The sequence below is a fragment of the Rhizobium oryzihabitans genome, from assembly GCF_010669145.1.
GTDB lineage: Bacteria > Pseudomonadota > Alphaproteobacteria > Rhizobiales > Rhizobiaceae > Agrobacterium > Agrobacterium oryzihabitans.
Genome location: NZ_CP048635.1, coordinates 1,775,290 through 1,832,960, shown reverse-complemented (window position 1 = coordinate 1,832,960; position 57,671 = coordinate 1,775,290). Strand labels below are relative to the sequence as shown.

45 protein-coding genes and 3 pseudogenes (2 of these 48 only partly in view) are annotated in these 57,671 nt (G+C 56.9%); 24 read left to right on the top strand and 24 right to left on the bottom strand.

Translation table 11 applies throughout. From position 1 onward, the window contains the following. Positions 1-128, top strand: partial view of an efflux RND transporter permease subunit gene (locus tag G3A56_RS25000; RefSeq protein WP_082184778.1) — the end only. 3,025 nt of this gene lie to the left of the window's left edge; 128 of the gene's 3,153 nt are visible here — the last part of the coding sequence; its start codon lies beyond the left edge, outside the window; its stop codon occupies positions 126-128. 15 nt (positions 129-143) lie between these two features. On the opposite strand, the gene G3A56_RS24995 is transcribed toward G3A56_RS25000, so the two are convergent. Next, a complete protein-coding gene (locus G3A56_RS24995; RefSeq protein ID WP_082184779.1) occupies positions 144-686 on the bottom strand; it encodes an NUDIX hydrolase in 543 nt (180 codons plus the stop codon). Between the two features lie 113 nt (positions 687-799). On the opposite strand from G3A56_RS24995, the gene G3A56_RS24990 reads away from it, so the two are divergent. The 3 genes from G3A56_RS24990 to ku (G3A56_RS24980) all read left to right on the top strand — a co-directional run bounded on the left by G3A56_RS24990 (position 800) and on the right by ku (G3A56_RS24980) (position 3,338). Then, entirely contained in the window at positions 800-1,444 is a 645-nt protein-coding gene (locus tag G3A56_RS24990; RefSeq protein WP_082184780.1) for a DUF47 domain-containing protein, read from the top strand. Further along, the gene (locus G3A56_RS24985) at positions 1,444-2,448 is read left to right on the top strand and encodes an inorganic phosphate transporter (protein ID WP_082184781.1); all 1,005 of its coding nucleotides are present in this window, start codon (positions 1,444-1,446) and stop codon (positions 2,446-2,448) included. The genes G3A56_RS24990 and G3A56_RS24985 overlap by 1 nt, the downstream gene beginning before the upstream one ends. A gap of 98 nt (positions 2,449-2,546) precedes the next feature. Continuing rightward, positions 2,547-3,338 carry a non-homologous end joining protein Ku gene (ku, locus tag G3A56_RS24980; protein WP_082184782.1) on the top strand — a complete coding sequence of 264 codons (792 nt, stop codon included), beginning with the start codon at positions 2,547-2,549 and terminating at the stop codon, positions 3,336-3,338. A 4-nt stretch (positions 3,339-3,342) separates the two neighbouring features. On the opposite strand, the gene ligD is transcribed toward ku (G3A56_RS24980), so the two are convergent. The 8 genes and pseudogenes from ligD to G3A56_RS24940 all read right to left on the bottom strand — a co-directional run bounded on the left by ligD (position 3,343) and on the right by G3A56_RS24940 (position 14,445). Beyond that, the gene (gene ligD / locus G3A56_RS24975) at positions 3,343-5,835 is read right to left on the bottom strand and encodes a DNA ligase D (RefSeq protein ID WP_082184783.1); all 2,493 of its coding nucleotides are present in this window, start codon (positions 5,833-5,835) and stop codon (positions 3,343-3,345) included. Between the two features lie 11 nt (positions 5,836-5,846). Beyond that, positions 5,847-6,665 (bottom strand): annotated as a pseudogene (gene ku, locus G3A56_RS24970) (non-homologous end joining protein Ku); the annotation flags it as partial. Next, entirely contained in the window at positions 6,662-6,946 is a 285-nt protein-coding gene (locus G3A56_RS24965) for a hypothetical protein (RefSeq protein WP_082184785.1), read from the bottom strand. The pseudogene ku (G3A56_RS24970) and the gene G3A56_RS24965, both read right to left, overlap by 4 nt. Positions 6,947-7,150: 204 nt before the next feature. Further along, positions 7,151-9,493, bottom strand: a complete 2,343-nt coding sequence (locus tag G3A56_RS24960) for a bifunctional diguanylate cyclase/phosphodiesterase (protein ID WP_082184786.1) — start codon at positions 9,491-9,493, stop codon at positions 7,151-7,153. A 186-nt stretch (positions 9,494-9,679) separates the two neighbouring features. Next, positions 9,680-10,783, bottom strand: a complete 1,104-nt coding sequence (locus tag G3A56_RS24955; protein ID WP_137067629.1) for a hypothetical protein — start codon at positions 10,781-10,783, stop codon at positions 9,680-9,682. A 240-nt stretch (positions 10,784-11,023) separates the two neighbouring features. After that, a complete protein-coding gene (locus G3A56_RS24950) occupies positions 11,024-12,562 on the bottom strand; it encodes an ABC transporter substrate-binding protein (protein ID WP_425503387.1) in 1,539 nt (512 codons plus the stop codon). 123 nt (positions 12,563-12,685) lie between these two features. Next, positions 12,686-13,665: pseudogene (locus G3A56_RS24945) on the bottom strand (mannonate dehydratase). 66 nt (positions 13,666-13,731) lie between these two features. Further along, positions 13,732-14,445 carry a FadR/GntR family transcriptional regulator gene (locus G3A56_RS24940; protein ID WP_082184789.1) on the bottom strand — a complete coding sequence of 238 codons (714 nt, stop codon included), beginning with the start codon at positions 14,443-14,445 and terminating at the stop codon, positions 13,732-13,734. Positions 14,446-14,649: 204 nt separating this feature from the next. Here G3A56_RS24940 and G3A56_RS24935 point away from each other — a divergent pair, with 204 nt between their 5' ends. The 6 genes from G3A56_RS24935 (at position 14,650) to dinB (ending at position 21,540) form a co-directional block, all read left to right on the top strand. Continuing rightward, complete coding sequence (locus G3A56_RS24935) at positions 14,650-15,678, top strand: ABC transporter permease (protein WP_082184790.1); 1,029 nt, start codon at positions 14,650-14,652, stop codon at positions 15,676-15,678. Positions 15,679-15,782: 104 nt separating this feature from the next. After that, positions 15,783-16,574: an ABC transporter permease gene (locus G3A56_RS24930; protein WP_374705102.1), complete on the top strand. Its 792-nt coding sequence runs from the start codon at positions 15,783-15,785 to the stop codon at positions 16,572-16,574. Then, positions 16,561-17,406, top strand: coding sequence for an ABC transporter ATP-binding protein (locus G3A56_RS24925; RefSeq protein WP_003499386.1), 846 nt, complete (start codon positions 16,561-16,563; stop codon positions 17,404-17,406). Before G3A56_RS24930 ends, G3A56_RS24925 begins: the two co-directional genes overlap by 14 nt. Continuing rightward, positions 17,403-18,140: an ABC transporter ATP-binding protein gene (locus G3A56_RS24920; RefSeq protein WP_082184792.1), complete on the top strand. Its 738-nt coding sequence runs from the start codon at positions 17,403-17,405 to the stop codon at positions 18,138-18,140. Before G3A56_RS24925 ends, G3A56_RS24920 begins: the two co-directional genes overlap by 4 nt. Positions 18,141-18,370: 230 nt before the next feature. Further along, complete coding sequence (locus G3A56_RS24915) at positions 18,371-20,437, top strand: ATP-dependent helicase (protein WP_082184793.1); 2,067 nt, start codon at positions 18,371-18,373, stop codon at positions 20,435-20,437. A gap of 23 nt (positions 20,438-20,460) precedes the next feature. Further along, positions 20,461-21,540, top strand: a complete 1,080-nt coding sequence (dinB, locus tag G3A56_RS24910) for a DNA polymerase IV (RefSeq protein ID WP_082184794.1) — start codon at positions 20,461-20,463, stop codon at positions 21,538-21,540. 302 nt (positions 21,541-21,842) lie between these two features. Here the strand turns inward: dinB and G3A56_RS24905 are convergent, their stop codons facing one another. Then, on the bottom strand, positions 21,843-24,014 hold the full coding sequence (locus tag G3A56_RS24905; RefSeq protein WP_082185967.1) for a TonB-dependent siderophore receptor: 2,172 nt from the start codon (positions 24,012-24,014) through the stop codon (positions 21,843-21,845). Between the two features lie 285 nt (positions 24,015-24,299). On the opposite strand from G3A56_RS24905, the gene G3A56_RS24900 reads away from it, so the two are divergent. From G3A56_RS24900 to G3A56_RS24880, 5 genes are all read left to right on the top strand, one after another. Beyond that, on the top strand, positions 24,300-25,112 hold the full coding sequence (locus tag G3A56_RS24900; RefSeq protein WP_175414400.1) for an ABC transporter ATP-binding protein: 813 nt from the start codon (positions 24,300-24,302) through the stop codon (positions 25,110-25,112). After that, a complete protein-coding gene (locus tag G3A56_RS24895) occupies positions 25,109-26,155 on the top strand; it encodes a FecCD family ABC transporter permease (RefSeq protein WP_082184796.1) in 1,047 nt (348 codons plus the stop codon). The genes G3A56_RS24900 and G3A56_RS24895 overlap by 4 nt, the downstream gene beginning before the upstream one ends. Next, positions 26,152-27,192 carry a FecCD family ABC transporter permease gene (locus G3A56_RS24890; RefSeq protein WP_164056863.1) on the top strand — a complete coding sequence of 347 codons (1,041 nt, stop codon included), beginning with the start codon at positions 26,152-26,154 and terminating at the stop codon, positions 27,190-27,192. Before G3A56_RS24895 ends, G3A56_RS24890 begins: the two co-directional genes overlap by 4 nt. Before the next feature lie 7 nt (positions 27,193-27,199). Then, positions 27,200-28,162: an ABC transporter substrate-binding protein gene (locus G3A56_RS24885; protein ID WP_082184798.1), complete on the top strand. Its 963-nt coding sequence runs from the start codon at positions 27,200-27,202 to the stop codon at positions 28,160-28,162. Positions 28,163-28,259: 97 nt separating this feature from the next. Next, positions 28,260-29,156 carry a MurR/RpiR family transcriptional regulator gene (locus G3A56_RS24880; RefSeq protein WP_082184799.1) on the top strand — a complete coding sequence of 299 codons (897 nt, stop codon included), beginning with the start codon at positions 28,260-28,262 and terminating at the stop codon, positions 29,154-29,156. Between the two features lie 54 nt (positions 29,157-29,210). On the opposite strand, the gene G3A56_RS24875 is transcribed toward G3A56_RS24880, so the two are convergent. Then, a complete protein-coding gene (locus G3A56_RS24875) occupies positions 29,211-30,482 on the bottom strand; it encodes a glycosyltransferase (protein ID WP_003499369.1) in 1,272 nt (423 codons plus the stop codon). Between the two features lie 474 nt (positions 30,483-30,956). Between G3A56_RS24875 and G3A56_RS24870 the strand changes: the two genes are divergently transcribed. Further along, positions 30,957-32,720 carry an ABC transporter ATP-binding protein gene (locus tag G3A56_RS24870; RefSeq protein ID WP_003499367.1) on the top strand — a complete coding sequence of 588 codons (1,764 nt, stop codon included), beginning with the start codon at positions 30,957-30,959 and terminating at the stop codon, positions 32,718-32,720. Positions 32,721-32,760: 40 nt separating this feature from the next. Then, complete coding sequence (locus G3A56_RS24865; protein WP_082184800.1) at positions 32,761-34,191, top strand: mannose-1-phosphate guanylyltransferase/mannose-6-phosphate isomerase; 1,431 nt, start codon at positions 32,761-32,763, stop codon at positions 34,189-34,191. Positions 34,192-34,283: 92 nt separating this feature from the next. Here the strand turns inward: G3A56_RS24865 and G3A56_RS24860 are convergent, their stop codons facing one another. Genes G3A56_RS24860 through G3A56_RS24830 form a run of 7 tightly spaced genes read right to left on the bottom strand, consistent with a single transcriptional unit; the run spans position 34,284 to position 44,592 of the window. Continuing rightward, on the bottom strand, positions 34,284-36,377 hold the full coding sequence (locus tag G3A56_RS24860; protein WP_003499365.1) for an NAD(+) synthase: 2,094 nt from the start codon (positions 36,375-36,377) through the stop codon (positions 34,284-34,286). Continuing rightward, a complete protein-coding gene (locus G3A56_RS24855) occupies positions 36,352-38,442 on the bottom strand; it encodes a class I SAM-dependent methyltransferase (RefSeq protein ID WP_082184801.1) in 2,091 nt (696 codons plus the stop codon). The genes G3A56_RS24860 and G3A56_RS24855 overlap by 26 nt, the downstream gene beginning before the upstream one ends. Further along, a complete protein-coding gene (locus G3A56_RS24850) occupies positions 38,360-38,929 on the bottom strand; it encodes an NUDIX hydrolase (protein ID WP_082184802.1) in 570 nt (189 codons plus the stop codon). Before G3A56_RS24850 ends, G3A56_RS24855 begins: the two co-directional genes overlap by 83 nt. A gap of 3 nt (positions 38,930-38,932) precedes the next feature. Further along, positions 38,933-40,384: an FkbM family methyltransferase gene (locus G3A56_RS24845; protein WP_082184803.1), complete on the bottom strand. Its 1,452-nt coding sequence runs from the start codon at positions 40,382-40,384 to the stop codon at positions 38,933-38,935. Then, positions 40,381-42,228 carry a hypothetical protein gene (locus G3A56_RS24840; protein WP_082184804.1) on the bottom strand — a complete coding sequence of 616 codons (1,848 nt, stop codon included), beginning with the start codon at positions 42,226-42,228 and terminating at the stop codon, positions 40,381-40,383. Before G3A56_RS24840 ends, G3A56_RS24845 begins: the two co-directional genes overlap by 4 nt. After that, a complete protein-coding gene (locus G3A56_RS24835) occupies positions 42,225-43,583 on the bottom strand; it encodes a UDP-glucose dehydrogenase family protein (protein WP_082184805.1) in 1,359 nt (452 codons plus the stop codon). The genes G3A56_RS24840 and G3A56_RS24835 overlap by 4 nt, the downstream gene beginning before the upstream one ends. A 28-nt stretch (positions 43,584-43,611) precedes the next feature. Beyond that, positions 43,612-44,592 (bottom strand): NAD-dependent epimerase/dehydratase family protein, encoded by a 981-nt coding sequence (locus G3A56_RS24830; protein ID WP_082184806.1) that lies wholly within the window; start codon positions 44,590-44,592, stop codon positions 43,612-43,614. 278 nt (positions 44,593-44,870) lie between these two features. Here G3A56_RS24830 and G3A56_RS24825 point away from each other — a divergent pair, with 278 nt between their 5' ends. From G3A56_RS24825 to G3A56_RS24805, 5 genes are read left to right on the top strand one after another with little or no spacing between them, the layout of a single operon-like run. Next, positions 44,871-46,301, top strand: coding sequence for a UbiA family prenyltransferase (locus G3A56_RS24825; protein ID WP_003499351.1), 1,431 nt, complete (start codon positions 44,871-44,873; stop codon positions 46,299-46,301). After that, positions 46,298-46,720, top strand: coding sequence for a GtrA family protein (locus G3A56_RS24820; protein WP_003499349.1), 423 nt, complete (start codon positions 46,298-46,300; stop codon positions 46,718-46,720). The genes G3A56_RS24825 and G3A56_RS24820 overlap by 4 nt, the downstream gene beginning before the upstream one ends. Beyond that, complete coding sequence (locus G3A56_RS24815) at positions 46,717-48,042, top strand: FAD-binding oxidoreductase (protein WP_003499347.1); 1,326 nt, start codon at positions 46,717-46,719, stop codon at positions 48,040-48,042. The genes G3A56_RS24820 and G3A56_RS24815 overlap by 4 nt, the downstream gene beginning before the upstream one ends. Beyond that, a complete protein-coding gene (locus G3A56_RS24810) occupies positions 48,039-48,776 on the top strand; it encodes an SDR family oxidoreductase (protein ID WP_082184807.1) in 738 nt (245 codons plus the stop codon). Before G3A56_RS24815 ends, G3A56_RS24810 begins: the two co-directional genes overlap by 4 nt. Before the next feature lie 2 nt (positions 48,777-48,778). Further along, positions 48,779-49,840: a hypothetical protein gene (locus G3A56_RS24805; protein WP_082184808.1), complete on the top strand. Its 1,062-nt coding sequence runs from the start codon at positions 48,779-48,781 to the stop codon at positions 49,838-49,840. 236 nt (positions 49,841-50,076) lie between these two features. Here the strand turns inward: G3A56_RS24805 and G3A56_RS24800 are convergent, their stop codons facing one another. The 3 genes and pseudogenes from G3A56_RS24800 to G3A56_RS24790 form a co-directional block, all read right to left on the bottom strand. Continuing rightward, entirely contained in the window at positions 50,077-50,901 is an 825-nt protein-coding gene (locus G3A56_RS24800) for a glycosyltransferase family 4 protein (protein ID WP_281357802.1), read from the bottom strand. 53 nt (positions 50,902-50,954) lie between these two features. Then, positions 50,955-51,353: a hypothetical protein gene (locus G3A56_RS24795; RefSeq protein ID WP_164056861.1), complete on the bottom strand. Its 399-nt coding sequence runs from the start codon at positions 51,351-51,353 to the stop codon at positions 50,955-50,957. A gap of 186 nt (positions 51,354-51,539) precedes the next feature. Then, positions 51,540-52,709 (bottom strand): annotated as a pseudogene (locus G3A56_RS24790) (AGE family epimerase/isomerase); the annotation flags it as partial. A 301-nt stretch (positions 52,710-53,010) separates the two neighbouring features. On the opposite strand from G3A56_RS24790, the gene G3A56_RS24785 reads away from it, so the two are divergent. Further along, complete coding sequence (locus G3A56_RS24785; protein WP_003499337.1) at positions 53,011-53,796, top strand: hypothetical protein; 786 nt, start codon at positions 53,011-53,013, stop codon at positions 53,794-53,796. A 76-nt stretch (positions 53,797-53,872) separates the two neighbouring features. On the opposite strand, the gene G3A56_RS24780 is transcribed toward G3A56_RS24785, so the two are convergent. Then, positions 53,873-54,778 carry a LysR family transcriptional regulator gene (locus tag G3A56_RS24780; protein WP_082184810.1) on the bottom strand — a complete coding sequence of 302 codons (906 nt, stop codon included), beginning with the start codon at positions 54,776-54,778 and terminating at the stop codon, positions 53,873-53,875. A 183-nt stretch (positions 54,779-54,961) separates the two neighbouring features. Between G3A56_RS24780 and G3A56_RS24775 the strand changes: the two genes are divergently transcribed. Next, positions 54,962-56,017 carry an aldo/keto reductase gene (locus G3A56_RS24775; protein WP_082184811.1) on the top strand — a complete coding sequence of 352 codons (1,056 nt, stop codon included), beginning with the start codon at positions 54,962-54,964 and terminating at the stop codon, positions 56,015-56,017. Positions 56,018-56,066: 49 nt separating this feature from the next. Here G3A56_RS24775 and G3A56_RS24770 read toward each other — a convergent pair whose 3' ends face one another. Then, the gene (locus tag G3A56_RS24770) at positions 56,067-57,017 is read right to left on the bottom strand and encodes a bile acid:sodium symporter family protein (RefSeq protein ID WP_035226274.1); all 951 of its coding nucleotides are present in this window, start codon (positions 57,015-57,017) and stop codon (positions 56,067-56,069) included. Positions 57,018-57,095: 78 nt separating this feature from the next. Further along, positions 57,096-57,671, bottom strand: partial view of a hypothetical protein gene (locus G3A56_RS24765; RefSeq protein WP_082184812.1) — the 3' portion only. The gene runs 228 nt beyond the window's last position; 576 of the gene's 804 nt are visible here — the last part of the coding sequence; its start codon lies off the right edge, out of view; it ends in the stop codon at positions 57,096-57,098.

The following is a 57,671-nucleotide window of genomic DNA, read 5'->3' as shown; positions in this document are numbered from 1 at the left end:
TCGTGCCGGTGATCCTGTCCTATATCGACAGCATCACCCGGCGTTTCGCCCGCCTGCTGCCGAAAGCGCCGGATGAGACGGGCGAAACCGGATTGGCAGACCATCCGGCATCACCGTCGCAGACTTGACCACGGGATTTGCGGTCAGGGCCTGTCCTCTGCCTGGCGCTTCTTTTTGCCCTTCGGGCGAAAATCGACCAGGAGCGACTTCAGCTCGATTTCCCGGACGCGTCTTGCCGCCTCGTCCGGGCGAACCCATTCGACGAGGCGTTCGCCGCGCTCCTTGAAACTCGCTTCCTCCCCGGTCACCTCGATCTGGAAGACATCGACGACGCAGGGAACGACATCACCATTGTCGAGCATCTTGAGATAGGTGTAGCGGCCGACCGCCTCTTTTTTGACCCGGCCGCGCACGCCCGCCTCCTCCCATGCCTCGATTGCGGCGGCCTGGTGCGGCTTCTTGCGTTTCATCGGCCAGCCGCGCGGAATGATCCAGCGCGCCGTGACGCGGGAGGTGACAACGAGGATTTCGATCTCTTCGCCGCTGCCGGCATAACGGAAGCACAGGGCGGCATATTGCTGCCGGAAAGCGCCGGTGAAGAGCTTTTCGGGAACCGCAGCGAGCTGCTGGAGCAATGTCAGGGGACGCGCCGGACGGGCTTTCCGGCTTTTCTTCGTGGATTTCATATCCGTTGATAGTGCTGATTTTCCGGGTTGCATCAATGCCCTGCGTGCATTTATGACAGTTTTATGACAATCACCCCCCACAACTAATAAAGCGCCATTGAGGGCCAATTCGCATGATGAGCATTTTTCGCAAGCTGATGCCGCGCGAGGACCGTTTCTTCGACCTGTTTAGCAAACATTCGGAAACCGTCGTCAAAGCGGCAGCAGCTCTGGACCACCTTTTGAGCGGCGTCGACGTCGAGAAAAACTGCGACCTCATCGTCGCCCTCGAAGACCAGGCGGATGATATTACCCGCGATGTGCTGCTTGCGGTGCGCCGCAGCTTCATAACGCCCTTTGATCGTGGCGATATCAAGGACCTGATCCAGTCGATGGATGACGCCATCGACATGATGCACAAGACCGTCAAGACCATCCGCCTTTTCGAACAAACGCAGTTCGACCCGCTGATGCGCGAGATGGGCCATGAAATCGTGCGCGCGGCAAACCTGATTGCCGAAGCCCTTCCGCTTCTGGAAAAGGTCGGCACCAATGCCCAGCGCCTGTCGGCGATTGCCGAAGAGGTGACCCGTGTCGAAGGCCGCTCCGACGAACTTCACGATCAGGGTCTCAAAGACCTCTTCCGGCGCCATGGCGCGGCCGGCGATGCCATGGCCTATATGATCGGCAGCGAGATCTACGGCGAACTCGAAAAGGTCGTTGACCGCTTCGAGGATGTGGCCAACGAGATCAGCGGCATCGTTATCGAGAACGTCTGATGGAAGTCGCGCTTGCACTGCCGCTGCTTGTCGGCCTCATCGCCATCGCGCTGTTCTTCGATTTTCTGAACGGTCTCCACGACGCCGCAAATTCCATCGCCACCATCGTCTCCACCCGCGTGCTGCGCCCGCAATATGCGGTGGCATGGGCGGCCTTCTTCAATTTCATCGCCTTCCTGTTCTTCGGCCTGCATGTGGCCGAAACGCTCGGCACCGGCATCATCGATCCCGGCATCGTTTCGCCGCAGGTCATCTTCGCGGCGCTGATGGGCGCCATCGTCTGGAACATCGTCACCTGGATTTTCGGAATTCCCTCCAGCTCGTCGCATGCGCTGATCGGCGGTCTCGTCGGCGCGGGATTTGCCAAGGTCGGTTTCAATTCCATCGTCTGGTCGGGTCTGCTGAAAACCGTGGGCGCGATCTTCATGTCGCCCGCCATCGGCTTCTTCCTGGCCCTCTTGCTGGTTCTCGCCGTGTCCTGGCTGTTCGTACGCCAGACGCCCTTTGCGGTGGATCGCACGTTCCGCGTCATGCAGTTCATCTCCGCCTCGCTCTACTCTCTCGGCCACGGCGGCAACGATGCGCAGAAGACCATGGGCATCATCGCCGTGCTGCTGTTCAGCCAGGGGCATCTGGGCGACAGCTTCTATGTGCCGTTCTGGGTGGTCATCTCCTGCCAGTCGGCCATGGCGCTCGGCACGCTGTTCGGCGGCTGGCGCATCGTGCACACCATGGGGTCGAAAATCACCCGGCTGAACCCGATGCAGGGATTCTGCGCCGAAACCGGTGGTGCGCTGACTTTGTTCGGTGCGACGTGGCTCGGCATTCCGGTGTCGACCACCCATACGATCACGGGTGCCATCATCGGCGTCGGCGCCGCCCGCCGCGTCTCGGCGGTGCGTTGGGGCCTTGCCGGCAACATCGTCATTGCCTGGGTCGTGACCATGCCGGCCGCCGCCCTCATATCCGCAGCCGTCTATGGGCTGACATCGCTGTTCGGCTGACACCTGAGCCGCTTGCGATTTGCCAAGGCTCCCGGAACAAAAGCCACCCTGTGGCTGTTTGATCCGGGAGACGAGGGCGACAAAGCGGATCGCGGATCATGGCACGGCAGGTTTTCTGGAAGGGTTATCTGAAGCTGTCGCTGGTGACGGCCTCCGTTTCGCTGACGCCCGCCACCACCGACAGCAACAAATACCGCTTCCATATTCTCAATCGCAAGACCGGCAATCGCGTCGAAAGCCGCTATGTCGACAGCGTCACCCACAAGCCGGTAGCTGCAAAAAACCAGGTGAAGGGTTTCCCCCGCGCCGAGGACGACTATGTGCTGCTGGAGGATGACGAGATCGACGCGGTTGCGCTCGAAAGCACCCGCACCATCGACATTAAGACCTTCGTTCCCACGGGTTCCATCGACTGGATCTGGTACGACCGTCCCCACTTCCTGCGCCCGGAGGACAAGATCGGCGCGGAAGCCTTCAGCGTGATCCGGGAAGCCATGTCGGCGAATGGTGTTGTCGGCATCGCCCGGCTCGTTCTCTATCGCCATGAAAGGGCGGTGCTGCTGGAGCCCTCCGGCAAGGGCATCATCCTCTGGACGCTGCATTATGGCGAGGAAGTGCGCGAAAGCATCGACGCGCTGGACCCGAAGATGAAGATCGAAAAGCCGCTGCTGGACGCGATGGAAAAACGCATCGACAAGCAGATGACCGGGTGGAAACCGACACTGGTGCAGGATCCGATCCAGAAAAAGATCAGCGCCCTGCTGAAAACCAAGAGCAAGGCTGCTCCCTCCCCGGAAAAGAAGACCGGCGCGAAAGCGCGTACCGGCGGCAACGTCATCAACATCATGGATGCGTTGAAGAAAAGCCTCGCCGCGGACAAAAGACACTGAGGCTTCAGCGCGCCTTTTTTGGGAGCGGCCGGGCGGCGGCGAAAAAGCCGTCCCACGGGTCCTTCTTCAGAGCGGAAAGTCTTGCCCCGATATTGTTGACGGTGAAGTAAGCCGGACCGATCTCGCCGGAGAGTTCCGCCCATTCGATCGGCGCTGAAATGGCGGCTCCCGGCCGGGCGCGCGTCGAATAGGGCGCGACAGCCGTATTGCCCCTGCCATTGCGCAGATAATCGAGGAAGATGCGGCCCTGGCGTTTCGCCTTGGTTGCCACCGAGAGGTATTTTTCGGGCTCTGCCATGGCCATGTCATCCGCCATGGCCTTCGCAAAGGCCTTCAGGGCTGGCCATCCCGCTTCCGGTTTCAACGGTGCGACGACATGCAGTCCCTTGCCGCCGGAGGTTTTCACGAAGGCGGCAAGGCCGGCCTCTTCGAAACGCCGTTTCAGTTCCAGTGCGGAATCGATCACCTCCTGCCACGACACATCCTCGCCGGGGTCGATATCCATGGTGATCATGTCGGGCTTTTCCCAGTTCGCGGTGGTCGCGCCCCATGGATGAATTTCAAGCGCAGCGGATTGCACCAGCGCCATCATGCCGTCGAAATCGGTAATCCGGATCAGCGGTTCGCCAGCCTTGTCCTTCGGATCCCTGATCTGTTCGATCGCCTTGTTGACACCGCGCCAGGCATGTTTCTGGAAAAAACGCTGCCCGTCTATCCCTTCGGGACAACGCAGTAATGCCAGAGGGCGGTTGCCGACGAAGGGAGCCATATACCGCCAGACCTGCGTATAATAATCGGCAAGCCCTTCCTTGGTCACGCCGTCATCCGGCCAATAAAGCCGGTCCGGATGGGTGAACTTGATCTTTGACTGCGGCGTCCCTTGTTCCGACACTGCTTTTTCCTCCCGTTCGATTTCCCCCGCCGGTTTATCCTCCCGCAGGCCCCGGAAAGATGCATGGCGCAGATTGCCATCCGCGGACCATGCCCGAAACTCCACTTCGGCCACCAGTTCCGGCCGGACGAAATGGAGGTCGCGGCGGGCAAGTGCCGTCAGCTTTTCGGAAAAAGGGCTTTCCTTACTCTCCAACGGCGTCAGGCGGCCAAGCAGCATTTCGGCGACTTCAGCGGTGTAGCCGGTGCCGACGCGCCCGACATGCCGCAGCTTGCCGTCCTCATAGACCCCTAGCGCCAGCGAGCCGATGGCATGGTCCGAACTGGAAGACAGGGTATAGCCGCCGATCACGAATTCCTGCCGCTTCGAGCACTTGGATTTCACCCAGTTGCCCTTGCGGCCCGAGACATATTTGCTGTCCCTGACCTTGGAGATGACACCCTCAAGGCTGAGGCGGCAGGCATGGTCGAGCACAAGCCCACCGTTTTCCTCGAAATGTTCGCTGTAGCGAAGATGACGGTTGCCGGCGGGCAGCAGCTTTTCGAGCAGCGCCTTGCGATCCATCAGCGCCGCCCCGCGCAGATCGGTGCCATCCAGATAGATCAGGTCGAAGGCATAAAAAACGAAGCGGTCGCTGCGCCCTTCGCTCAAATCCTGCTGCAAGGCCGAAAAATCGGAAGCGCCGCTCTCCCGCTCAACCACGATTTCGCCGTCGATCAGCAGCGTTTCCGCCGGCAGCGCCTTGAGCGCGCCTGCCACGGTGTCACCGAACTTCTCGGTCCAATCCAATCCGGTGCGGGTCAAAAGCTGCAGTTTGCCGTGGTCGATACGGGCCTGAAGGCGATAACCATCGAACTTGATTTCATGCAGCCAGCGCGAACCTTCGGGTGGCCGGGGTTTCAGCGTCGCCAGCGCCGGCGGCACGAAGGACGGCAGCGCCTGTTTGCGCGCGCCTTTGGGCAGGGCGTGAGCCTGCTTTTGCCCCGAGGAAGAGCTTGCGGCTTTTTTCGATACGGGTTTGGAATTCCAGGTGTCCTTCGGACTGGCCGCAACCTCCTCGACGCTGCGCCCGGTCTTTACCGATTCCGGCCGCTCCTCCAGTATATCCACACCGGCATCATGCCTTGCCTCCTCGTCGTCGCCTTTGATCAGCAGCCAGTTCTCGCGGCTTTCGCCGGGCTTTCCATGCATGCGCACCAGATGCCAGCGGCCTTTGAGCTTTTCGCCTTCCAGTTCGAATTCGAGATGGCCTTTGCGGTAGCCCTTCTTCGCGTCGCCGATCGGGTGCCATATCCCGCGATCCCAGACAATGACGGTGCCGCCGCCATATTGTCCTTTCGGGATGACACCCTCGAAATCGCCATAACTTAAGGGATGGTCCTCGACATGCACGGCAAGGCGCTTGTCTTCCGGGTCGAGGCTCGGCCCCCGCGTTACCGCCCAGCTTTTAAGGACGCCGTCCATTTCCAGTCGGAAATCGTAATGCAGGCGGCGGGCATCATGCTTCTGTATGACGAAACTCGATCCTTGAGCCTCGGCCTTCGCGCCTTTCGGCTCCGGCGTCTTGTCGAAACTGCGTTTGGCATTGTAGGTCTGCAACCCCATGGATCAGCTCGCTTTCCGGGGGATTTGCGTGCCGCGCCCGCAGCCTTCTTGTCGCCGGCTGCCCCGGCGCTGCGACGCAGTGCTTCCTTGAGATCGATGATGTTGTCCTGCCTGCGCGGCGCCTGTTTGGCGATTTCCCGGCCCTCGATCTTGGCTTTTACCAGTTCCGCCAAGGCGTCATTGTAGCGGTCGCTATAGTCAGCCGGATTGAAGGTGCCTGCGCGCGTCTTGATGATATGGCCCGCAAGCTCCAGCATCTCGTCATCGAACTGTATATCCGGAATGGACTTGAAGACGGTGGTTTGCGAGCGCACCTCATAGCTGAAATTCAGTGTCGTCGCGACGAGCGCCTTGCCGCTTGGCCGGATCAGCACAATGCGGTTGCGGCGGAAAAGCACCGCCTCGCCGAGTGCCGCGACATTCTCGTCGTCCATCGCCTTCGCCAGCAGCGTCAGGGCCTCCTCCCCGTCCTCCTGCGTCGGTGCAAGATAATAGGACTTGTCGAAATAGAGCTTGTCGATCTCGCTGCGCCCGAGGAAATGCCGGATGCGGATGACCTTGTCGTTTTCCGGCATCAACTTCGCAATCTCGTCTCCCTCGATGACGATGTGATCGCCATTGTCGAGCTCGTATCCCTTGACCTGATCCTCACGCTCGACTGCATCGCCGGTATCGCTGTCGACATATTGCCGTTCGACGCGATGGCCGGTCTTGCGGTTGACGATGTTGAAGGAAATCTTCTCCGATGCGGTGAGCGCGGCATAAAGGCCGATTTCACAGCTGAAATCGGCAAATTTCAGATGACCCTTCCAGCTCGCTCTCCGGTTCATGATCGCCGCCCATGATCATCGTGGGAGGATCGCTCTCTACCCCGGTCCGCAGCAAGAATACGTTCGATGGCGGGCAAGTCCGCCTCCGCCAGCACCGGCACGGGGTCGGATGCCATCGCCTCCAGCACCTCGGGCGAAAGGCCGCCATTGCGGATGACCCACTCCATTGCCTCGCGGGTTTGCCGTTCGGCCTTCAGCTGCGCATAAAGCGCCAGTATCAGCCGGTCGCGGACATCGAAGGGTTTTACATCTCTGTCTGAACGTTCTGCCTGCCGTTTCATGTCAAATCCCCGAGGCGCCTCAAACGATAGGACACTTGGACCCCGCCTCGGCCTGGCGGAAGACGCCATATGCGACTCTAACGATTCGGATCGCCCCTCGTTCCATCCGACACGCGGATGGGCAAGTCCTGTGACGGCCCGACCTTAGGCTGGCATGGCAGGACGGTGGGCCGGCGGCATCACAAGCCGCCGCCTCGCCCTACCTCAAACGGAATATTTCTTTCTATTGGGGGTGCTTGCCGCTCCGGAAGGCGCAACATCGGGTTTGCCGAAGAGATAACCCTGCGCCTGTGCGCAACCCTCATCAACAACCATGCGATATTGCGCATCCGTTTCGATACCCTCCGCCGTCACCGGCAGATCGAGGCTGCGGCCAAGGCCGATCACCGCACGCACGATGGCGCGGGCATTGTCATCCTCGCTCATGGCGGCGATGAAGCTGCGGTCGATCTTGATCTTGTCGAAGGGGAAGCTCTGCAGATTGCTGAGCGAGGAGTAACCGGTGCCGAAATCATCCATGACGATCGCAACGCCCAGCGCCTTCAGCTGGTTGAGGATGATCAGCGTCGCCTTGCGGTCCTTCAGGAGGGCGGCTTCGGTGATTTCCAGTTCCAGCCGGTTTGGGGAAAGCCCGGTCTGCATCAGCACGGTGCAGACGACATGGCCGAGATTTGCGAGTGAAAACTGGAGTGGCGAGACATTGACCGCGATCTTCAGATGTGGCGCCCAGGTGCTCGCCTGACGGCAGGCCTCGCGCAGCACCCATTCGCCGAGCGAGATGATGATCCCGCTTTCCTCGGCAATCGGAATGAAGACATCCGGCGGCACCACGCCCCTTGTCGGATGTTGCCAGCGCACCAGCGCCTCATAACCGACAACCTGCCCGCATTCGACGGAAAGGACCGGCTGGTAATTGAGGAGCAACTCGTTGCGGTTGATGGCAAGCCGCAGATCCGTCTCGAGCTGGCGGCGCTCGCGCGCCTCCTGATCCATCAGCGGATCGTAGAAGGACAATATTCCGCGCCCGCCCATCTTGGCACGATAGAGCGCCAGATCGGCGGCGTGCATGATGCTTTCGTCGCTATCACCGTCCCGCGGGAAGACGGCAATGCCGATGCTGACGCCGACGGCGGTCGGGTCGTTGGCGGCATTCATTTTCAACCCGAACATGGCAAGGATCGTTTCAGCGAGCAGACGGGCCTCCTCCGACTTGGTGTTCCGGGCAGTCAGGATGACGAATTCATCGCCGCCGAGACGCGCGACGACATCGCCTGCCCTTGCGCATTCGTCGAGAATGGAAGCGACCCTTTTCAGCACGCGGTCACCCTCGGCATGGCCGAATATGTCGTTGACAGCCTTGAACCGGTCGAGATCGAGCGCCAGCAGCGCAAACTCGTCCTCTTCGCTGCAATGTTCGATCTGCTGGCGAAGCCGCGTCTGGAACATGGTCCGGTTCGAAAGGCCCGTCAGCACATCGTGCCGCGCGAGATATTCGATTTCCCGCTGCGCTTCCCGCTTTTCCGTCAGGTCGCGAATGGCCAGAACTTCGCAGGGATGGCCGCGATATTCGATGGTGCGCACGGCAAGTTCAAATACCTGCGCCCGCTCCCCACGTTCGCGGATTGCCTCCACCGGCGCGTGGCGCGGCAGATAGGTCGGCTGCCCATCGATAGCCCTGAAGAGGTCATCGGGATTTTTGCCGATCAGGGACACCTCGTCGCTGCCGAGAAGTCCGGCAAAACGGGTGTTCAGCTCGACGATACGACCGTCACGCACAACAGCAAGGCCATCCAGCGTGGCATCGACAAGACCCTTGAGGTCGACAAGATAGCGATCCACCAGCGCGGCGGTGGCTGTCGTCGACAGGATGAGGAAGGTCACGCCGGAAACGGCGCCGATCATGATCAGTCTGGCGAGGTTGTCGGGATCGGGACCGGAAACGGAGGGATCAGGCGACAGGACAGTGGCCGACATGGCGGTAAAATGCAGCGCGCAGATCGCCAGGATGGATGATGCCGCCGGAACGATGATGCGCTGTTTCCACGAACCGGAACGACGGAAAAGGAAGAAGGCCAGAAGAAAGAACACCCAGGCAACGGCAAAACCGCCGAAGATCGGCCCCCAGCGGTAGCTGATCGTTGCGGCCACATCCATTCCCGCCATGCCCACGAAGTGCATGACGGCGACCGACAAGGTTACGAGCGTTCCGACGACGACAGGGCTGTAGCTTGCCCGCGTGCGGACATTGAGCGCCAGCCAGAACCCCAGGACGGCCAGAACCGCCGAGAGCGCCGTGAACTGAAAATCAAAACCGATGGGGACTGCCCCCTCATAGGCAAGCATGGCGACGAAATGCGTGGCCCAGACGCTGAGCCCCGCAGCAAAGGCGGCAACCAGCACCCAATAGGGTTTGCGGCCAGCCGGACTTTCTTCCGCGCGCAATAAAAGGTGAAAAAAGGCAAGCATTCCGAGCAGGCAGATAGATGCCGCAAGAAGGACGATCGCCCGATCGTGTTGTACGGCAACGCATTCCAGAACCGTGAACATGATGCACTCTCCCAGCCTGTGAGAACCGCCCACGATCGCACTATGGAGTTGGTTTATTTATAAATCTCTAATGCAACTTTGGATAATTGATTGATCTCATCGACAACGAGCCGAAATGCGTTGAGCCGACGCGTCAGCCCATCGGGCTTTTGCGATCGGCGCAACGAACGCCAAGAGAAAACGCCTTTATTTCCAGCTTCGATAGTCATCCCCGGCGCAACCGAAAGGTGCCGGGCCATCGGCAAAACGCTCCTGCAGGCGCGCGCAGCCCCAGTCGTTGAGCGCTGCGGGCATCATGTTGTTGAGGTCCATGCCCGGAGAGTTGAATTGCGAGGGGGCGCTGGTCACGTACCACAGCCAGTATCCGAACGTTGCAACGACGATAAAGGCGACGATTGCAAGGAACATTGCCAGTCTTCGCACAAGGCTCGGGGCTTTTGTCACCGCCGCACCGGGGTCGGATATGCCCTCCTGCTCACGGCTCGCAACCACTGGGCCGAGAGAAGCAAGCGCTTCCGCTCTTTCCTTTTCCGTAAGCTCAATCCGCTGCAGCTGATCGTCAAGCAGAACGGGCAGCGGGGTTTCACCGTGCCAGACCGCCAGCGCGACATCGTATTTTCCGGTGTGGCCGACGACGACGGGAATTCGTCCCCTTTCCAGATGCGTAAAGGACTGCCTCTTCGTCTTCCCTTCCCTGACCGTATCGGCATAGGTCACGAAAAGACGGCTGCGTTTTTCGGCAACCGCCGTCAGCGCGACGGGAATGACGGTCAATGGCGCAGGGTGCCGTAACCGCAGCCCGGCCCGCAAACTGCGGATAAGGGTAAACAGCATGGCGATACTGCCGAAACCGAGCAGGGCAACGAACACGCCAAGGGTTATGATCCGGTTCCAGAGCATATCGAGGCCAAGCGAAATCGTTGCAAGTTCCGGGTTCTTCGCGGAAATGACGAGGCCGGTTTCATAGTCGCCGGAATGGAAATCGACGAACATGACCTCGACATCCTTCCTGTAACTCACGCCGGCATGGTCGTAGGAAAGATCCGCCTCGCAGGTCGTGAAAATCGCCTTGCGGGTTTTGCAGCTGCCGTTGATATCGCCGCTTTCAATCTCCAGCGGGTCGCGGCTGATCTGATAGTCGCGCAACACGCCCGGGCCCTCGGCCACGAGCATGACGGCCGTAATCACCAACAGCACCGGGATAGAAAAATAATAGGCCGTCGGCACCGAAATGACGCCGCGCTTCAAGCTGAGCGGCCTTGCGGGAAGTTTTATCTGTGGGAAGCTCATGGTGGCCAACGTATTTGGGGGAACGCGAGCGGAGTCTGGGAATCCCGCTCTCAGGGAAGGACGATCACCGGACGGTCTAACCCGCTGAAGCCATCGCGAAAACCCCAAGATTTCAAGGATGCCGGCCTAATCATTCGCAAGCCGGTCCTGTTCCACTAGCCGACAGGCCGTCGAGGGAAGCACAAAAAAAGGGCGGTTGAATAACCGCCCGTCTCATCTTTTCCGCTTGGTGATGCGCCGTCACTGCTTCGTCACGTTTTCCAGCCGCGTCGTCTGGCTGGGGTGACCGACATAGTCCTTGACACGCGCATTCAATACGATCGGTTCGTATCTCTCGAAGAGAGGCAGAACCGCAGGCTTCTGCGCCACGAACATTTCCTGCATCTCAGTGTAGATTTCCCCGCGCTTCTTGGCATCCGGCTCAAGGGAGGCCTTTGCGGTCAGAGCCGTCAGTTCCGGAATGTCCCAGGCCGAGCGCCAGACGAAATTGCCGGCATTGTTGGCAGCAAGCGAGTTGTCGGGGTTGCTGGAGAACTGCTCCATCGAGCCGAGCACGTTGGGCATATAGGCGCCCGTCTGCGGAATGAGCAGATCGAAATCCCGCGCGCGGTGAGCGGCAATCACGTCCGAACCGTTGCCCTGCTGGATGTTCACCTTGATGCCGACCTGGCTGAGCGATGCCTGGATGGCGGTGGCGAGATCGATACGTGGCGTTTGGGCAATTGTCTTCAGATTGAGCGTGAAGCCGTTCTCGTAACCCGCCTCCTTCAGAAGAGCCTTCGCCTTCGGAACGTCAAGCTTCCAGTCCGGGCTCGGAATGGCATATTCGAAATTCTCCGGCACCGGCACCGTGCGCGCCCGGCCATATGGACCCATGATGGTCTTTTCCATGCCCTTGTAGTCGATGCCATAAGCAATCGCTTCGCGGACCTTGGGGTTGGACAAAGGCTCCTTGCCGGCATTCATCGACAGGACATAGAAACCGCCCGTCGGCACGCGCTGGATCTGGAAACCTTCCTTGTTGTTGAAGGTCGCAAGGTCGGCGGCCGTCAACGCGCTGGCGATGTCGATATCGCCTCGCTCCAGCATCAGGCGCTCCACCTGGCTTTCCGGCACATGCCGCACGATGACGCGACGCATCTTCGGTTCGCCGGCGACATAATCCTTGTTGGCTTCAAGGATGATGATTTCATTGGGCGACCAGCGATTGAGCGTGAAGGGGCCGGAGCCGGCGGAATTTGTCCGCAGCCATGCATTTCCCCAATCACCATCAACTTCATGGGACTTGAGTTCCTTGCTGTCGACGATACTGGCAATGACCATGGCCAGACGATAGAGCAGCAATTCGGACGTCGTTTCGCCTGACAGTTCGATGCGAACCGTCTTTTCGTCCGGGGCGCTCACCAGCTTGTCGACATTTTCAGCGTTGTAACCAACACGCTTGAGGTTGGCGGCAGCCGCCTGGTTCATTTTCAAAAGACGGCTGAACGAATAAACGACATCCGCCGAGGTCACGGGATTGCCCGACGCGAAATTGGCCTCGCGAAGATGAAAGGTGATGCCCTTGTCATCCGTCTCCCAGCGCTCCGCCAGCTGCGGTGAAACTTTTCCCGAACCATCGACCGAGATCAGCCGATCATAAAGATTGGCCATGATTTCATTGGCTTTGGCTTCCGTCGCCTGATGCGGGTCAAGTGACAGCACCTGGGCGAGCGACGTCCCGACGACGAGCTGGTCGTTGGGTGTCTTGGCCGCGATCGGGGACGCCTGCACCAGCATGGCGCCCAGAACGGTGGTGAATGCGAGACGGATCATTGATTTTTTCATACCTGCTCCTCCTACAGATCGGTAATTGCATTGGTGAAGCCGGCAGCGCCACGACGCACCAACCGGCTGAAACAGTCAAAGATGATTGTTATTGAGCGCCTCGATCAGCGCGGCGATATAGCCGTAGCAGAACCCGAAGGCGACACCGACGGGATCGCGGCCCGCAATCGTCGGCACATGATCGGGCATGATCATGTAGCGATAGCCAAGTTCATGGTAGAGCTTCAGCGAACGCACCATGTCCATGTCGCCCTCATCGGGGAATGTCTCCATGAACGACAGCTTGCCGCCGCTGATGTTGCGGAAGTGGACGTTGAAAATCTTGTCGCGGCTGCCGAACCAGCGGATGATCTCGTCGATCTCCTCACGCGGATTGTCGAGCATCTCGCCGATCGATCCCTGGCAGAAATTCAGTCCGTGATAGGGCTTTCCCGCATCTGTACGAATTTCTTCAGGCCCTCGACGGTGCCGAGCACCCGGGTGACACCCTTGTAACCCGGCGGGGTATAGGGATCATGCGGATGGCACGCCAAGCGGACCTTGTTGCTTTCGGCAACCGGAACCACGCGCTCGAGGAAATAATCGATACGCTCCCAGTTCTCGTCTTCGGACAGAACACCGGCAAGGCCCGGAGCGGCGTCATGGTCCGCCCTGTCCCAGCGCCAGGCTTCATTGAGCGAACCGCCGCGGCCGCGCTCCATTTCCGTGCGCGGAATGCCGATGAGGTTGAGATTGTATTTCGCCGCCGGAATGCCGGCCCGGGCGATATCCTCTATCATCCTGCAGACGGCATCGATCTGCCTGTCTCGCTCTGGCCCCGCAAGCAGGATATCGGGAAACGACGCCTGTTCGATGGGCCGGGACGGCAGCGGCAGCTGCACCATGTCAAGGACAAGACCAAAGCTTTCGACCTTGTCACGGTGACGCTCAAAATCCTCAAAGGTCCAGCTCGCGGGCGCTCCAGGCGGATCGGCGTTGATATTCCTGACGCCAAGCTGCGCCCAAACCCTGTAATCCTCGTCGTCGCGTGCTGCCACCTGAGTGCCGACATACATCGATTCTCTCCCTCTCCATGCTAGTCATCATATGACATCGCATGAAATAAGATGAGTGTCGAGATGCTATTGCGCCTCGGAAAGCAACCTGTACCGACGCTGGCTTGCAAGCATGTGATCGCGCATGGCTTTGCGCGCGGCATCCGGATCCTGCTCGACGATGGCGCGCAGGATTGCCTCATGCTCGGCCTGCACCTTGCGAAGATAATCCGCATTGCCCGTTTCCGGCAGCGTCGGAAACTGCCCGCGCGGTATAGACCGTGAGCCGAACTGGCGCAGCGCCTCCAGATAGAAACGATTGTTGGTTGCCACCGCAATCGCCGTGTGGAATTCGTAATCGGCCTCAACCGTGGTTTCGCCCGCATCGATGGCCCGGGCCATTTTCCGATGGGCTGCGGAAATTGCCGCCTCCTGCTGGGCTGTGCGGCGATAAGCGGCGATTGCCGCCGCCTCCCCTTCGGTTGCGAGCCGAAACTCGAGCATTTCCAGAGTTTCCGCAATCGTACCCACTTCGGATTGCGTCAGCTTCACACCCGCCCACTCGCCGGCATTGCTGACGAAAACGCCTTTGCCCTGGATGGGAATGACATAACCGGAAGAACGCAGGTCCGCGATCGCTTCGCGAACCACCGTGCGGCTTACGCCATAGGTGCGCTCAAGCTGCGGTTCCGTGGGAAGCTGATCGCCGCTCTTCAGTTTTCCACTGCGAATTTCTGCACTGAGATTATCGATGATCTGCTGTGCCCGCCGCTCCCGCGGCTTTTCCCTGTCGCCCATCATGCCACTCTTCCCTCTTGCAGAAAACGAATCCCTTCGCTACTCATATGATGACGTGGCGTTACGTCATATGTTTTCATGTTAGCTCAGGAGGAGTTGGGATGAAGTACCATCAAAAGTTTTTGCAAGGTAGAATTGCGCGTCTGCGGCGAGCGGTTCAAAACGTGGCATCGCTGACAGCGTCTTCCGGTGGAAGTGTGACCTGCGATGACTGAAATTTCACTGCGCGGGCTCGGACATCGCTTCCTGCAACTTGTCGTCAGCCTCTTCATCCTGCTCTGCATCACCTTCATCATTGGCCGGGTGATGCCGACCGACCCGGTCGGGGCGATCGTCGGTGAGCTTGCAGATCCCAAGGCCTATGAAGCCATGCGGACCCGGCTTGGACTTGATCTGCCGCTTTACCAGCAGTTCTTCATCTATCTGCGCGGCCTGCTTCACGGCGATTTCGGCATCGCTATCCTGACCGGAAACCCGGTAACGCGGGACCTGGCGCAGGCCTTCCCGGCCACGCTGGAACTGGCGACGCTGGCAATCATCATCTCCACGGTGATCGGCGTGCCGCTCGGTCTCGCCGCCGCCCTTTTCCGCGATACGTTCATCGACAAGTTCGCGCGTGTCTTTGCGCTGGTGGGGCATTCGATACCCGTCTTCTGGTTCGGTATCGTCGGGCTCGTGATTTTTTATGCCAACCTCAACCTTGTCGCCGGGCCCGGTCGCGTGGACGTCTTTTATGAAGGCCTCGTCGAACCGAAGACAGGACTGATGCTGGTCGACAGCCTCCTTGCGGGTGAGACGGAAATCTTCTGGAACGCGCTCGCACATATCATGCTGCCGGCGGTCATCCTTGCCTATATGGCCATGGCCTACATCACCCGCATGACACGCGCCTTCACCCTGGAGCAGCTCAGCCAGGACTATGTGATTGCGGCGCGTGCCAAGGGCGTCAGCCCCGCGCGGACCATAACCCGCCACGTACTGCCGAACATTGCGGTGCAGCTGATCACCGTTCTCGCCATCTCCTATGGCAACCTGCTGGAAGGCGCCGTGGTCACCGAAATCGTCTTTTCCTGGCCTGGTATCGGACAATATATGACGAATGCCCTGCTTATCGGCGACATGAACGCGATCCTCGCAGCCACGATCGTCATCGGCTTCATCTTCATGATGCTGAACTTCCTTGCAGACGTGGCCTATACCACACTCGACCCGCGGACACGGGAGGTCGCTCGATGACCGATATCACACAGAACAATCCCGTGCAGAGCCGCAGTGCCTTGTCACGTCTATCAGCCACAACGGTGCGGACACTGCAAAAGCTTGGTGACGAGCCGCTTGGAATGTTCGGCTTTGCCATTCTCGCCATTCTGGTCATCGTCGCCATTTTCGCGCCGCTCATTGCGCCCTACGATCCGGTAAGTCAGGCGCTCGACAACGCGCTTCAACCTCCCAGCTGGGCGCATCTGGCCGGAACCGACGAATTTGGCCGCGATATTTTCAGCCGCCTCGTCTATGGCACGCGCATCACCATCCAGACTGTTTTGTCGGTCTCGGTCATCGTCGGCCCGATCGGGCTTGCAATCGGCGTCATGGCCGGTTTTTTCGGCGGCCGCACTGATGCCATTCTGATGCGTGCGACCGATATTGTCCTTTCCTTCCCTTCGCTCGTCCTGGCGCTTGCCTTTGCCGCTGCGATGGGGGCGGGTCTTGGCACGGCCATCATCGCAATCTCGCTGACCGCCTGGCCGCCTATCGCGCGTCTGGCGCGTGCCGAAGCGCTGGTGGTGCGAAACACGGATTATGTCGCTGCCGCACGCCTTTACGGGGCATCGCCGCTGCGCATCCTGTTTCTTTATATCGCACCAATGTGCATTCCCTCGGTCATCGTCAGACTGACGTTGAACATGGCCGGCATCATCCTGACGGCCGCCTCACTTGGCTTCCTCGGTCTCGGCGCGCAGCCGCCGCTTCCCGAATGGGGCGCGATGATCTCCAGCGGCCGTAAATTCATGCTCGATTACTGGTGGGTCGCCGTCATGCCCGGCATCGCGATCCTTTTGACGAGCCTTGCCTTCAACATCGCCGGCGATACGCTGCGCGACCTGCTGGATCCGCGTCATGCCCGTTCCTGATAGCTCACCCATTCTCTCGGTCCGCGACCTCAATGTCCGTTTCGGCCGTAACACCATTCCGGCCGTCTCCAATGTCAATTTCGACGTCGGCCGTGAAAGGGTCGGTATTGTCGGCGAGTCCGGCTCCGGAAAGTCCACGACCGGGCGCGCCGCCATGCGGCTTCTGCCCAAAAGCGCCACCGTAACGGCGGAGCGCATGGATTTCCTCGCCGAACCCCTGCTTGAAAAATCCGAGCGCCAGATGGGTGCGATCCGCGGCAGCGAGATGGCGCTCATCATGCAGGACCCGCGTTATTCGCTCAATCCGGTCCTGCCGATTGGAAAGCAGGTGGCGGAGGCGGCCGAGCTGCATCTGGCGCTGACCGGCAAAGCCGCCAGAAATGCCGCGCGCGACATGCTCTTGCGCGTGCGCATCAACGATCCTGACCGCGTGATGGGGCTTTATCCGCACCAGATTTCGGGCGGCATGGGACAGCGCGTGATGATCGCCATGATGCTGCTTGCGAAACCCAAGCTGGTGATTGCCGACGAACCGACCTCGGCCCTCGATGTCAGTGTCCGCAAGGATGTCCTTCTGCTGCTGGACGAGATGGTGCGCGAGAATAATTCCGGCCTCATCCTCATCAGCCACGATATCCGCATGGTCGCCGCCTTCTGCGAACGCGTGCTGGTCATGTATGGCGGACGCGTCGTGGAGACGCTTTCGAAGCTCGAAGATGCGCAACATCCCTATACGCGGGGCCTGATCGCGGCGATGCCCGATCCCCGCAACCCGGTCCGGCGCCTCAAGGTGCTGGATCGCCAGGCAATCGATGCGGAGGTGATGCGATGATCACGGTAGACAAGCTCGATGTCGTCTACGGCACGAAAGAAAACCGCAACCACGTCGTGCGCGACATCAGTTTTCGCGTCAATAAAGGCGAGACACTCGGCATCGTCGGCGAAAGCGGCTGCGGCAAGTCGACATTGCTGCGGTCACTGGCGGGGCTGGAAGCCGGCTGGACCGGATCGATCAGCTTCGACGGCAAGCCGGTCGGCAAGGTTCGCAGCCGCGAGGAGCTGAAGCTGGCGCAGATGGTGTTTCAGGATCCCTACGGTTCCCTGCACCCACGCCACCGCATCGGCCGGGCTCTGGCCGAACCGATCCGCTCGATGGGGCTTGGCGATGGCTGGTCGAAAGTGCCGGCCGCGCTGCAGCAGGTCGGCCTGCCCGCGCATTTTGCCGAGCGCTTCCCGCATGAGCTGTCCGGCGGCCAGCGTCAGCGTGTGGCGATTGCCCGCGCGCTTATCCTCGAGCCGCCGATCCTGCTGCTCGACGAGCCGACATCCGCGCTCGACGTCTCCATTCAGGCGGAAATCCTGAACCTGCTGGCCGATCAGCGTGAAGACCAGAACCTCACCTTCGTTCTCGTCAGCCACGACCTGTCGGTCATTGCCCATATGTGCGACCGTGTTCTGGTCATGCAGAATGGCGTTTTTGTCGATGAGTTGACCAAGGCTGATCTTGAAGCCGGCATCACACACGCAGCCTATTCTGGCGAGCTCTTCGAAAGCAGCTTCCTCTGAAACCGTGATGGAGCGGCGAGCCACGATTGGACCAAGAAGACCGCTCCAGCAACCTTATCCAAGGTGATGTGGAAGACAGGAACGCCCGTTCATTATTTGTTCTGGCCTGCTGTTTGAGTTTTTGCTAATCATTGCGACAAGAGTGCAAAAATGACCGGCCGTCATCAGACGGCTGGCATTTTTGAATAAGGCCGTCGTCGTGCGGATAGGCAAATATCAAGGATGCAGGCATGGCGGTTGCCTATCTGGACAAACTGAACGAGCAGCAGCGCAAGGCCGTGGAACATGGCGTTGGACTTTCAGACGGGCACACGGCCGGACCATTGCTGATCATCGCCGGCGCCGGTTCGGGCAAGACCAACACGCTGGCGCACCGGGTGGCGCATCTGATCGTCAATGGCGCCGATCCCCGCCGAATCCTGCTGATGACCTTTTCACGCCGCGCCGCTTCCGAAATGTCGCGCCGTGTCGAGCGGATATGCAAACAGGTCATCGGCACCAATGCCGGAACCCTGACGGATGCGCTGGCCTGGTCCGGCACGTTTCACGGGATCGGCGCGCGCCTCCTGCGGATTTATGCGGAACAGGTCGGGCTGAACGTGGACTTCACCATCCATGACCGCGAAGACAGCGCCGATCTGATGAACCTTGCCCGTCACGAGCTGGGCTTCTCCAAGACCGAGAGCCGTTTTCCAACCAAGGGAACCTGTCTTGCGATCTATTCGCGCGCCGTCAACTCGCAGACGCCGTTGAAGGAAATCCTGCGCCAGCATTATCCATGGGTCTCCAGCTGGGAAGCCGAGCTCAAGCAATTATTCGCCGCCTATGTGGAGGCCAAGCAGGCCCAGAACGTGCTCGATTATGACGATCTTCTGCTTTACTGGGCCCAGATGGTCAGCGATCCCGACCTGGCCGGCGATATCGGCGATCGTTTCGACCATGTGATGGTCGACGAATATCAGGATACCAACCGGCTGCAGGCCTCGGTGCTGATGGCGTTGAAACCGGGCGGTCGCGGGCTGACCGTGGTGGGTGACGACGCCCAGTCGATCTATTCCTTCCGGGCAGCGACGGTACGCAATATCCTGGATTTCCCGGCATCCTTCAGCCCGGCCGCCGACATTATCACCCTTGATCGCAACTATCGCTCAACGCAGCCGATACTGGCTGCGGCCAACAGCGTCATCGACCTTGCCCGTGAGCGGTTCACCAAAAACCTCTGGACCGAACGACAGTCACTCGAGCGACCGAAGCTCGTGACGGTAAAGGACGAAACCGAGCAGGCGAACTTCATCATCGACCAGGTGCTGGCCAATCGTGAGACCGGCATGACACTGAAGCAGCAGGCGGTGCTGTTTCGCACCTCCAGTCACAGCGGCCCGCTCGAGATCGAGCTGACACGCCGCAACATTCCCTTCGTCAAATTTGGCGGCCTGAAGTTTCTCGACAGCGCCCATGTGAAGGACATGCTGGCGGTATTGCGGTTCGCGCAGAACCCGCGCGACCGGGTTGCCGGTTTCCGGCTTCTCCAGATGCTGCCGGGTATCGGCCCGAAAAAAGCCGGCAGTATTCTCGATACGATCGCAGCAGACCCCGAGCCATTGCTCGCCCTTGCCGAAATTCCGCCACCACCCAAAACCGGCGATGACTGGGTATCCTTCGTTCAATTGCTGGCGAACCTGCGAAAATCGCACGGTGGCTGGCCATCGGATATCGAGCACGCGCGGCTCTGGTACGAGCCTCATCTTGAGCGCATCCATGAGGATGCGGAGACCCGCAAGGCCGATTTGCTGCAACTTGAGCAGATTGCCGGCGGCTACCCCTCCCGTGAACGTTTCCTGACCGAACTGACCCTCGATCCGCCGGATGCCACCAGCGACCAGGCGGGCGTGCCGCTTCTCGATGAGGATTACCTGACCCTTTCAACCATTCATTCGGCCAAAGGCCAGGAATGGCGTTCCGTCTTCATCCTGAATGTGGTCGATGGCTGCATCCCCTCTGATCTCGGCGTCGGCTCCACGCATGAAGTCGAGGAAGAACGCCGGCTGCTTTATGTCGCCATGACACGCGCCAAGGACAGCCTGTCGCTGATAACGCCGCAACGGTTCTTCACCCATGGCCAGAATGCGCAGGGAGACCGGCATGTTTACGCGGCAAGAACCCGCTTCATACCGGCAACTCTGTTGCAATTCTTCGAAACCGCCACCTGGCCGCTGGTTTCGGCCGCTGCCTCCGAGCGCAGCGCGCAGCAGATCCGCATCGATGTCGGCGCGCGGATGCGAGCAATGTGGAAGTAAGGACGATCGTACGGGCTGAAACGATGGATAGCACGGCTGTTCGAAAGATCATCCATATCGACATGGATGCCTTTTATGCATCGGTGGAGCAACGCGACAATCCCGCACTTCGCGGCCTGCCGGTCGCCGTCGGCGGATCGGCAGCGCGGGGCGTGGTGGCTGCGGCGAGTTACGAGGCAAGAACCTTCGGCGTGCGTTCTGCTATGCCGTCAGTCACTGCCAGGCGGAAATGCCCGGATCTGATCTTCGTGCCGCCGCGATTTGACGTATATCGGCAGGTGTCGCAACAGATCCGCGAAATATTCGCCGAATATACCCCGCTGATCGAGCCGCTATCGCTCGACGAAGCCTATCTCGACGTGACCGAAAACCTGAAAGGCATGGAGATCGCCACCGAAATCGCGCTGGAAATTCGCGCAAGGATCAAGGCGGTCACCGGCCTCAATGCCTCCGCCGGCATCTCCTACAACAAATTTCTCGCCAAGATGGCAAGCGACCTGAACAAGCCGAATGGCCAGGCCGTCATCACGCCCAAGAATGGCCCTGGCTTTGTTGAGGCCCTGGCGGTCAAGAAATTTCACGGCGTGGGACCGGCCACGGCCGAGCGGATGAGACGGCACGGCATCGAAACCGGGCTCGATCTCAAATCGAAATCACTCGGTTTTCTGCAGCAGCATTTCGGAAAGTCCGGCCCTTATTTCTACAACATCGCCCGCGGCATCGATGAACGGCAGGTAGTACCCGATCGCATCCGCAAGTCCGTCGGCGCCGAGGATACATTCGTCGAAGACATCGACGATCTCGATCTGGCCAAGGCTGAGCTCGGCCCTTTGGCTCAGAAAGTCTGGCGGTATTGCGAGGCCCACGACATCACCGGAAAGACAGTGACGGTGAAAATCAAATATTCGGATTTCACCCAGGCGACACGCAGCAGGACCGTCTCGGGAGCTGTGCCTGACCTTGCGACGATCCAGGAAATGGCCGAGACCCTGCTTGCCTCCGTCTTTCCATTCAAACGTCCGGTGCGGCTGCTGGGTGTTACTCTTTCATCGCTGAGTGGAGAAGAGAGCGATGAGGAACCACAGCTCGCCCTTGGCCTCTGATGCCCCTGTTCCGAAAACGAAAAAGCCCGCCGCGGGAGAAGGTGCGGCAGGCTTTTCGAAAACTCGAACAACGGCTGGGAGGAGGAGTGCCATTGTTCACGAGATAACCCTTGGGAGGAGGATAGGGTCACCTCAGTTCGAAGCTCTGCGGGAGGAGGTGCATCACTTCGATGAAGACCACGATACCCGATTTCGCCGCATATTAAATAGGCTTTATCGCAGCGCAGCCATGCAAGAAACGCAGGGGCTGATTTGCACGAGCGATATATTTCAAGGCAAATGGCTTGCGCCGCCCGTCTCCGTCAGAATTTCACGCTGGCCGTCAGGCTGACGTTGAAGGGCTCGCCCACGGCATTGGCATAGCTGGTGGAGCCGATGGACGAGGTGTAATAGGTCTTGTCGAAGATATTCTTCAGATTGAGCTGCAGCGTCACCGGCTTTTCGAACTGAAGCGTGTAGGTGGCGAAGGCGTCGAAGACCGCATAGCCCGGCAGATTATAGGAATTGTCGTTGATGCCGGCGCGCTCACCCACCGCCCGGACGCCGCCGCCGATGCGCAGTGTATTGCCGTTCGGACCGACCTCGCCGACATCATAGGCAAGGAAGAGCGAGCCGGTGTGGCGCGCCACATTCGGCAGGCGCTTGCCGGCATAGGTGGGATCCTCGAGCACCAGCGCATCCGTATAGGCATAACTCGCGATGAGATCGAGATCGTTGGTCAGGCTGCCGGCAATATCGACCTCTACGCCGCGCGAACGGACGAGGCCGGCGGCCTTCACCGTCGAGACGCCGCCGACATCTTCCGAATAGGCGACATTGCGCTTGCGTGCATTGAACAGGGCGATATTGGCGTTGAGCCCAGCGAAAAGATCGAACTTCGCACCCACTTCGTAGGAAATGCCCTCTTCCGGATCGAGCCCGCCATAATAGGCGCCGATGGAAGATTGCGGGCGGAAGGTTTTGGCCACATTGGCGTAAAGCGAGGCATTCGGAGTGAGCTTGTAGACGAGGCCGGCATTGGGAATGAGTTCGCCGCCATCCTTCTCGGTATTAACGACGAAGGGACGGCCCTTGCCGGCATAGATGTCGTAATATTGGTAACGCAAGCCGCCGACCGCGATCCATTGATCGTTAAGATGCAGGGCGTCCTGCATATAGATCGAGGCGGTGGAGAGCTCTTCCGTCTGGTCGCTGTCGACCGCCCTCACCGTGGTGCAGACCGGCAGGCGGCCATAAACCGGACTGTTAACGTTGAAGTTCGTGGAATTCGCGCATCGCAGCATGTCGGTGCGCAGGGTATCGCTGTAATCGTAGGACGCACCGAACAGCAGGTCGTTGCGCAGCCCGCCGATTTCGGCCTCGCCCGTCAGATCCGCCCGCACCGCGTGATTGTAGATCGTGGAATATTGCGTCGCATCGGCCCGTCGCGTCACCTGTCCCGTGCGGGAGTTATAACCCATCACGCGCGCCTGATTGTCCGAATATTCGTTGCGGCTATAGGCGTAATTCAGCGACAGCTTCCAGTCATCGGAGAGTTGGCGATCTATCGCGATGCTTGCCAGATCGGATTTGCCGTCGGTGATGTTATAGGCTTCATCGAGGCGCAGGCGGCGGCTGACATTGATCGCCCTGCCGGTCGCCGGATCGAAGATCGTGCCGCGATCGAACGGCACGCTGTAATCCTCATGCATATAGGAAACCGTAATATCGGTGTCCTCGCCGCTCCATTTCAGCGACGGCGCGATCAGCCAGTTCTTCTTCTCACCGAAATTGCGCCAATAATCGCTGTTTTCCCCCTCGCCGATCAGGCGATAGGAGAAATCCGTACCCGCAATCGGGCCGGTCACATCGAAACCGCCTGATGTGCCATACTTGCCCGCCCCATAGGCGGAAAAGCGCGAATAGGCTTCCGCCGTGAACGTGTCTTCCGGCTTCTTCGTCACGACATTCACCATGCCGCCGGGATCGAGAATGCCGTAAAGCGTGGAGGCAGGTCCCTTCAGCACTTCCACCCGCTCGACCGTATCGTTGAAGGAATGCGGCAAGGCCGTCTTCAGCCCGTTGACGAGGATGGAGCCGTCGCGATTATCGCCGAAACCGCGGCGGATGACCGCATCCTGCGTACCGCCTAGCGTATTTGCCTGGGTGACGCCGCTGACATTGGCCAGCGCTTCGTCCAGCGAGCGCGCCTGCTGGTCGCGCAGCACCTCGGCCGTCACCACATTGACCGATTGCGGAATATCGAGGATCGGCGTTTCGGTACGTGTCGCCGTGCCCGTCGTCACCGGCTGATAACCGCGCGCGCCTTTTTTGACCTCGGCATTAACGGTTATGGTTTCGAGCACCGTCGTTCCATCAGCATTTTTCTTCGGTGCTGCACTCTCCTGCGCATAAGCAGGCAGGGCGACCCCGGCCAGAAGAAACGCCAGCAGCGCCCGCGAGCGCACCCCAATGATCATCGAACCGTCATGCATCGTGTCTTGTCCCCGGCTGTCCCAAATCGTCATCGCGACGATGATGCACCGCTCTTTCAATTGATGAATGTAGTAGTCAACTTTATTTCCGCTTCAGCGCGGTGAAACGTCGGTACCGAAGGGTGCATTCGCGCTTCCTGACGTGTCATTTCAGCCCATGACAGCCGCTTTTTGTTCAAATCGACCGGCAAAAACCGCTTTTTCGAACGCTATATACTTGACTACTACAGTCATCAATAATTCTGGTGGCAACGCATTCAGACGGTGACGAATTTGAACGACGGCATGAGACCCATAAGCACGGATACAGGCCTTGCGGCGCAGGCAATCGAGCTTGCCTATGGCGACACGCCGGTGCTTGCGGATATGTCCATCGATGTCGCACCGAACCGCTTCACCGTTCTGCTTGGCCCCAACGGCTCCGGAAAATCCACGCTTCTCAGCGCGCTTGCCCGCCTGCACCGGCCCGCGAGGGGCCATATTCTTCTCAACGGCAGCGATATCTTCCGCCACCCGACCAAGGAGGTGGCGAAAAAGCTCGGCATGCTGGCGCAGCAGAACCATACGCCGGAAGGGCTTTCGGTTTTCGACCTCGTCTCCCGGGGTCGTTACCCGCATCAGGGATTTCTGAAGCAATGGAGCGAGGAAGACGCCCGCGCGGTGGAAGAGGCGCTTTCCGTGACGGGCATGTCCGGACTGGCGGAAAGAGCGGTCGACAGCCTTTCAGGCGGCCAGCGCCAGCGCGCCTGGATCGCCATGGCGCTGGCGCAGCAGACGGATATAATTCTTCTCGACGAGCCTACGACCTTTCTCGATCTGCACCACCAGATAGAGGTGCTGGACATGCTGGCTGGCCTCGTCAGCCGCCACAACCGCACGATCGTGGCGGTGCTGCATGACATCAATCTTGCCCTGCAATATGCCGATCACCTGATCTTCCTGAAAGACGGACGGCTGCGGCACCGGCTGGAAACGGCGGCGGCCTGCGATGTCGGCATCATTGCCGATGTGTTCGACATGGCAGTTGCCCAGCTCACACATCCGGTCACGGCGCGGCCGGTATTTCTTCCCCTGCCCGGACGGGCCGGCGCGGCATGAACCCTACCGGCACCAGCAGCGCAAGCACCCTTGTCCTTAGAGAGCGAGCCTATGGCCGCACACTTGCGGCAGCACTTCTCCTGCTGCTTGCCCTGCTGCTTCTGGTGCTGGCGCATATGGCCACCGGCCCGCGCCCCATCGCGCCGCACGTTCTGCAAGACCTGATATTCGCTTATGACGCCCGCAATTTCGACCAGCAGGTTTTGATGCGCCTGCGCCTGCCGCGTCTTTTGGCTGCGATGCAGGCCGGGGCCTGCCTTGGAACAGCGGGGCTTCTACTGCAGACCCTGCTTCGAAATCCGCTCGGCGAGCCACATATTCTGGGCCTGAATGCCGGGGCAAGCCTTGCCGTCGTTCTGGCGACAGTGATGCCGCTCGGGCTGATCGCAACGCCGCTGTTCCGCCCATTGCTGGCGGCCACGGGCGCGGGCATCAGCTTTTCGCTCGTGCTTCTCCTTGCTTCGGCCGGACGGCAGGGGCTGACACCGGCAAAACTCGTCTTTTGCGGCATTGCGCTTTCCACGCTTGCCGGAACCCTCACCTCCGCCATCCTCATTCTCAATGAAGAAACATTGCAGCAGATGCGTTTCTGGCTGGTGGGCGATACGGCCGGCGTTTCCATGGCAGCCATCGCCGCCGCCCTGCCCGCGGCCGCGATAGCGCTTCTCCTCGCTTTCGCCGTCGCTCCCCGGCTCGATCTTCTGGGGCTGGGCGACAGCGCTGCCGCAGCACTCGGTGTGCCGGTCCGTTCGACCCGGATTCTGGCGCTTGTCTCCATATCGCTGCTCTGCGGCGCGGCCATCGCCATCGTCGGTCCCATCGGTTTCGTCGGCCTGGTGGTGCCGCCGCTCGTCGCGCGCCTGAAAACGGGGCGGCTTCTGCTTGCCATACCCATCGCAGCACTCGGCGGCGCTGCTCTATTGATCGCCGCCGATCTTGCCGCCCGCCTCATTCTCCTGCCGAAAGAACTGCCCACCGGCGCGATGACCGGCCTTGTCGGCGCGCCGGTCTTTCTCTGGCTGGTGCGCAGGGTGCTGAAATGAACCGTTACCGGGTTCTCCGACTGGGGCGCTTTTCCGTCCGCGTCATGCCGTCGCGGCTCATCATTCTGCTGGCGCTTTTCCTCTGCCTCATGCTTGTCGCCCTGTGGTCGCTCACCGCCGGCAGCCAGCATATCCCCGCCTCCGCCCTGTGGTCGCTTATCACCACAACCGATACCGATGCCGCCATGACCGACGCACACGTGGTTCTCGACTTCCGGCTCTCGCGACTGGCGCTTGCGATGGTGGCCGGGGCCATGCTCGGCATTGCCGGCGCCATCATGCAGGCCACAACCCGCAACGGCCTTGCCGATCCCGGCCTGCTCGGCGTGCGCGAAGGTGCGTCCCTTGCCGTGCTGGGCTGCCTGTTCCTGCTGCCTTCCCTGCCGGTCATGTTGCGCCCCGTCGCGAGCATTGCCGGCGGCATGGCAAGTGCCGCAATCGTTCTGATGCTCTCCGGCGCAACCTCACGCCTGCGCTTCGTGCTGACCGGCATCGGCTTTTCATGGTTTTTATCAGCTTTGCTGCTTATCCCCATGGCATCGCTCGATATTCGCAATTTGCAGACAGCGATGATCTGGATGGCTGGCAACCTGCAGGGCGCAAGCTGGACCGCCGTTTCAATCCTCTCCGTCATCCTCGTCATCGCCCTTGGCCTGCTGTTGTTGACGGCGCGCGCCGCAGACTTGCAGGCACTCGGCGATCATGCGGCGACGGCGCTTGGCGTCCATAACCGCCTCCTTTCAGTGCTTCATGTCACGCTTGCCGTCACCCTCACCGCATCCTGCGTTTCCTTCACCGGCAGCATCGGTTTTGTCGGCCTGATCGGGCCGCATATCGCCCGGCTTCTATTGCCCGGTGGCTCCTATCCGGGGCTTGTCTTGGGTGCCGGCCTTACAGGCGCAACTCTGGTCGCAGCCTCCGACACCATCGCCCGAACCGCCTTTTCACCGCTGGAGCTGCCGACCGGCCTCGTCCTTTCCGCCGTCGGCGCACCCACGCTCCTTGCCCTTCTCTGGTTTCACCGGCATCGCCTATAGGTCCCCCATGCGCAAAACACTTCTCGCCCTTCTCCCGGCCGCCGCTTTTCTCCTCGTTACAGCCACGGCCCAGGCCGAAGAGACCAGCCGAAGCTTTACCGACGACCTCGGCCGCAGCGTTTCCATTCCGGCAAAGCCGAAGCGCATCGTGACGCTGCACGATATCGACCTCACCATTCCGCTGATCGAGCTAGGCGTGACGCCGGTGGGCAGCCACGGCCGCATGGGAGCGGACGGCAAACCCTATCTGCGCTCCAGCGCCATTCTGACCGGTGTTGATTTCGACAATAGCGACATCGCCTATATCGGCTCCATCAATGCCGATCTGGAGGCGATTATCGCCCTCAAGCCCGATCTCATACTGACCGAACCCGATCGCCCCACCCCCGTTGAAAAACTGGTGCAGATCGCCCCCACCGTCGCCATCGACAATACCAAGGACGGCGCACCGCATATTTACAAAGTACTGGCGGAACTCACCGGCACGCAGGAGCGGCTGGCCGTGCTGGACCGTCGTTACCGGGCGCAGATCGAGGCGCTGAAGGCATCGGTCGATACAGGCGCCATCACGGTTTCGGTGTTCCAGCCGCTCAACGGCAAGATCAGCGTCTACCACACCTATCGCGCGCTCGGGCGCGTGCTGCGGGATGCGGGGTTTCGTTTCCCCGCCATCATCGACGCCATTCCGGATGGCGACCGTATCGAGATCAGCGCCGAACGGCTGCCGGAACTCGATGCCGATATCATCTTCGATCCCTATCGCTCCGATACCGGCGCGTCGCCGCAGGCGGAAATCGACATGATGGAAGCCGTGATGCCGGGCTTCTGCAATTTTCTTCAGGCCTGCCGCAACGGTCGGTACATCCTCCTGCCGCGCGAGGAAGCGATTTCCAACTCCTATGCCGCGCTCAGCCTCATGGTCTCCGCCGTCCAGTCGCATTTGACGGTGCGGCCAGCGCACGAAAAGTGACGGCTACGACCGCTACGGACAAAAGCGCTTGCCTCCCGGCTTGGCGCGCTGCTAATTCGTGAAGAAGAGTAGAAAACTCAGCTTCACGGAAGAATTCATGCCGGCTGGCGAAACGCATACATCAAGGCTTCGGCGCACCGACCGTTTCGGAGAGCAACTGCGCAAGCGCCGCGACCGCCTGTCGCCGGGCCTGCTTGCCGTTGCCGAATATATTGACGGCCACCGCCATGCCGTTCTCGCCAAATCGGCGCTGGAAATCGGCTTCGAGACCAATACATCCGATGCGACCGTCATCCGCGCCATACAGGCGCTCGGCTTTCAGGGGCTGGTCGATCTCAAGGAAACGCTGGAGGCCTATCTGGGCGTGACGGATTCGCCCGTCGAAAAAATGGCGGCGACAACAAAATCCATATCCGGCAACTGCGATGCGGCGATAGATTTCGTGCTCGACAATCAGAAGAACACGCTGGAGATGCTTTCAAGCGCTGAAAACCGCGAAGCCATGGCGGCAGCCGTACGGCTTCTCTCACAAGCGCGCGGCATCGGCGTGCTCGGCATCGGCGCCTCCGGCATCATCGCCACCTATGCGGCAAGACTGTTCCAACGCTCGGGCGTCCATTCCTATGCGCTCAACGCCACCGGCATCGCGCTTGCCGAACAGTTACTCGAGCTTGAAAACGGCCACGTCCTCATCATGCTCCTGCACGGTCGCGCCCACCGCGAGGCCCAGACCGCCATAGCCGAGGCTGGCCGCCTCGACATCCCGATCATCATGCTGCTTGGCCAGGAAGACAGCGTGCTCAAAAAACACGCCAACGCCTGCCTGTTCCTGCCCCGCGCCAAAACGGAAGGGGTCGCGCTCCACGCCCCAACCTTCATTGCCATGGAGACCATGGCCCTGGCCCTCTCCGCCGCCTGCCCCGAGCGAAGCCTCGAGACTCTGGAGCGGCTGGTGGAACTGAGGACGTTGATCAGGCCGCACAAGCGGGTTTAAATTACAGTGACACTATCACGCTCAGAATGTTGATGTGCCCTTAAGTCGGCATCCTCATTTTGTACTATCTTGAATTGCCTTAAGTATATCTGACGCAACGTTTCGCCATGTTCGCATTTGTGGCTTAAATTCAACAATCTTCGCTTTCAGTGAAGCGTATTCACCCGGCTCCGCCAAGAGTTTGCTAACCAGACTCGCCAATTCCTCAGGTTTTTCCGGATCGAAGTAAAGCGCAAGCGTTCCACCTGCCTCCCGCAAGGCAGGTACATCCGCGGCAAACGCCGGCGTCCCGCACCATAGAGCCTCACTGATCGGTAGGCCCCATCCTTCCATCCTACTCGGTAAGACCAAGCCATAGGCATTCTCGTAGAATAAACGTAATTCCGCCTGATTAGGATTAAGCACAAAGTGAAATTTGTCGGCTATTGGCCGGAACTTTTCCTGCTTTAAAAATTTTTCAACCCTTTTTCGCCTCGCGCCAGCTAACACTAATGCGGGCGGAATAACACCGGATCTCTGCAATGCCAGCATGGCCTCAACAACGCACTCCAAGTTTTTGCGACCGTTATAAATGCCCACACCCAGCAGATAGCGATCTTGAGGTGGCTTCTTGTTTATCGGCTCAACTGTCTGACGAAGCTCGTTGCAAAGCGGTACTGCCACCACATCGGGTACTGGCGGCAATGTGCCAACATCTGAAAAATGCGCTACCTCCCGCGCCGTAAATTCAGAATTTGTCAAAATCAGTGCGGATGCCGCGATGGCGACCTTGTTATCGTGAATGAAATTCCGCGGAAATGAAAACTGATTCCGATGTGTGAAATCATGCAACGGAATCATATCATGGAGCATCGGAATAAAGATGGCTTTTTCACCGCGTTGGTTTAATGCCATGAGGTAGTCGGACATGATTTTCGGCCTCCCTAGCGAGACCAGAATCTGTCCGTCCAGGTCGACCTCTCGGACGGCCCCCGCCGGAATAGTTGCCCACCGTTTGCGATTGCGATGCTCAACTATTGTGCGCACAACGCCGTAGAACAGAGACTTTAGAAAATTCGTATCGAAAAGGTTCTGTCGAAGGCGCAAAGGGGTTGCGCTTGAAGGAACGTTTGGATCAAGAACACCTGTTGGCGATGCGTCACCCGTGCGCGGAAAGACTTCAAAAAAACGACGATGCAACGGTGAATAGATGACATATCTTACGGATTTATCCACCACGGTCAGCTCATAAGCGACCTCCATCACGGTTCTTGCAATTCCGTAATATTTGAATTTCACTCCTGAATTCAGGAACAGTTCCGACAGATCAAAAAAAACTTGGGGCATTTACCGTCCTGCCTGACGGAAGTATCCGTCATAAAAAACATTGGATTGCAAAAGCTTACGGGCCTATATGCCGCGCCATTGTCGATCGCCCACCACTTAGTTTGGGATATAGATTTTGAACAGCGCACTTGTCAACGGCAAGAACCTTCGGGCTGTGCAAAACTAGATGTTTCACAACAACAACCAATCCAAGAACTACTCATATCTTGTACCCAGCAAAACCATGTCATTGGGCACCACCACCGGAGGGAGATTGACACTTAACGATCACCCATTTAAGTGCACTACACCAATTTCGGATTAGACGTGCCGCGGCATTTGGAACCAGTGTTAAGCTTTGAGTTTTCTGAATATGAAACTTGGGCGCATCATATATGAGCGTTACACAAAACATCACGCCGCTGATTTGGGTTTGTTTGCCTGATGTGATAACACTCGCCAACTGCAGTTTTTGCACCAATTAGGAATATCGCTGTGATCGGATCATTTTTGTCGCAAAACGACAAGAAGCTGCTGGTACGACTGTTCAAAGAGAACTTCAAGAAGCATGTTGGCTGGTACTCCATGGCAATCGCGGCCATGGTTGTCGTTGCCGCAACGACATCCCTTAGCGCCTGGATCATGCGCGATATCGTTAACAGCGTTTACCTGAAGCGTGGCTTCGATGTCGTTCTTGAGATTGCGTTCGCGGTCGCCGCGATCTTCATCGTCAAGGGGCTCGCCACCTTCGTGCAGAGCTATTATCTAAGCAAGGCTGGTAATAGCATCGTAGCGGAGCAACAGCGCAAGATTTACGACCGGCTTCTGAAACAGGGGGTTTCTTTTTTTCAGAACATGCCTTCCTCCGAGCTACTCATTCGAGTCACCTATAACGCTCAGGCTGCGCGTAGCGTCATCGACACGATCGTAACGTCGTTTGTCCGCGATCTCTTTTCGCTTATCGGACTCATAATCGTGATGTTTGCCCAGAACTTTCTTCTGAGTGCGATCTCAATGATTATCGGTCCTCTTGCGATCCTCAGTGTTCGCCTTGTTCTGCGGCGCGTCCGCAAAATCATGGAGGCGGAACTTGCCTCATTGGGTGAAATCGTCAATGTCGTACAGGAGACCAGCATAGGCGTACGCGTTATCAAGGCATTCTCGCTTGAGAAGCTGATGCGCCAACGCATGGACAAAGCGGTATCGGATGTCGAGCATCGCGCAAACGGGATAGCGAAACTTGAAGCGGCGACAAGCCCGATCATGGAGACGCTCTCTGGCCTGGCGATTGCGGTTGTCATCGCCGTTTCCGGCTATACAGTCCTCGAAAAAGGCGGTTCTCCGGGCGATTTGATGGCCTTCATCACTGCCCTGCTACTTGCTTATGAACCTGCAAAGCGTCTTGCACGCATGCGTGTCCAGATCGAAAGTGGCATGATCGGTGTGCGTATGATGTTTGAGGTTCTCGATGCTCCACTGACTTTGAGCGAGAAAAGCGACGCCGCACCGCTGCCAAAAGCAAGCGGCGATGTGGAGCTGAAAAACGTTGGCTTCGAATACGTTTCCGGGCAGCCGGTTTTGAAAGACGTCAGTGTCCTTTTCGAAGGGGGCAAGATGACGGCACTTGTTGGACCTTCAGGAAGCGGTAAATCCACAATTATAAATCTGATTATGCGCCTCTATGACCCGCAAAATGGATCGGTTGAGATCAACGGCACGGATTTGCGCGACGTGTCCTTTGCGAGTTTGCGAGAGCATGTATCCTATGTGGGTCAGGAAACCTTCCTGTTTTCTGGCACAGTAAAGCACAATATTTCCGTCGGCCGCGACAACGCTACGGAGGAAGAAATCATTGCTGCGGCCAAGGCCGCCAATGCGCACGACTTTATCATGAAGATGCCCGACGGTTACGACACCAAACTTGGTGAAAACGGCTCTGGTCTGTCCGGTGGCCAGCGGCAGCGCGTCGCGATCGCGCGAGCCATGCTTAGAAATGCGGATATTTTGATCCTGGACGAGGCGACAAGCGCTCTGGATTCCGAGTCCGAAGCGCTTGTCCGGGATGCTCTGGAGCGCCTCACGCTCAACAAGACATCAATTGTCATCGCTCATCGCCTTTCCACTATTAACCGTGCAGACAAAATCGTCGTCATGGATAATGGCGAAGTTGTAGAACAGGGTAGTCGCCGAGAATTGCTCTCGACGGATGGCCTCTATAAGCGCCTGCACAGCATTCAGTTCGATGCGGATGTAGCTTAAATTTAGCAGATTTATAAAGCCGCGTTGGAAAGGTTTTGTTGTGGACGCACATTCTCGAAAGATCACGCCGGTTCTTCTTGCAGGCGGGGCGGGATCGCGGCTTTGGCCGGTATCGCGCGATCAGTTGCCCAAGCAGTTCCAGCCGCTGGTCGGCAATCTTTCGACCTATCAGCAGACACTGACGCGGGTGGGTGACAAGACGCTTTATTCCGAGCCGCTGGTGATCACCAACGAGGATTTCCGTTTCTTCGCCCGCCGTCAGGCGGAAGAGATCGACCTGCCGGCAACTGTGGTTCTCGAGCCCGCCCGCCGCGACAGCGCCGCCGCCATGGCCGCCGCCGCCGTGCTGGCTGAACGTCGTGAGCCCGGATGTCTGGTGCTGGCGCTTGCCGCCGACCATGTGGTGCTGGATGCCGATAAATTTTCCGACGCCGTGAAGCTTGGCGCCAAGGCCGCCGATCAGGGCAATATCGTCGTTTTCGGTCTGGTGCCGACCGAGCCGCGCACCTCCTACGGCTATATCAAGCCGGGTGAGGCGATCGATGGCGAAGAAGATTTGAGCACCGTCGATGCCTTCGTGGAAAAGCCGGATGTGAAGACTGCGATTTCCTATCTGGAAAAGGGCTATCTCTGGAACTCCGGCAACTTCCTGTTCCGCTCCGACGTGATGATCGCCGAACTCAAGGCCTTCGCACCGGAGATTCTCGCGGCGGTGACCCAGGCAGTCGAGCAGTATGAAAGCGACCTTGGCTTCGTGCGCCTGCATCAGGCAAGTTTCGAGGCCTCGCCGAAAAACTCCATCGACTATGCGGTGATCGAAAAGACCAAACGCATGGCAGTGGTGCACGGCCATTTCCGCTGGTCGGATATTGGCAGCTGGGATGCCATCTGGGAAATCGCCGAAAAGCACGACAATGACAATGCGCTCGAAGGTGATGGCGTCTTCATCGATTCCGAGGGTTGCCTTATCCATTCCACGCAATTGCTGACGACGGTGGTGGGCGCGAAGGACTTGGTGGTGGTGGCCACCAAGGATGCGGTTCTGGTGGTGCCGAAAAACCGGGTACAGGATGTGAAGGGGCTGGTGGAGACGCTGAAGGATGGCGAACATGCGCCGAGAACGCAGAGCCACAAGCGTGTTTATCGTCCGTGGGGTTATATCGAGCATATGTATGTCGATGAGCGTTATCGTGTCGGCCACATCACGGTTGATCCCGGCCACCGCATCTCCTTCCAGAAACACTATCACCGTTCCGAGCACTGGATCATCGTGAAGGGAACGGCGACGGTGACGATTGGCGAAGAGACCCGGCTGCTGACGGAAAACCAATCTGTCTATATTCCGATCGGCCAGCCGCACCGGCTTGCCAATGAGGGGCAGATCCCTCTCGAACTGGTCGAAATCCAGACCGGTGCGTATATTGGCGAGGACGACGTCATCCGTATCGAGGATGATTATAAGAGGAAGTGACTAGCGGATGTGCTGCGGATAAAAGCAGCGATCCGGATTTCCCCTCCCCGGATAAATCAGCGCACCCTGGCGGAACGATCTTCTACGCCTTTCTAACCCTTAGGCAGTGGCGCAAGCGCCGTGTCAAGTTCACGTAACCAGGCATCTGCCGATGCGTCCGAAGGCATGCGCCAGTCCCCCCGTGGAGACAACGAGCCACCGGAGCTGGTTTTCGGACCATTTGGAACTGCGCTACGCTTGAACTGGCTCGTTTGAAAAAAGCGCCTTATGAAGACTCTCAGCCACGACCTGATGGTCTCCAGATCATAGTCTCGTCGGTCAGTATCTGCAAAGTCGGACGGCCAGTTACCCGTTTTAACATCCTTCCAAGCGTACCACGCAAGAAAGGCAATCTTGGACGGCCTCATCCCATATCGTACCGTGTAAAAGAGATTGAAGTCCTGGAGCGCATAGGGCCCCACGAAATCTTCAGTCTTCTGACTTGGTGCTTCTGCATCACCTGGCACCAATTCGGGGCTGATTTCGGTCGACAATATATTCCGAAGAACTTCGGATGCTTCCTCACCGTAAAGGCCGCGCGCCGCCACCCATCGAATAAGATGTTGAATAAGAGTCTTAGGAACCGAGCAATTGACATTGTAGTGACTCATGTGATCACCCACGCCATATGTAGCCCATCCGAGAGCAAGCTCGGAGAGATCACCCGTGCCAAGGACAATTGCGTTGTGCCGGTTTGCCAGCCGGAAAAGAAGCGAGGTCCGGGCTCCCGCCTGAACATTTTCAAAGGTGATATCGTAAATTTTTTCACCTTCGGCGGCAGGATGACCGATATCTCTCAACATCTGCATCGAAGCCGGACCTACGTCGATTTCATCAGCTGTCACCCCCAAAGCCCGCATCAAGCGCCACGCATTTGATTTCGTGGTGTTGGTTGTCGCGAAAGCTGGGAGAGTCCAGGCAAGAACATTGGAGCGAGGTAGCTTCAACAAATCCATGGCGTGGAGCGCAACCAGAAGGGCGTGAGAACTATCCAGTCCACCGGAAACGCCTATAACCACGCGTTCGATGCCACTGGCCTTCAAACGACGGGCAAGGCCTTGAGACTGTATCTGAAAAGCTTCCTCGCAGAGAGCATCAAGCTGGCTTTTGTCATCTGGAACGAAAGGAAAGCGGGCAATTTTCCGCTGCAAGCCAATATCGTTTGCGGAGGGCTGAAGATGAAAACCGATATGCCGATAATCTTTTGGTGCAAGGTCACGCCGATTCGCGACAAGGCTACCATTCCGCAACCTTTCCGCTGCCAGAAGTTCAAGGTCGATATCCGTGACAATCATGCCGGCGCTTGTAGAAAACCGCTCGGATTCTGCCAGAAGAGTTCCAGCTTCATAGATCATTGCATGGCCGTCCCAAGCGAGATCGGTGGTTGATTCACCAAATCCTGCCGCGGAATAGAGATATGCGGCATTGCAGCGAGCGGATTGCACGCGGCATAACGCGTGACGTTCGGCGGACTTGCCGATAATTGCATTGGAAGCTGAAAGGTTTGCAATAACAGTAGCGCCCGCAAGTGCAGCTAGGGACGAAGGTGGTGTCGGCACCCAGACGTCCTCGCAAATCTCAATCGCCAGCACGAAATTCTCTATATCCTGCGCAGCAAACAAGAGGTCCGTACCGATCGGAACCGTTGCCCCCAAAAGCTCAATTGTCGCACCTCTTTCAACGATTGCTCCTGATGCGAAGTGCCTTGCCTCATAAAATTCGCGATAATTCGGCAGATAGGTTTTAGGGACGATGCCCAAAAGACGACCGCGATGCAGCACAACCGCGCAATTAAGAAGGTGCCCTTGCCAGCGCACCGGCATTCCTACCAGAATCAGAGGCATAAGCGTCTCGGTGCGCTTCCGCAGCAATTCGAGAGCTGCTTCCGCCTCATCAAGCAGCGTTTGCTGATGCAGAAGATCATCAATCGAATAACCGGTCAAGCCGAGCTCGGGGAGGACAAGAAGACCAACCGACTGTTCGTTCGCTGCCTCCAATAGCGGTATTGTGGCTGCAGCATTCGCCAAAGGCGAGGCGGGCGAGACCAGATGTGACGCAACGGCACAACGAAGAAAGCCCTGCGCGTAAGCCGAAGCGAAAGTCGTGGATATAACCTGTTTATTACGCATCATTGTGTTCACTTGCATTCATGCCGCCATCAGCAACTACTCCGATGAGAAGCCAGGAGGGGCGCACCCAAAATAAGGAGGAAAATCGCGGGCGCCATTGTTTCCAATTCAGCAAAACCGCTTCGACGACGCCCTGCGCAGCGCTTTGCTCCGCCAGAATCGAAGGATCCGGACAAAAATCATGCCACATGACAAGCCCGCCGGGCCGAACCACCTGCAAGGCCTTTGCAGTGTCGTTGGCCACTACATCAGCCGTGTGACCACCGTCGATCAGGACGGTGTCGAAGAAATCGCTATCGAAAGCCGAGGTATCGAACTCTCTGCTGTCCATCAGCAACTGCGTGGCCCGAGAAGCCAGTCCTGCTTCGCGATAAAGGCGCCCTATTCGATTTCCACCATCCGTAACGCCCGATGCGTCCGAATACAAAGAACGCCCCTCGGCATCCTTTTCCCCTTCGGGAAGATTGAGTGTCCACACGTGTGCTTCGGAATGCTGTAAGCAAAGCCGCGCACCAAACCCCTCCCAGGTTCCAAATTCGAGATGATGCTTTGGGCGAAAGGCACGGTACAGTTGCTGCAACAACTTCGCATCATGCACTTCCATGCGAAACTGCGTAAGCGGCATGTTAACGAGGTTTATCGGAGCACGGAACGAGCAATCCAAACCGAGGCGTTCTCCCAACATATGAGCGTCAACAATTTCGAGTTTGTCTTTAGGCTCATCGAAACTCAATGAGGGGAGACCCTTGGCGGCCTCACTCAAGGCGATCTCTTTTTGTAAGGGATTCATCGAAGGCGACGGTGTCGTGTTGCGCCGAGCTTCGGCTTGCAGCACAACTGGCTCACTGAAACTTACTCTCGCCACGCCTGGCAGCGTAGGACCCTTTCTGATAACAATACCGCGCAGGTCCTCAACGTTATCAAGAGCTATAGCAACGGTCGTTTCCCCACCTGGGAGCACAAAAGCTTCCGATCCGATGAGTTCTGAAAAACCTTCTCTTACGCAAAGAACTCCAATATCTGCGCCGGACACGCCGACCGACAAGCGCACGATTGCCGGCCCTTCACAAACTGGTTGCACTTTCCAGATCAGGCCATAACCCCAGGCAGGTGCATCAATAATCAGATCACCAGTTTCCTCATCCACAACACCCGCACCAGCCGACTCGAATGTAGCAGCAACGTCAGCTGCTGATGCGGCTGTCGCGACAATAACCGGCGAAACATAGACAGGCTCCCGTTCATGTATAAGCCTCAGTCCATCAACGGCAACAGGTACGCCTTCAGGACGACGCAAGAGGAAATTTTCACCATCCATCACGAGAGCCTCGTGATAGCCGACTGATGCCAACCACTCGAGTGCTTGCGAGACGCTCTGCTTTCTTTCCGCCAACGCGTGGTTGAGTTCCACAAGAACCCAAGGGTTAAATTTATCGAGTGTCTGAAGAGACCCTTTCAACACTTCGAGATCGAAACTGTCCACATCAACCTTAAGAAGATCAAGCCTGTCCCACTCCAGACGCTGCATTTCCGCGTCCACTGTCGAGAAAGGAAACTCCTCTACCTCTGCGGGGCTGCCCCATACGCGGAATATCGCATCTCGACGGTTGCCTTCCGTCTCTCCCATAGCGATCTGCCGGACTTCGACATTTGAAATCCCATTGAGCTCGAGATTATGCCTGAGCATCCGATATGTTTCGGTCGGCTCGAACGCGACGACAAAACCTTCCGGCGCACAACGGCCAAAAAGGGCGGAGTAATAACCGATATTGCCCCCGACATCAAAAATACGCCAATCGCGACCGATATTGCGGACGCACCACCGTTTTGTCTGCATCTCACAATAGGGATAGTAGCCTCGCATATGTGCGTAATAGGAACCAAGCCGAATTGGCTCAGCCTCGGGAACCATCGTCCAAATCGGAGCCAGATCGAGCTGGATAGCAGGGGCCGGAGCTTCAACATCGAGACCCGGTTGAGATTCGGCGGGGCGTTGCTGTTCAAAATCCGAAGTGTACTCGGGTCGCGAGCCAGACGGCGAGTTGAGGAAGGATTGCACAATGTCCCTGATCGATCGCCGCATTTATTTCCTCCACTGTCATAACTTTGAGATCAAAAGTTTCAAGATCGTCATGATCAGCGACGCCAACAGGACGACAACCCGTCAGGGCAAAAAGATGCGCACGCCCGCAGCCTTGATTTCCGCTGACGGTATAACTGCCAAAGCCAATTGCCTGCTCCGCAACATAACCAGTCTCTTCCCGTAACTCCCGGAGCATAGCCTCAACGGCATCTTCACCGGGCTCCACATGGCCAGCCGGAAAGGTCATGGAATAACAGCGTGCGCCGTGCTTATATTGCCACAACGTTAAAATACTGCCGTCCGCCAGAATAGGCACCGCTATCGAGTAATCAGGCAAGTGAACTTGGTGATAGTCGTCGACAATGCGGCCATCCGGTAGTTCAACTGTTTCCACTGAGAGCTTTAAATATGGTGGCGCATCATGAACGGTGTGAGTTTTAACCACCTTCCAGGGCGCTGCATTGCTAGTGACACCATTTGAACTCATTACTTAGCTTTCACGCCTGATTATGACCCGCAGCAAACGTTGTTTTGCTTTACGACCAACAGTCAGGCGTAACTGGACTGAAGAATCCCCGTTGGCGGCTTCGATATCAAACGGAATCTTCAGCCAATGCGAACCTGAAATCCACAATGATTTGGAATAGCTTGACACCACTTTTTCGTCGGCAACCACTTCAAGTGAAAACTTCTGCCCTAATGAAACATCCGTCTCAATTTGCAACCGAGCAACATAGCGGCCAGTCGGAAGGTAATGGTAAGGGCCAAAACAAAGATGGCCGCCCACCCCCCGTTCTGAAACGATATCAAGCCCCTCGCGACGCGAGCCTTCCCCTGGCAACATCATCGATATCCAGTCAACTGTCGTTCCTGGAACAAATTCCTCTACCACTGATAACGATTTCTGGGGAAAAAGCTGGCGGGGATTTGCGTCGAAAGCGCCTAAGTAACCATTATAATTGTTTTCACTATAGGGGTTCGGCGGAACGAGCGCGTCAAGCGCCCAGCTATCATCCAGACCAGCTACGGAAATATCTCTTTCTCGCAACGCAACTATTAAGGCGGCTGCGCAATCGGACAGCCCAAATGTCTCATACAAAAAAATAAGCTTAAGAAAAACAGTTGTATCGCCTTGCTCGACCAACTCGTCCATCACTTCTGGATCCATGACAGGGTCGAGCATGTAAAGCGCGTCACAAAACATCACCGGCCCATCAACTGTTTGGGCAAAAATTGGGATTGCAAATCGTCCCGGCAATGCGCCCCGCGTATAACGATGAACATCCACGTCAAATAAGCGATAACCGTGATCACGCAAGAGCCTGTCAAGGTCACCCCAAACAGTGCCATGTCGATCGCGCATCTCGTGTAGTTGGGCTTCGGTAATTAAAGCAAGCGGACGCTTTGGCCCCGAAAGAAGGTCTTGAGCGCCGACAAAAACTTCGAAATCAAATCCATCGACGTCGCATTTAACCACGTCAACACGCCCAAACTCATTCGCGGCCAGCCACTCGTCAAGAGAAAGGCGTTGGTCGGCAAACCGTAGCTCCGCTCCGCGATTAAAAACATCCGCAGTAAAGGAAAGACCGGTCTTCTCTGATGCTCGATGCGCACTACTCAGCACAAATGCGCTTGAAGCCCCTCTTTTTGGCTCTGTATCTATTCGAACCGAGAGAGGAAGGGGCCGGGCCCCATTCCCAACCCACGCAGCAACGTAGCGAATATCCCGCTCGGTCCCGACCTCGGCATTCAATCGATCCACTTCTGAAACCAATGGGTCAAAACCAACCGCACGGAAACTCTCGCCAAACTGATCCCAAAAGCTATCGATTCCGCCACTGCAACCAACATCGAGCAAAGAAAGGTTCAGATTTTCGAGGAGGCCCCGCTTCTTACATTCAAGCAAGAAAGAAGAACTGTGACGGAAAGCAGATAGCGTCATGCAGACCAATCCTCCGCGAGCTTAGAAGTACGCTCGATCAGCACACCTTCGAGAGTTATTCGCGCCTTTCCGGACGAGTGGAGGCGAACCTGTAAGGGAAGCAATATATCCCGCGGAGCAACATGCAGCGGTAACCTAACCGTCGCTTTCCCTCCGAGGATATTCACTTTCGTTTCGTAAACAACTCTTTCACCTTGAATCAGATCGAGGTTGAGTCTGCATTTCCACGAGTGATCCCAGCGTCGGGACAACGTCAAATCTATGCGATAGTTTCCAGGAGGCAGATGGGCATAAGGCCCGAAAAAAATGTGACCGACTTCGTCGTTCGAGCGGATAACATCCTTTTCCCGGGTACCCGCCGCACCAGCGCGCATTTCTGAAGTCCAATCATCCACTTCCTTGAATATAGACTGAAGTAGATAACCATGGCGTAGTCGCGCAGAAAATGGCGTGCGCCCGCAACCGATGAAACGCTGCATCAGCGATTCAAAGCGATTATGAACCGCGTTGACGCCAATGAAGCGCCTTGGTTCCTTTTTTTCTGCCAAGTGCTTATGCTCGGCGCCTATTGCAGCAAAAAATCCATTGAGAACGCTAGTAAGATCTTCTCCTTCAGCCTTATCCGGCAAACCAAAATTGATAACAAACGCATCAGCTTGAGTAAGTGTGGCCGAAGATTCCGAACCTGCTTGCCACACCGTCACTCGATTGGAGAAACCAAGTTTGTCCCAACAACGGCTGAATAGAGTAAGCACTTGGTCCTGTAGGCCGATCCAGACAACTCGCGTTTCTCGCGGAGCATTCGCAAATAGATCGACGAGAAATGGCAAAACGTGTTCCGGCGTACCGATTTCGCGATCATAGGATTCTGAACGATATCTCGCTTCCAACGGCTGCTTGAGCGGCGTGCCTATCGCTTCTGCAAGAGCACTACGATACGCAGTATTTATCGTATCCGTCAGGCGGATTTCTTCCAAATCTATTCCGTTCAGCCCCCAAAACTCTGACTGCTCAGGAATGTCAGGCTGCGCTACCCTATTAATAAATCTCTCGGGATCATTCTCCACACTCTTGTGCGCGTGCATTGGAGTTGTCTGACGAGTGTGATCACAATGATAACCAAAAACCGCAGGCACGGCATCGCTGACTTTTCCATGAAGCATTACAAGCCGCTTCGAAATATTTGAGTCGACGTGCCACCCTAAGAGCATCTGCTCATCAAATCCGTGGATACTAAAGAGATCTTCACGCCTCATGAGCTGAAAGTCGCCAGGTGCATCATAAAGAATGGAGTCAGCGCCGTAGACAATTTCGTTGAGATGGAGGTTCTCTCCCACCGCACGCGTTTCAGCTATAACCCCAGCCGGATCAAGCCGGTCGAAGCTCTCCCATAGTGTTTCAGGTATCTCGAAACGAGGCGTGCAGTAAAACCCGTCCTTCAGTCCCGCCAGCTGCTCCGAGAGGGACTGCGACCCCCGCGGAACGAATATCATGTCCGTGTTTGTCGACAGTATCCAGCGGTTTGCAGGATTGGACCGTCTGACCGCAGCGTTGCGCGAAATGGGTTCAAGGGCCTTCAGATGCGTACGGGATGCGAAAAGCTGATTATGAAGGCTGGGCCTTATGCGGATAATCCGCAAAAGACGTTTCGCACGATCCGTCAACGTGTCACAGATCGCCTCCGGGAAGGTCGGGAAATCGTCCGGCGTGTTGTAGTCGACGAAAAGAATTTCATCATTTTCGTCAGTCAGTACTTCCGCCATGCAATTCAGGCTGAGAGCAGCCCGCTTGTGGAGATTATAGCCGTAGCTATCGTTCCTTCCGTAGAGAACGATCGATATCATGGCATTACCCGGTTGTGTTTCGCCGCTGCCGCATCTGAGAGCCAATCCCCCATACCAGGTCTGATCAGCGTTATTGCGGCTGAGAGCTTTGCGGCGTCAACGACGCGCCACGGGTCAATGACCGCCTTAGGCCCCGCCGCCGCTATATCGAGATTGCGATAGGCTTTCCACGGCGTCACAATGGCAACCACATCTGCTCCCGCCATGGCGCTTTCTGCATCCATCTTGATCACAATGCCGTCGGCAATTTGATCCGGAAGGCTGACAAGCGCTTGCGGATCCGTAATCCGCACACGATAACCTATGCTAATCAGCTTGTGGGCGAGCGCCAGTCCCTGGCTTTCCTCAATCACCGGCGTTTCCGGCTTATAGGAGAGGCCGAGAATCGCAACTTGCGCCCCTGGATCAGCCGATGCTGATATGGCCCGCACAAGACGTTCGGTCTGATGATCATTGATCACATCAGTCGCTTCTGCAAGGTCCGTACGTGCGCCCAAGCTGCGTCCAAGTGCAGCAAATGCCTTGTTATCACGCGGGAAACAGGGACCACCATAACCGATGGCTCCCTTGATGTATTTCTTTCCGATACGGCTATCCGCACCGAGAGCATCCGTCACCACGTCTGCATCTGCACCATCGAGATGGTCGCACATGTCTGCGATCATGTTCGCATAGCTGATCTTGGTGGTTACGTAGGTGTTGACGGCGATCTTGCAAAGTTCCGCATTGACCCAGTTCATGCGCTGGAATTCGGGACCGCTCTCCGTCGAGCCACGGTAGACGCTCTCGAGCATATCCCCGGCCTTGGGGTCGCTTTCGCCAATGAGAATCATGTCTGGATAAAGCATGTCGCGAACGACAGTACCGAGCGCGATGAACTCCGGATTATAGCACAAACCGAGGTCCGAACCCACTGTGCGACCCGATGCACGCTCAAGCGTTTGCCTCAGAACACCGCCCGTAGAACCAGGCATAACAGTGGAAGTGACAACCACATTGTGATAGCCGATCTTGTCATGCAATGCGGCACCGATGCTCTCAAGAGCGGAGATCACATAATCATTGCGGAAAAATCGGTCCGGCCCACTTGGCGTCGGGACGATGATGAAAGTGACGTCCGACGAAAGCACTGCCTCCCGCATGTCGGTCGTCGCCCGAATGCGCTCACCATGCTCGGTGATCAACGCCTGGAGTTGCGGCTCGGGAACTGGCGCTACACCACGATTGATTGAATCCACGAATGCGGAATTCAAATCCATACCAATGACGTCAAAGCCCTTTTTGGCAAAAACGGCAAGCATGGGCGCACCAAGTTTACCCAGGCCTATAACGGAGAGTTTCGGCTTCATCTTCATATCTCGCTACGGATCGGGCCGTTGGCCGTCACTTGTTTTTTCCACGCGCAAGCTCAGCCTGGCACGCAATCCAGGGATAGGTGCGGGCCAGGCCCTGCTCAAGCGTAAGGCTTGGCTCCCATCCCAGCTTCTCCCGAATGAGGTCATTATGGGAATTGCGCCCACGTACACCTTGCGGGCCAGGGATATTGCGAATTTCGAGATTCTTGTCGGCAACCCGCATCGTAATCCGGGCAAGTTCATTGATCGAAACCATTTCTTCCGAGCCAATATTCACCGGCCCGGCGAAAGTTTCGCATCGAGTCAGCCGCAGAGTTGCCTCAAGGCACTCATCGACGAAGAGGAACGACCGTGTCTGCAGGCCGTCGCCCCAAATTTCGATTGCACCGCCGGATTCGGCCTCTGCGACCTTGCGGCAGAGCGCCGCCGGCGCCTTCTCGCGTCCTCCGACCCAGGATCCTTCCGGACCGAAGATATTATGATAACGCGCGACACGGCATTCCATGCCATGGTTGCGGTTATAAGCGAGATAAAGACGCTCGGAAAACAGTTTTTCCCAGCCATATTCGCTGTCCGGATTTGCCGGATAAGCGCTGTCTTCCCGCGTTACCGGAGCATTCGGGTCCGTCTGATTATGTTCGGGATACATGCAGGCCGAGGAACTGTAAAAGACCCGCTTTATGTTGCGGCGAAAACAGGCATCCAGGACGTTGAGATTGATGGTAGCCGAATTATGCATGATATCGGCATCATTCTCGCCCGTAAAAATATACCCTGCGCCGCCCATATCGGCAGCAAGCTGGTATACTTCGTCAAATCGGCGATCGATCACCGCACGACAATTGGATTGCTCCCGAAGGTCTGCAATGACGAAATCGTCAGCCTCCGTTGCGGCATATTCCGGGTATTTGAGGTCGACCCCCCTTACCCAAAAGCCTTCGCGCTTCAGGCGCTTGACCAGATGTGCGCCGATAAATCCACCTGCTCCACAGACGAGTGCCGTTTTCATGTGTCTCTTCCCAACAAGAAAAATCCGCAATTATGCGCCCGCAGCAGCTATCAGATTATGTTGGAAGTTTTCAATAGGTTTCGAATTATTTCCGATTTTTTCAGAATGTTTCTGCGTCAACCGACATCAATCGATTGCACAGCCACGCCCTTTACGTTAGGAGGCCCTAAAAAAGCATAGCAAGGATGATGGCATGCGCGACGGAGTAATCGCAAGATTGCGCCCGTGTTTAAGCGCAGCCCGCCATAATAAACGCACGATCAAAGAGCGATGGACCGTTGAACTTCGATACCCGAAAAATCCTCGTCGTTGACCTGGACGGAACCCTTCTCCGCACCGACATGCTGTACGAAAACTTCTGGTCGGCCTTTGGTTCAGATTGGCGCTGCCTTTTCAGTACAATTTCCGCGCTACCACGTGGACGAGCTCACCTTAAACGTCACCTCGCAGACGCCGCAACCGTGGATGCCCGGGCACTACCTTACAATAACAAGGTACTGGCCTATATCGAGGAATGGCGAAACGCTGGCGGTCGTGTCGCCCTCGTCACAGCTTCTGATCAGCAGGTGGCGCAGGCGATAGCGGATCATCTCGGTATCTTCGATGAGGTTCACGGCTCTGACGGCACGCGAAATCTGAAAGGCGCGACAAAAGCCGCATTCTTGGAGGAGCGTTTCGGACAAAGCGGCTTTTTCTATATGGGGGATACTGCCGCCGATCTGCCCGTATGGGAGTGCGCAGAAAAAGCGATTACAGTGGATGCGCCTAAAAAAATACGCACGAAAGTCGAGGCTCTCTGCGACGCGGTGGAACACCTTCAGAGCGAAAGAGAGACCATTAAACCGTATATAAAGGCACTCAGGCCTCACCAGTGGCTAAAAAATCTTCTAGTATTCGTACCTATGCTTGCTGCTCATAAATTTGATGGGTCTGCAATTGCATCATCCATAACGGCTTTTGTATGCTTCAGTCTGATCGCTTCAGGTGTATATATCCTGAACGATCTCCTCGATCTCTCTGCAGATAGGGCGCATCCTCGAAAACGAAACAGACCATTTGCTGCAGGCACCGTGCCTATAGCACACGGAACCTTGATGGCAGGAGCACTTGCAGGTTTCGGTTCATTTCTGACGATTTTTATCGGCTGGGAATTTCTGGTCGTCATGATTGGCTACTATCTGCTGACGACGGCTTATTCACTCTATCTCAAGCGGCTGATTGTCATCGATATCTGTATGCTCGCCGCCCTTTACACAATACGGATTTTTGCCGGCTCGGTGGCAACATCGATTGAGCTGTCCATCTGGCTATTGGCCTTCTCTGTCTTCTTTTTCCTGTCGCTGGCAGCCATAAAAAGGCAGGCCGAATTGATAGATAGTGCCGAGCGGGGCAATCTGAAGCCAAGTGGCAGGGGCTATCATGTCGACGACTTGCCGATAATCTCGATGATTGCGATTGCCGCTGGTTACGTGTCCGTGCTAGTCATGACACTCTATGTCAACTCTCCAGCAGTGATAGAGCTATATGCGTGCCCGGAGGCGCTGTGGGGCGTGTGCGCCACACTTCTGTATTGGATCACCCGCGCCGTTATGATCGCGCATCGTGGCCTGATGCATGACGATCCGGTCGTCTACGCGGCTAAAGATAGCACCAGTCAGATATGCGCGCTCATAATCCTGGCCTTCACGCTGGGAAGTGCATTATTATGACACTTGGTACTCTGACTTTTCGCTACGCGATATTTGCGGTCATAGCGACGATTGCAAACCTCGCAACCCAACGAACCGTTCTTCAGCTTGGAATTACCGGTGCCAATTTTATCGCCGCCATTGGGATGGGGACAATCGTAGGCCTCATCATAAAATATGCGCTCGACAAGCAATGGATTTTTTACGATCAAGATATGGGATTGAAAAACAATACCCGTAAATTCACGCTCTATACGATTATGGGCGTTCTCACTACACTGATATTCTGGGGAGCCGAAACGGCGTTTTGGTTAATATGGCAAACTGATCGTATGCGTGAAATCGGCGCCATCGTCGGGTTAGCTATCGGGTATATTGTCAAGTACAATCTCGACAAGCGCTTCGTCTTCAACGACAAGCGCAAAGAGGTCGCGTTATGAAAGTCTCTGGCTGGGGCCGATATCCATCGGTAGACACCCAACTTTGTTTTCCGCGGGATGTCGAGACACTCTCTGCTTTGATGAGTTCCAAGCACAGCGTAATAGCTCGCGGCAACGGCCGCGCCTACGGCGATAGCGCGGTTAATCCATTCAGTACTGTTTCGATGAAATATTTTGATCGAATGCTCTCGTTCGAGACCAAGACTGGTCAACTTGTCGCCGAATCTGGAACCCTACTGAGCGACATCATCAAGACATTTCTACCCAGAGGTTGGTTCCCGATGGTCACGCCGGGAACGAAATTCGTTACCCTCGGCGGCATGATCGCTGCAGATGTCCATGGCAAGAACCATCACAAGGAAGGCAGCTTCAGAACCTGTGTGGACTGGATAGATGTCCTAGGCATTAATGGCGAGATTATTCGATGTTCTCAGGAAACGAATATCGATCTTTATGAACATACCCTGGGCGGAATGGGACTGACGGGCATCATTTTACGTGCAGCGATACGTCTCAGACCGGTTGAAACTTCCTGGATACGACAGACAACCATTCCCGCTCCGAATCTTCAGGCGGCAATGGAAGTATTCGCGAAACACAAAAAATCCACTTACTCAGTCGCCTGGATCGATTGCCTTGGGCAGGGAAAGAACCTGGGGCGCTCTCTGATCATGTTGGGCGAACACGCATCGATATCTGATCTCTCTGCGCAACACGCCGGCGCACCATTTGCGCGCCCAGAGAAACACGAAATCAGATTGCCAGTCACGCTGCCTTCCGGTGTCCTAAACCGCATGAGCGTAAGTCTCTTCAACAACCTATATTATAAAATGGGTACCAGGAAAATCGGAGAGCATCTTGTTGATTACGATACATATTTTTATCCGCTAGATGCAATCCTTGGCTGGAACCGAATATATGGCCGAAAGGGGTTCGCGCAATTTCAATGCGTCCTTCCTCTTGACAGTTCCGAAAAAGGACTTAGCGCCCTGCTTGAGGCCATTTCGCTCGCAGGAGCCGGCTCTTTCTTGGCCGTTCTTAAAAGGCTAGGCCCGCAAGAAAGCAAATTTTCCTTTCCCATGGAAGGATATACTCTCGCTCTGGACTTTCCAATATCAAGGAAAACTCTCCGTTTGCTGGAGCGACTTGACGAAATTGCCGTTGAAAATGGTGGGCGCTTCTACCTGGCGAAAGACAGCCGCATGTCGGCATGCACGCTGCGGAATTCGGATCCACGTGTCGAAAAATTTATAAAGAAGCGAGATGAGAACGGCTGGAGAAGCCAATTTGTTTCGTCTCAGGCAGAAAGGCTCTCCATATGACGACACCATCCGTCCTTATTATAGGTGCCCGGTCGGATATCGGCAAAGCCGTTGCCCATAAATTTGCTGCGGCGGGATACGCTATCCAAATGGCAGCGCGTAATGTCGAAAGCCTAGACATCGACAAACGCGATATCGAGCTGCGCTATGGTGCTAAGGTAACACTGCATGAATTTGACGTACTTTCAGTGGAGACCCACGAGGAATTCGTGAGCGGCCTTCCACAAATGCCTGACGTTGCAATATCGACGATCGGACTGATGGGGCAGCAGGAGAAAAGCGAACGCGATCCTGTTGCAGCAGGCAAGGTTATGCGTAGCAACTATGAAGGCCCCGCAAGTATCCTTGCACTACTCGCCAATCACTTTGAACAAAGAGCCTCTGGCACGCTTGTTGGTATCAGTTCCGTTGCGGGAGAGCGAGGTCGTGCAACAAACTACGTTTATGGTTCCGCCAAAGCTGCGTTCACCGCGTTTCTATCCGGCTTGCGCAACCGCCTAGCCAAGCGTGGCGTCCATGTGGTTACGGTGTTACCAGGATTTGTCGCAACTAAAATGACGGAAGGAATGGACTTGCCTGCGGCTCTGACAGCCGATCCGAAAGAAGTCGCAATTGCGATTGAACGCGCTGTTCTAAGCAAAAAAAACGTCGTTTACGTACGTCCCATCTGGCAGCTGATCATGATGATCATTCGCAATATCCCGGAGCGGTTTTTTAAAACGATGAAGTTATGACAATGCAGAATAGCGTTTCTATTCAGGCGTTTAAATCACTTGATCGGTACAGAAGTGATATACGCTCCAAAATCGCACTTTTATCTCCCGTTCTACTGATAGCTTTAGCGATACTTGCAGCGGTCGGAGCTTTGAGTTACTCTCGCGGATTTTGGCTGGGGATGCAGGGTTGGGGAGTCTTCAACTGGTATGTCGACTATGGAAGTGGCTTTATAAAGCGCGGACTCATTGGGACGATCACCTCTCCGTTCCTCAGCGGCCATACTCCGGCTTTTGTTGAGACGTTTGTGTCGACCCAACACCTGGTTTTGTGTTCGCTTCTTGGAATAGGGCTTATTTGGATGGCAAGCCGGACGTTGATTGTCGATGTGCGATCCGCGTTTCTTGTTTGGTTATGCTTTGCAACATCACAATTCCTGCCCACATTGGCCTATAATAGTGGCTATCTAGACATACATCTGTTCATACTTTTGTTCCTTGCAACCATCATGTGGAAAAATGGAAAATTTCTTGCTCTTGGAATAATAGGTCTAGTTGGGCCATTGCTGCATGAGATGTTCGTTTTTTTGTGGCTGCAAATTCTTGTTTTGAGCCTGACTCGAGCACGTCATGGCTTGAAACCATTTGAAATTATCGCCGTACTCGCGCCCTTTGCTTCCGTATTACTTATAATATCATTTCACTCGCAAAACGCTGTGGCTTTGGAACTGGCGGAAGTTCCGGTAGACGCAGAGATGCGCGCGGTTTTGTTTAGGCAGCAGTTCGGACAAACGACCGTCGCAGCAATTGCTCAAATGATAAAAATGTTCCGAGAAGACGCCGTCAACGTGATTTCCGCCACCTCGTACTTTTTGCTGCCGACATTTGCGATCTTCGTATTAAGCTGGCAGCGTTGGCGCGCGAGCGGCCCTGATTGGCCATGGCGGTTTGTCGCGTTGACTTTGGCAACGCTAAGCCCGGTTCTAGTGTTGCTGGTCGCCTGGGATCTCTCCCGCTTTCTCGTGATGACAACGTTCTGTGGGGTTCTCGCGTTTTGGGCACTTGATAAGGGGAATAAGACCTAATGCCGCGTTTTTTCCAAATAGCTATCATTGGAATATGCATAGTAAATCTAATGACGCCCTTTTCCTATGCCTATTTCCATACCCTGTACGTATTTCCATCCGTTATTCAAAACAACACCCTAGCGGATATCATGAAGAATTGGAGTGGCTGGTACAATCGGGAAACCACCAATTAGGGGAGCCGCCCGGGGGCGCATTAAAAACCGGCCTCGGGGCAAACAAAAAGAATAAGAGATTCAGTCTTTCAACTGATTAAATACCGATAGAAGTAAATCTGTCGATCTCTCCCAATTAAATTGCCCCCGAAGTCTACTCGCTGTTTGACTCCGAATCTCGGCGTCTGGCGGAGTGTTCGCTAATTGCTGCATCGCACGTGCCCAATCATCTGGTTTATCCGCGCTACAGAAGATTACCATGCCCGACAACAGTTCCGTCATAGCAGGTCGCGCACTACAGATGCACGGAACTTCAAGCATCAACGCCTCGAGTGGAGGCAGACCAAAGCCTTCATACAAACTTGGGAAAAGCAACCCTTGGGATTGCTTCAATACTCTGGCCAGTTGCCCATCTGTCAGACGGCCGACCGTGTGTATTTTTCCTCGGCTATCAGAATTCAGCTCTGTAGAGAATCCCTTGGGAGATTTTCCAACAATCACCAAATGATAGTCACGGGCTTCCCCGAGGCTCATGGCCTTAATAACGACGTCGATATTCTTATGGTAGTCATTGGAACCTATGCACACGAAATATGGTGCGTCGGGCGTGAGCAGGTCAACGCTCTCATCTTCTTCCCACTCAAATACATCGACGCCGTTATAAACGACGTGAATCCTTTCCTTCGGGACACCAATGATGCGTGAAATATCTTCCGAACTGCTTTCACTGACCGTTACAATGAGATCGGCTTTTCTTATCGAATGAATGTATCTTTGTTTCCATTCATCAATGGTTGATTTCTGGAATATGCCCTCAAAAAGCAGAGGAATGACGTCGTGCACCATCACAACCGATCTAGGAGGAAGATCAGAGGGACACCAATGCACGGACGGGAAAAAATGGATAGGCTTTTCACAGGCCGGCCCAACGTCAAGTGTCGCAAGAGCCTGCCGCCTTATTAATTCCCTGAGTATATCACGCGCAACTCTGCCGACCCCCGCCTGTCGACCAGGGTTCCCGTCCCAAACTGAATGTTAAGCCCCTCGACAGACAACGGAAAATATTCAGGACAATCGACAGATTCCCCCGACCTAGACACGGTTCCTTGTTTCGGAAAACGCTTCCGTATAGCTTTTCTTATTATGCGTTCGGGATTAAGTGAACGAAGCGTCTCGCTGAAGCTGGCTTTGCCACTTTTGCTTTGTCCCCCACCGACGCGACCTCCACTCAAATGTGTTGATATGACATCATTTGCAACACGATTAACCACTTCTTGAGCGTATTTCGAAGCCAACAGGTAGTTGAGTTCTTTGGCAACTTTCAGCTCTTCTTCGTGATTCAGCAGATCAAGGGCCATTACTTGCCTTTCCAAAGAGTGACCATAGTTTTAGCGCTTCCCATTTTTTAGCCTGCGACACGGAAAAGCATTATCCTGTTTAAAACACGGGAATAAAAAGGCCGAAAGATGAAACTCATTAGTCAAGAATGCAAGTTCCCTCTGGCTTGCCCAGGTAATTGGTGTCTTTTTCCAATCACCCGCCCCCAGCACCGCCTCCGCCTCATAGATGGCGCAGACGATATGATAGAATGTACTGGCCGGTGCCGGCTCGTCGAGCATCGGCTTGTCGGCCGGCCATTTGTCGAACCACAGCCCTTTGACCGGCGTGTCGAGGAAGGGCTGCAGCGCGCCGATGGCTCTGAGGCCAGAGGCGAGGTAACGCTGCCTCTCCTCGCCGGACGTGACACTGGCAAGACGCACCGCCGCCTTCAACCATTCCGTCTGCGGCCATAGCCGCGCCAGCCCGTCATGCACCGAAAAATCATCATAGAGGCTCATGACCGCCACCTTGCGGCGCGGGCAGATGCCGTGCTCCTCGCCGATCTCGAACAGGCGCCTGGCCTTGGTGATCGCCGCCTCATTGTTGCGCAGGCTGCCCCAGCGCACCAGAAGCCATGCCCATTCGAACTGATGGCCCGGCTCCATGATGCGGCCTTTGTCGCCCTCATAGGGTGCCCAGTCATGGCCGAAGAATTCCCGCAGGCCTCCATTGCCGCTATCGATGAAGCGGTTCAGCGCAAGATCGGCGATCTCATCGGCCAGAGCCGACCAGGGACCTTCCGGGTCCTGTACTTCCCAGGCAAGCATCGCCTCGAAAAGATGCATGTGCGGATTGGAGCAGAGCGGCGTGCGCGGTGGGTTTTCCTCCTCGAAGCCGGCGACGGGATGTTTGTAGTCGCGCTTGAGGATAGCGAGAATATCGAGCGCCCGGCCGCGCATCTCGTCCTTGCGATCGGGAAGGGCGGCCGCCGTCTGTGCGGCGGCGAACAGCGCAAAAGCCTGATTGTAGAGATCGAAGGAGGGGTCGATCAGCCTGCCGGTCTGGTCGGCGAGGTTGCCGTAAAGACCATTGTCGAGGCGATAGACCTTTTCGAACCAGCTCAAACCATGCAGCAGCGCGTCTTTCCAGGGTCCCTGCCAGCCGTGCTGGCCGGCTGCGGCGAAACAATAGGCCTGGCGCGGCTGGACACGGGCGCGGCGGTCATCGGAAAAAATCGGTTTCGCATCCTGGCCGAGGCGCTCGTAAAAACCGCCGTCCGGCCGGGCTGAACCCGCCTCCCACCACAAGGGCAGGGCGTCCTCATCCAGCCATTTCCGTAATGTTCCGATTTCTTCGGCAAGCGCCTGCGCGATACTCGGAAATTGCACAGTCATGCGTCAACTCTCTGTTTTACGTCGTGGTAGGGGACGAATACGCCAAGGAAACCCATAAGCAAACGCTTGAATTTATGTTTTGTGACGCTGTCAACCACAAATACTATTCATTTGCTCTCCCATAAAGCCCACAGCACGCGACGCGGGGACCGGCATTGTCCGGCTCCCGCCTGGCAATGGAACCGACCCCGCGACTCTTGAAAGTCGGCGCTGTGGTCAAACCCGGCATTGATGGCCCTGGCAGTGAGCGCCAAATCGTGAAAGCATTTGGCATTTGAAATCATCTGGGACCAGGGACACAATGACGGCAATCGAAAAACTGGCGGAAAGCTTCATAACAGCGAGCAGCGAGGGGGCGAAGATTTCTCTGGCGGCGGTGCAGGCGATGGGTCTCATTCCAGGTACGCTTGTAGAGGCTATGGCGGTCCAGCAGGCGTTTGCTGAAAGCTGGGCGGAACCGGTTGCTGGCTGGAAATTGGCGATTCGCCCGGATGGCGAGGCCATCGCGGCGCCCATGTTCAATTGTGTGCGGGTCGATGAAGCCAATGCCGCTTCTTTTCCGCGGGATGGCACCGAAGGCATTGAAGTCGAGATCTGCTTTACCCTTTCGGCGGATATTCCCGCTGCGGCAGCCGGGCCGCTGACAAGGGCGGACCTTTTTGGATATATCGACAAGGTCCATCTTGGCGTTGAACTTCTTCGCTACAGGCTGGTGGAGAAAAATCAGGTGCCGTTTCCGCTTTTTCTCGCGGATCGCCTCGCCAACCATGGCTTCGTCATCGGCCCGGAGGTCGATAAAGGCATCGTGGACGTCTTTGCCGGAAATTGCGAGAACCCACCTCAGCTCAGTGTTACCGAGGGGCCGGTGTCGCTGTTCGATGCCACGGTAAAACATCCGAATGGTGATCCGCTCGCACCGCTTGTCGCCTTTGCCAATGCGGCACTCAACAAGGGCAATATGCTCAAGGCTGGTAACGTTGTAACGACAGGTAGTCTCTGCGGTGCGATATCGAGTACAATTGCTAGCAAGACGCAGATCACACTGAGATCGGTTGGCGCTTTCACATTGTCCGGTCCGAAACCATAGGTAGCGGTTCCAGACGCCTCATTCTCCAGTCCCATTCTATCTTCATCAGGGTCGCACGTTCTAATGCCCCGCTAGATTATCTCACCCGCCCGTATTCACCCAGAAAATCGAGCAACGCCCGAATACGGGACGGGAGGAGCCCGCGCTGGCCGGCATAAACGGCGTGAAATATCTCCGTTTCACCCGTATCAAGATGATCGAGGACCGATATAAGCCGGCCAGCGGCGATATCCTCCCGCACGGTGAAGGCAGCAGCGCGAACCAACCCAACACCTGCAAGAGCGAGATGGCGAAGGCCCTCGCCATCGCTGACCTGCACGCGTCCCGTCGCGGGAATGACGACGGTCTTTCCGGCATCCCGCAACGGCCACCCGTCGATTGACCGGGCATAACCGAACCCGAGCCGATTGTGATTTTCCAGATCGGTTATGGTTTGCGGCACGCCGCAGCGCTCGAGATAATCCGGGGCGGCGGCAATGATCATCCTTGTCTCACCGAGTTTCCGGGCAACGAGAGTTGAGCTCTTCAGGGGTCCGGCACGCACCGCAACATCCATGCGCTCCGCAAGGAGGTCGACCACCATATCCGTCTGGACGATATCGAGCGTGACGCCCGGATGAAGCGCCAGAAACCGTGGGAGGATGGGCGCAAGAATATGTGTTGCATAAGAAGCGCTGGTGTTGATCCGCACCCGGCCGACGGGCTGTTCGCCCTCACCGGCAGCCCGTTCGGCCTCTTCGAGATCGGCAAGGATGCGGGTGGCCCTTTCATAGAAGGCGCAGCCCTCCGGCGTGATCTGAAGCTGCCGGGTGGAACGGTTGAGCAGGCGCACGCCCAGGCGGCCTTCCAGCCGTGCGATCAGCTTGCTCACCGCCGAAGGTGTCATGTTCGCCGCTGCAGCCGCGCGGGAAAAACCGCCGAATTCGACGACCCGCACGAAGATTTCCATCTCCCCTGCCCGGTTGATATCCAGTCGCGCCATGATGATTTCATCTCACAAGTGATAGTATTTTCGGCATTCTATTTCATTGAAGATTGAGCGTCTATCTTCAGACGGCGATTGAGACACATCACAATCCTCGTCTGCCTGATCACGGGATGGGCAGAGCGCGATGCTTTAAAGCGACCCGCCCGCGACTATTTCGAAGCAACAAAGGAACGCCCCATGGAATATCGCCATCTCGGCCAATCCGGCCTGAAAGTGCCAGTCTTGAGTTTCGGCGCCGGAACTTTTGGCGGCTCCGGCCCGCTCTTCAGCAACTGGGGCAATTCAGACGCGACGGAAGCCCGGCGCCTGATCGATATTTGTCTGGAAGCCGGCGTCAACCTGTTCGATACCGCCGATGTCTATTCCAATGGCGCATCCGAAGAAGTGCTCGGCGAAGCCGTCAAAGGAAGGCGCGACAGCGTTCTGATCTCGACCAAGACCAGCCTGCCGATGGGCGACGGGCCGAACGAGGCGGGCTCGTCGCGCTTCCGGCTGCTGCGCGCGGTGGATGACGCCCTGCGCCGCCTAAAGACCGACTATATCGACATCCTTCAGCTTCATGCCTTCGATGCCTTCACGCCGGTTGAAGAAGTGCTGTCGACGCTCGATACGCTCGTCCGCTCCGGCAAGGTGAGATATACCGGCGTGTCAAATTTTTCAGGCTGGCAGATCATGAAATCGCTTGCCGTCGCGGACCGATATGGCTGGCCGCGTTATGTGGTCAACCAGGTTTATTATTCCCTGATCGGCCGTGACTACGAGTGGGATTTGATGCCGCTCGGCGCCGATCAGGGTCTTGGCGCAATGGTCTGGAGCCCGCTTGGCTGGGGGCGGTTGACCGGAAAAATCCGCCGCGGCACGCCGCTGCCCGAAGGTAGCCGCCTGCATGAGACCGCCAGCTTCGGCCCGCCCGTGGATGATGAACATCTCTACCGCGTAGTCGATGCGCTCGACGCTGTCGCGGAAGAAACCGGCAGGACGGTGCCGCAGGTTGCCCTCAACTGGCTGCTCAGACGCCCGACTGTTTCCACGGTGATCATCGGCGCGCGCAATGAGGAACAGCTTCGCCAGAACCTCGATGCCGTGGGATGGGAACTGACGTCCGCACAGGTAGCGAAGCTGGACGAGGCCAGCGAGACGACTGCTCCCTATCCGCATTTCCCGTATCAGCGCCAGGCGGGTTTTGCCCGGCTTAATCCACCGGCCATGACACGTCAGACTATGCCGTTCTAAGGCAGGGTCAGGCCGCCTGAACTACAGGCGGCCTGACAGATGCGGAGCTTCAGGCGGCTTTGTTGGCGGAGCCTGCGTCCACCCGGCCGGAAAACCAGTTTGCCAGAATTGCGCCGGAAATATTGTGCCAGACGCTGAAAATGGCGCTTGGAACCGCGGCGAGAGGTGAGAAATAGGCCGTGGCAAGTGCCGCGCCAAGGCCCGAATTCTGCATGCCCACCTCGATCGCGATGGCCTTGCGCTTGGCAAGTGACAGGCCCGTTGCCTTTGCCGCGAGGTAACCGAGGAGATAGCCAAGCCCGTTATGCAGCACGACGACGGCAAAAATCATCAGCCCGGACTGGGCGATGGACGCCTTGGATCCTCCCACCACCGCCGAAACGATGAGGACGATGCCGATGACGCTCACTAACGGCAATGCCGGAACGGCAGCCTTGACGAGACCGGGCAGCAGCTTCTGCAGGGCGGCGCCGAGAGCGAGCGGAACCAGAACGACCTTGACGATGCTGAGGAACATGGCCCAGCCGTCAACCGGCAGAAACTGGCTCGCAAACAGCCAGACGAGGAATGGAGTCACCAGCGGCGCGGCAAGCGTGGTGACCGATGTGCAGGCAACGGACAAGGCGACATCGCCCTTGGAGAGATAGGTCATGACATTGGAAGATGTTCCGCCCGGGCAGCAGCCGACCAGAATGACGCCCGCCGCGACTTCCGGAGGCATGGGAATGATGCGGGTGAGCAGCACCGCCAGAAGCGGCATGATGAGAAACTGCCCGAGCACGCCGATCGTCACATCGAACGGCCTTTTTACGACTTCCCTGAAGTCATCGACCGAAAGTGTGAGCCCCATGCCGAACATGATGATCGACAAGAGCGTCACGATCCACGGTGCGATCTGCTTGAACGTATCCGGAAAAAAGAAGCCGAGTACGGCAAACAGGATGACCCAGATGGCAAAGGTCTTGCCAACGAACGCCGAAAGGCTTGCCAGCGATTTCATATCTTTACTCCCTAATGAACACGAGACCCCGTCTAGACTCCAAGGGGGTCGTGTCAAGGTCACTCCGGGGGCAAAGGGTCAGAACCGGTAAGTCAACCCGACGACCGGTCCACTCAGTCGGGAATCGAAAACGTAACCATCGTGGGAGTAATCCACGTCAAGCACCTTGTAGCCCGCCGAGACCGACGATGTGTCGGTAAAGACATAGTTGACCGTCGCGAGCGCTGACCAGGTGAGATCGGATCCTGCTCCGAAACCGCCGATATCCACCTGTCCCTGAACGGACAGCTTGTCCGTCAGGCTGAAAAAGGCCCGCGCGCCGATGACGGGGTCCACCCAGCCGAAGCTCTCCCTATGGCTGGCGGAAACACTGCCGATCAGGGGATGGCTGGCAGTGACCGCAACGTCATTGGAAATGTGCCAGAAGCGCGCGCCGGCAAGCGCATCGAGAGAAAATCCGTCCGCATCGATGACACGGTAACCCGCCTGCAGCGTCGCCATGAATTCCTGTGTGTCCACATTCGCACCAACAGCGGCACCGGCCGGCAAGGTTGGCAAACCCGGAATTTGCAGCGCCGGCAACGGACCGGTTGCCTTGCTGTCGGTGGTATCGACATACATCAAATCGCCGGAAAGGACGAAACGGTCGTAACG

What these genes read in the sequence shown, in the direction of transcription:
- G3A56_RS24850 (WP_082184802.1), bottom strand. Translation starts at nt 38,929, where the DNA reads ATGAGTTCAAATGGTGTCACTAGCAATGCAGCGCCCTGGAAGGTGGTT.
- G3A56_RS24890 (WP_164056863.1), top strand. Translation starts at nt 26,152, where the DNA reads ATGAACCGTTACCGGGTTCTCCGACTGGGGCGCTTTTCCGTCCGCGTC.
- G3A56_RS24775 (WP_082184811.1), top strand. Translation starts at nt 54,962, where the DNA reads ATGGAATATCGCCATCTCGGCCAATCCGGCCTGAAAGTGCCAGTCTTG.
- G3A56_RS24770 (WP_035226274.1), bottom strand. Translation starts at nt 57,017, where the DNA reads ATGAAATCGCTGGCAAGCCTTTCGGCGTTCGTTGGCAAGACCTTTGCC.
- G3A56_RS24995 (WP_082184779.1), bottom strand. Translation starts at nt 686, where the DNA reads ATGAAATCCACGAAGAAAAGCCGGAAAGCCCGTCCGGCGCGTCCCCTG.
- G3A56_RS24810 (WP_082184807.1), top strand. Translation starts at nt 48,039, where the DNA reads ATGACGACACCATCCGTCCTTATTATAGGTGCCCGGTCGGATATCGGC.
- G3A56_RS24835 (WP_082184805.1), bottom strand. Translation starts at nt 43,583, where the DNA reads ATGAAGATGAAGCCGAAACTCTCCGTTATAGGCCTGGGTAAACTTGGT.
- G3A56_RS24830 (WP_082184806.1), bottom strand. Translation starts at nt 44,592, where the DNA reads ATGAAAACGGCACTCGTCTGTGGAGCAGGTGGATTTATCGGCGCACAT.
- G3A56_RS24885 (WP_082184798.1), top strand. Translation starts at nt 27,200, where the DNA reads ATGCGCAAAACACTTCTCGCCCTTCTCCCGGCCGCCGCTTTTCTCCTC.
- ku (WP_082184782.1), top strand. Translation starts at nt 2,547, where the DNA reads ATGGCACGGCAGGTTTTCTGGAAGGGTTATCTGAAGCTGTCGCTGGTG.
- G3A56_RS24955 (WP_137067629.1), bottom strand. Translation starts at nt 10,783, where the DNA reads ATGAGCTTCCCACAGATAAAACTTCCCGCAAGGCCGCTCAGCTTGAAG.
- G3A56_RS24875 (WP_003499369.1), bottom strand. Translation starts at nt 30,482, where the DNA reads ATGCCCCAAGTTTTTTTTGATCTGTCGGAACTGTTCCTGAATTCAGGA.
- G3A56_RS24920 (WP_082184792.1), top strand. Translation starts at nt 17,403, where the DNA reads ATGATCACGGTAGACAAGCTCGATGTCGTCTACGGCACGAAAGAAAAC.
- G3A56_RS24935 (WP_082184790.1), top strand. Translation starts at nt 14,650, where the DNA reads ATGACTGAAATTTCACTGCGCGGGCTCGGACATCGCTTCCTGCAACTT.
- G3A56_RS24895 (WP_082184796.1), top strand. Translation starts at nt 25,109, where the DNA reads ATGAACCCTACCGGCACCAGCAGCGCAAGCACCCTTGTCCTTAGAGAG.
- G3A56_RS24785 (WP_003499337.1), top strand. Translation starts at nt 53,011, where the DNA reads ATGACGGCAATCGAAAAACTGGCGGAAAGCTTCATAACAGCGAGCAGC.
- G3A56_RS24795 (WP_164056861.1), bottom strand. Translation starts at nt 51,353, where the DNA reads ATGGCCCTTGATCTGCTGAATCACGAAGAAGAGCTGAAAGTTGCCAAA.
- G3A56_RS24840 (WP_082184804.1), bottom strand. Translation starts at nt 42,228, where the DNA reads ATGATATCGATCGTTCTCTACGGAAGGAACGATAGCTACGGCTATAAT.
- G3A56_RS24905 (WP_082185967.1), bottom strand. Translation starts at nt 24,014, where the DNA reads ATGCATGACGGTTCGATGATCATTGGGGTGCGCTCGCGGGCGCTGCTG.
- G3A56_RS24900 (WP_175414400.1), top strand. Translation starts at nt 24,300, where the DNA reads ATGAGACCCATAAGCACGGATACAGGCCTTGCGGCGCAGGCAATCGAG.
- G3A56_RS24860 (WP_003499365.1), bottom strand. Translation starts at nt 36,377, where the DNA reads ATGCAAGTGAACACAATGATGCGTAATAAACAGGTTATATCCACGACT.
- G3A56_RS24960 (WP_082184786.1), bottom strand. Translation starts at nt 9,493, where the DNA reads ATGTTCACGGTTCTGGAATGCGTTGCCGTACAACACGATCGGGCGATC.
- G3A56_RS24965 (WP_082184785.1), bottom strand. Translation starts at nt 6,946, where the DNA reads ATGAAACGGCAGGCAGAACGTTCAGACAGAGATGTAAAACCCTTCGAT.
- G3A56_RS24985 (WP_082184781.1), top strand. Translation starts at nt 1,444, where the DNA reads ATGGAAGTCGCGCTTGCACTGCCGCTGCTTGTCGGCCTCATCGCCATC.
- G3A56_RS24820 (WP_003499349.1), top strand. Translation starts at nt 46,298, where the DNA reads ATGACACTTGGTACTCTGACTTTTCGCTACGCGATATTTGCGGTCATA.
- G3A56_RS24925 (WP_003499386.1), top strand. Translation starts at nt 16,561, where the DNA reads ATGCCCGTTCCTGATAGCTCACCCATTCTCTCGGTCCGCGACCTCAAT.
- G3A56_RS24815 (WP_003499347.1), top strand. Translation starts at nt 46,717, where the DNA reads ATGAAAGTCTCTGGCTGGGGCCGATATCCATCGGTAGACACCCAACTT.
- G3A56_RS24805 (WP_082184808.1), top strand. Translation starts at nt 48,779, where the DNA reads ATGCAGAATAGCGTTTCTATTCAGGCGTTTAAATCACTTGATCGGTAC.
- G3A56_RS24845 (WP_082184803.1), bottom strand. Translation starts at nt 40,384, where the DNA reads ATGACGCTATCTGCTTTCCGTCACAGTTCTTCTTTCTTGCTTGAATGT.
- G3A56_RS24950 (WP_425503387.1), bottom strand. Translation starts at nt 12,562, where the DNA reads ATGCTGGTGCAGGCGTCCCCGATCGCGGCCAAGACACCCAACGACCAG.
- G3A56_RS24780 (WP_082184810.1), bottom strand. Translation starts at nt 54,778, where the DNA reads ATGGCGCGACTGGATATCAACCGGGCAGGGGAGATGGAAATCTTCGTG.
- G3A56_RS24880 (WP_082184799.1), top strand. Translation starts at nt 28,260, where the DNA reads ATGCCGGCTGGCGAAACGCATACATCAAGGCTTCGGCGCACCGACCGT.
- dinB (WP_082184794.1), top strand. Translation starts at nt 20,461, where the DNA reads ATGGATAGCACGGCTGTTCGAAAGATCATCCATATCGACATGGATGCC.
- G3A56_RS24940 (WP_082184789.1), bottom strand. Translation starts at nt 14,445, where the DNA reads ATGATGGGCGACAGGGAAAAGCCGCGGGAGCGGCGGGCACAGCAGATC.
- G3A56_RS24990 (WP_082184780.1), top strand. Translation starts at nt 800, where the DNA reads ATGATGAGCATTTTTCGCAAGCTGATGCCGCGCGAGGACCGTTTCTTC.
- G3A56_RS24915 (WP_082184793.1), top strand. Translation starts at nt 18,371, where the DNA reads ATGGCGGTTGCCTATCTGGACAAACTGAACGAGCAGCAGCGCAAGGCC.
- ligD (WP_082184783.1), bottom strand. Translation starts at nt 5,835, where the DNA reads ATGGGGTTGCAGACCTACAATGCCAAACGCAGTTTCGACAAGACGCCG.
- G3A56_RS24855 (WP_082184801.1), bottom strand. Translation starts at nt 38,442, where the DNA reads ATGCGGCGATCGATCAGGGACATTGTGCAATCCTTCCTCAACTCGCCG.
- G3A56_RS24930 (WP_374705102.1), top strand. Translation starts at nt 15,783, where the DNA reads ATGTTCGGCTTTGCCATTCTCGCCATTCTGGTCATCGTCGCCATTTTC.